The following is a 56,192-nucleotide window of genomic DNA, read 5'->3' on the forward strand; positions in this document are numbered from 1 at the left end:
CGCTCAGGCTGGCTTGCAGACCCGCCGGGCTGTTCGCGGCAAATTGCGCGCACACATGTGCGAGCGGCAAACGGCCTTGGGCCACCGCCCAGTCGTGCAGGGCTTGCAGCGCAGGGGTGGCCTGGGGCAGCGATGCCGCGCCGCTGGCCTGCACGCTGCGCAAGGCGGCGTCCTGCGGGCAACGCGCCAACAATCGCAAAAGGTAAAGCGGCCCACCCGCCTTGGGGCCGGTGCCCGACAGGCCTTCGCCGCCAAAGGGCTGCACGCCCACCACCGCGCCCACCATGTTGCGGTTCACATAGACATTGCCCGCGTGGCTGTGGTCAATGACTTGAGCGATGGTTTCTTCGATGCGCGAGTGCACGCCCAGCGTGAGTGCGTAGCCGGTGTCGTGGATGGCTTGCAGCAGCTCGGGCAGTTCACTGCGGGCATAACGCACGATGTGCAGCACCGGGCCAAACACTTCGCGCTCCAGCTGGGCGATGCGGTCGATTTCGATCAGCGTGGGCTGGACGTAGGTGCCTGAGGGCAAGGCGTTGGAATTTTTTGTCCTTTCGGGTGTTGCGCTTTGCATGGATTTTGTGGGTGCTTGCCCTGCAAGCAATGGCCTGTGGTCCACATGCGTCGAATCGCCAGCAGGGCTGGTTCCTACAAAGCTGTGTGTCTGCAGATCGGTGGCTTGAGCCTCGACATGGGCCTGCGCCAAAGCCTGCAACGTCGGACCTGAAGGTGCCGACCTACGGGATGTCTGTAGGTCGGTGGCTTCAGCCCCGACAGGCGTCTGATCGCCCACGGGGTGGGCTTTTGCGATGGGCCACGCGTTCGTCTCATCCGGTGCGTTGCGGGAGATACGGTAAACGCGGCAGCCGCTTTGCTGCATGGCGCTCACATGCGCTTCGATGCCCATGCGGGCCCGCTCGTCGATCACCGGCCCCATGTCCACCGCCAGATGCGCGGGCGCACCCATGCGGATTTCGGCCATGGCGCCTTGCAGCATCTCGACCAGGCGGTCGGCCACATCGCCCTGCACGCACAGCACGCGCAGGGCAGAGCAGCGCTGGCCGGCCGCCTCAAAGGCTGAAGCCACGGCGTCGGTCACGACTTGTTCGAGCAGGGCTGACGAGTCGACCACCATGCAGTTTTGACCACCGGTCTCGGCGATCAAGGGCACAGGTTGGCCATGCGCGTTCAGGCGCTCGGCCAGCGCCGCTTGCAGCACGCGGGCGGTCTCGGTGGAGCCGGTGAACAGCACGCCTTGTACGCGGGCGTCGCGCACCAGTTGCATGCCCACCTCGCGGCCTGGGCCCGGCAGCAGTTGCACAGCGGCCCGGGGCACGCCGGCTTGCCACAGCTTCTGCACGGCCAGTGCGGCGATGGCGGGGGTGGCTTCGGCCGGTTTGGCCAGCACCGGGTTGCCTGCGGCCAGCGCCGCAGCCACCTGCCCCACAAAAATCGCCAGCGGAAAATTCCACGGGCTGATGCACAGCACCGGGCCCAGCGGCGTGTGAGTGCTGTTGTCAAAGTCGCGGCGCACCTGTGCGGCGTAGTAGCGCAAAAAGTCTACCGCTTCGCGCTGCTCGGCCACGGCGTGTGCCCAGGTTTTGCCTGCTTCGCGCACCAGCAAAGCCATCACACGGGGTGCATCGGCCTGCAGCAGATCGGCCGCGTGCTCCAGCAAGGCGGCGCGTTGAGCGGGTGGTGTGGCGGCCCAGTCGGGGGCAATGCGGGTGGCGGCTTGCAGCGCAGCCTCCACATCGGCCGGGCTGGCGTATTGCACTGTGCCCAGCACGTCGCTGTGGTCGGCGGGGTTGCGCAGGGTGTGGATGGCACCGCCCAAGGCAGGTGATGCGGTCAGAGGCGTCACCGTGACAGGCTTCACCTGCGTTTGCATGTCTGCGGCCAATTGGCGCAGCGTGGGCTCGTGCGCCAGGTCAGGCCCGCTGGAGTTGCGTCGGGCCGCGCCATAGAGCTGCGCGGGCAGCGCGATTTGCGGGTGGGGCTGGCCGGGGCTGCTGTCTTCGCGCTGGGCGTCTTCTTCGGTGCGAGCCACCGGGTCTTGCACAAGATCACTGATGGAAACGCTCAGGTCGGCCATGCGGTTCACGAATGAACTGTTGGCCCCGTTTTCGAGCAGGCGGCGCACCAGATAGGCCAGCAGGGTTTCATGTGTGCCCACCGGGGCGTAGATGCGGCAAGGGCGCTGAAACTGTCTACCCCCACGCAGGCTCACTTCGTGTAGCCCGCTGCCCCCCGAGGGGGTGCTCGCGCCTTGGGACGGCCCGGCGGCGCTCGCTCGCCCGACCACCTGCCGGTACAGCGGTTCGCCCATGCCGTGCAGGCACTGAAACTCGTATTGGCCCGGCGCGTAGTCGCCGTGCATGCCCTGGGCCATGCTCACAATGGCCGCCAGCGTGTGCGCGTTGTGCGTGGCAAATTGGGGATACACCGCATCCGGCGCGGCCAGCAGCTTTTGGGCGCAGGCCAGGTAAGACACATCGGTGTGGTGCTTGCGGGTGTAGACCGGGTAGTCGCTTTGCCCGTCCAGCTGGGCACGTTTGATCTCGCTGTCCCAATACGCGCCTTTGACCAGACGCACCATCAGCCGGTGGCCTGTGCGGCGTGCCAAGTCCACCACAAAGTCGATCACAAAAGGGCAGCGCTTTTGGTAAGCCTGGATCACAAAACCGATGCCGTGCCAGCCTTGCAGGCTAGGGGCCAAGCACAGGGCTTCGAGCAGGTCGAGCGAGATGTCCAGGCGGTCCACCTCTTCGGCGTCGATGTTCAGGCCGATGTCGTAGTGGCGGGCCAGCTCGGTGAGCTGCAACACGCGGGGCAACAGTTCATCCATCACGCGCTGGTGCTGGGCGCGGCTGTAGCGCGGGTGCAGGGCCGACAACTTGATCGAAATGCCCGGGCCGTTCACCACGCCTTGGCCCTTGGATGCCTGGCCAATCGCGTGGATGGCGTTTTCATAGGCCTGCATGTAACGCTGCGCGTCGGCTTCGGTCAGCGCCGCTTCGCCCAGCATGTCGTAGGAGTAGCGAAAGCCTTGCGCCTCCATGGCGCGGGCGCGGTGCAGGGCTTCGTCAATCGTCTCGCCCGTCACAAACTGCTCGCCCAGCATCTGCATGGCCAGCTGCACGCCCTGGCGGATCAGCGGCTCGCCGCTTTTGCCGATCAGCCGGGTGAGCGAGGCCAGCATCGCGCCCTCGCTGTGGGTGGCCACCAGCTTGCCCGTGAGCAGCAGGCCCCAGGACGCGGCGTTCACAAACAGCGACGGGCTGCGGCCCACATGCTGGTGCCAGTCACCCTGGCCAATCTTGTCGCGGATCAGCGCGTCGCGCGTGGCTGCGTCCGGAATGCGCAGCAGCCCCTCGGCCAGGCACATCAGGGCCACGCCTTCTTCGCTGGACAGCGCGTAGGTCTGCATCAGGCTTTGCACGCGGCCTGCACGTCCGCCTTGTTGTGGGCCTTCGCGCATGCCCCTCACCAGTTGGCGGGCCAGCGCGTCGGTGCGTTCGGCTTGGGGGCCGCTCATGCGTGCGGCGGCCAGCAAGGGGGCCAGGGCCTGCGCTTCAGGCAAGCGGGTGGCGCGGGCGATGGCTTCGCGCAGGGCGCTGCGCTCGTGCAAGGCGCCGCCGGGGGTGAAGAGGGCTGCGTCAGGTAAAGGGATCGGGATGATGGCGGCATTCATGGCGGCGTCCTTGGCTAACAAGAATCGCCATCATCCGGATCTGTCGCAGAATATTTCACCAAAAATCAATCAAATTTCTGAACAAAATCTAACTGAACAGGCATTAACCGGCACGGATTGAAACCGTGCCATCAGGCCAGGTCATGCCCCTGAGTGGCCCTTGTCGACACCTTGTACAAGGGCGAAAGTCGCGTTTACTTGCTGGGCTGAAAAGGCAAGGACGAGTGGTGCAGCACGATGCGCAGCTGGCCTTTGTTGTCCTTCTTGAAGGCCCAGGTTTTGTCCACGGTGGTGACTTGGCCATCCTTGTTGGTCAGGATGACATGGCCTTGGGTCAGGGCGATGTCGCCGTTGATGAACACACCAGCATTGCGGTATTCGTATTTTTTCCAGCCTTTGAGGGCAAAGCCGCTGTCGCTGGCAAAGGCCTTGTCATCGCCCACAAAGTAGGCCAAGGCCCCGGCTTTGGTGGTGCGGAAGGTTTGCTGGCCATGGGTGAGCGTGGGCTTGAACAGCACCACACCCATGTTGTAGCCGTAAGCGGCATCGAGCACTGCGTTGGCGGTGGCCTTGGCCTTGGGCAGACCGCCGCTGGCATAGTCATCGCTGATCTGGATCAGGGCCTTGCCCCAGGCGTCCTGAGCGGCTTTCACATCGGCTTCGGTGATGTTGGTGTTGACCACGGTGGGGGTGAAGGCCATGGCCGAAGCGGACAGGGCGCTCAAAGCCAGAGCCAGCCAGGTGCGGCGGGGGGTGAAAGTTGCGTTCATGAGGTTTCTCCTGTTGTTGACGTTCAAACACTTTGTGTGGGCCTTTGACAGACCACATCGGCAGTGTGCAAGCGCCACATGAACACGAAAGTGCACGTCACATGAACGGCAGATGAATCATCCTAGAAAACGCAGTTGACCGCTTTAAACCCGCTGGAAACCCTGATGTATTCTGAATTCTGTGAGCACGAAGACGCTCACCTTGTGGGTAATCCCGCTACGCACCCGATGGCACAGCCCTGGGGGGCACTGGCGGCGTTGCTCGTCGTTGCAGGGGTGCAGCCTGCGGCCTCCTCGCGCCTGGCCATTGCCCCCATGGCAGCACCCTCGGGCGCGTTCAACTGCGTTTTTCTAGGTTGATTTTTTGAAACACAACAGGATGACGTCATGATCAATGCACTATGGATTGCCAAAACCGGCATGCAGGCGCAGCAAAACCAGCTGGACATTATTTCCAACAACTTGGCCAATGTTTCCACCAATGGGTACAAGCGCGCCAACGCCATTTTTGAAGACTTGATGTACCAGAACATGCGGCAAGTGGGTGCCAGCAGCAGTCAACAAAGCCAGTTGCCCACGGGGCTGCAAGTGGGCTTAGGGGTGCGCACTGTGGCAACTCAGCGCTCATTCACACAAGGCAGCTTGCAGCAGACCGGCAACAACATGGACTTGGCCATCAATGGACAAGGATTTTTCCAAATTACCCTACCCGATGGCACCAACGCCTACACCCGAGATGGTGCTTTTCAAGTGGACCCATCGGGACGCTTGGTCACTTCGTCAGGCTTTGCCTTGAGTGACAACATCACCATCCCTGCCAACGCCAAGGGAGTGACGATTTCCGCCGATGGCGTCGTCTCGGTCACCCAGCCCAACTCGGCGGCTGTGGTCAACGTGGGCACGATCAATTTGGTGGGCTTCATGAACCCTGCAGGCCTGGAGCCAAGGGGGCAGAACCTTTACAGCGAATCTGCCTCTTCAGGCGCTCCTGTTGCCGGTGCTGCGGGCACCAATGGATTGGGCAGTGTGATGCAAGGGTATGTGGAAGGCTCCAATGTGAATGTGGTGCAAGAACTCGTGGCCATGATTCAAACCCAGCGCTCGTATGAAATGAATTCCAAAGCCATTCAAACCGCAGATCAAATGCTGCAAAAACTGGGGCAACTTGGATGATTCAAAGAAGCACATGGATGGGGATTTTTTTATCCATGGTGTGCCTGACAGGTTGCGAAACATTGCGCCAATCGCCCAAGGTCGCTTTGGTAGATCCCAGTCAGTACGCCCACGCCAAAGACAAGACCTTGCAAGTGCTTGCGCCAAGCACGCCGAATGGCAGTTTGTTTGTGACGTCCAGTTACCGCCCTGCTTTTGAGAGCTACCGCGCACGCCTGGTGGGCGACATCATGACCATTGAAATCATGGAAAACGTCAATGCCAAACAATCTTCATCTTCCAACATTGACCGCAGTACGGCCTTGAATGCCAGTGTGACGGCATTGCCTTTGTTGGGCACCTCTTTGAATACTCGACTCGGCGCAGGCGTCAAGTCAGGACAAAATTTTGCTGGCAAGGGGGGCACTGAAAGCGAGAACAATTTCAGCGGCACCATCACCGCCACCGTGGTCGATATATTGCCCAACGGACATTTGGTTTTATACGGTGAAAAACAAATGGGCCTGAATGAAAATGTCGAGGTCCTCAAATTCTCTGGCACGGTAGACCCTCGTAGCATTCGCACAGGCAATGTCATCAGTTCTGCACAAGTGGCCAATGCGCGTATTGCTTCTGGAAGTTTAGGCGCTCAAGGTGAGGCGCAAGCCATGGGCTGGCTGTCGCGCATCTTCATGAAGTTCCTCCCGTTTTGATGCGCATCTCGCACCATCAGATGGCCACCTCATGTTGAAAAATTCAACCATTCCACTCATCAGTTTGCTGTTGGCCAGCGCAGTGACCCCCTTGCTCTGTCAGGCGCAGCCCACACGCATCAAAGAAATCGCCTCGGTACAAGGCGTTCGAAGCAATCACCTCACCGGGTACGGCATCGTCATCGGTTTGGACGGCACAGGCGATCAAACCGCTCAAATGCCCTATACCTCTCAAAGCATTTCCAACTATTTAAAGCAACAAGGCATTGGCCTTCCAAGCGGTGGCGGCCCTGCGCCACAACTGCGCAACATCGCCTCGGTCATTGTGACCGGTAAATTACCTGCCTTTGCCGAGCCCGGCCAACTGGTGGATGTGGTGGTTTCCTCCATTGGCAATGCCAAATCGCTCAAGGGCGGGACCTTGATTACCACGCCCCTCAAAGGTGCTGATGGCGAAATTTATGCCCTGGCCCAAGGCAATGTGATTGTGGGTGGTGCCGGTGCATCACAGGCGGGCAGCCGCGTTCAAGTGAATCAATTGAGTGTGGGGCGTGTTGTCGATGGGGCGCAGATTGAGCGCAGTGTGACCACATCGTTGTTGCAAGGCCCATTTATTCAGTTGGCACTCAACTCCTCAGATTTTCAAACGGCACGCAAGGTCACCGATGCCATCAACACGCATTTTGGTACCGGCACAGCACGCGCCTTGAGCGGCCGCAGTGTTCAGGTGGATGCCCCCACAGATGCCAACGAGCGTGTCAGTTTTTTGGCTGATTTGGAAGAAATCAAGTTTGAGGCCAGTCTGCCAGCGGCCATGGTGGTGATCAACGCCCGCACGGGTTCTATTGTCTTCAACCAATCGGTCACTTTGGGGCCATGTGCCATTGCGCATGGCAATCTCACCATCACCGTCAGCGCAACCCCGGTGATCAGCCAACCCGGGGCCCTGTCTTCGGGGTCAACGGTGGTCAAGGAAAAAGCCAATATTCAAATGCGAGAGGGTGAGGGCCGTCTGATGTACATCGCAGCAGCCCCCAAGCTGGAAGATGTGGTGCGTGCCATCAATTTGATGGGGGCGACCACGCAAGACTTACTGCACATCTTAGAGGCCATGAAGGCTGCAGGTGCCTTGCTGGCCGAGTTGGTGGTGCAATAACATGACGCCCTCATCCATGAAGCGCAGTCCTTCTCTGGCTTTCGATGTCAAAGCGCTGGGCACTTTGAAGTTGGAGGCCAAGCGCAAAGACCCGGCCGCCATTGCGCAGGCGGCCAAAGAGTTTGAATCCTTGTTCATGCGTGAACTCATCAAAAGCATGCGGCAAGCCACCATGCGATCAGGTTTGCTTGACAGCCAAGCCGGTGACGTGAGCGCAGACTTGCTCGACCAACAATTGGCGCAAGCCATGTCGGGCCGGCCCGGTGGGCTTTCAGAGATCATTGCCCGGCAATTGAGCAAGCAAGTCACAAGCGCTGAAAAACCATTGGCTGCGTACACCCCCACTCAATCGCTCGGTGTCAAGACAGTGGCGCCCAAAGCGGCTGAATTTGTCAGTCAACACCAGCAGGCCGCTGACAAGGTATCGCAGGACAGCGGGATTCCGGCACCCTTTATGTTGGGTCAAGCGGGATTGGAAAGTGGATGGGGTCAACATGAAATTCGCCACAAAGATGGCACCAGCGCATTCAATTTATTTGGCATCAAAGCCGATAAAGGCTGGAAGGGAAAAGTCGCAGAAGTCATGACCACCGAATACATTCAAAACCAAGCTGTCAAGATCGTGGCCCGTTTTCGGGCCTATGACTCTTATGCCGATTCATTCAAAGACTACGCCAAATTGATCACCGGATCGGCCCGCTATGCCCAAGCTGCAGGCAACATGCACAACGCACAAACGTACGCCACCCATTTACAGCAAGCTGGCTATGCCACCGATCCCCAGTACGCCCACAAACTCAGCCGTGCCATTGCCATGTCCATGCGCACACAAAACATCAAAGGCAAGGCCACATGAGCGGATTACTCAGCATTGGAATGCGCGCATTGAACGCCAATTCTGCAGCCTTGCAGACCATTGGTCACAACATTGCCAACGTCAACACCCCCGGTTATTCGCGCCAGACGGTGCGCCTTGAAAGTGATCCTGGTCATTTGGGAATAGGCGGCTCTATCGGGCGCGGTGTGAATGTTGCAGGTGTTGAGCGGGTGTACAGTGATTTTTTAAGTGCTCAGCTCAACACCACACGCGCACAGCAGGCTGCTGACGCAAGTCGTGCTGAAAAATTGGGCATTTTGGAAATGAATTTTCCCAACGGCTCTGCAGGCTTGGGAATGGCCATTGGCGACATGTTCAATGCATTTTCACAGGTGGTCGCAGCGCCCAATGACATGACCGCACGCACCGTTGTGCTGACCGGCGTGCAAAGCGTTGCTGATCGCCTGCGAGCAAGCCATTCAGAGATCACAGAATTGGCCATCAGCACCCGATCTGAACTGCAAGGTAAAGCCCAGCAGGCCAATACGCTGCTTGAAAAAATTGCTGCCTTGAATCAGCAAATCACAAGCACCCAAGGCAGCGGACAGCCAAGCCATGATTGGCTAGACAGTCGAGAGCAATGTGTTCTGGAACTCAACGAATACATTCAAACGACTCAGTTGATGCAGGACGATGGCTCGTTGAGCGTGTTTGTGGCCAACCAAGCCGTCGTTCAAGGATCGAAAGCCGGTGCGATCTCCGTAGTCTGCGATGCTCAGGATGCATCGCTCAGTCGCTTGCAGTTGCAAAATGGCAGCACTTTGCGCACCCTGGACGACTCAACCATAGCCGGCGGTCAGCTCAAAGGCTTGCTTGAATTTGAGCAAAACGATTTGTCTCTGGCCAAAAACCTGAGTGGACGTTTGGCCATGGCGTTGGGCTTGGCGGTGAACCAACAGCACAGGGCTGGATGGGACTTTGAAGGCAAGCCTGGCCAGGCGATGTTTTCAATCCCGAAGCAAGTTGAGGGACTCAATGTGGATGGTGCGCAGGGGCATGTCCTGTTCACAGATCCTAGCAAGTTCAGTGCCTCCAATTATGTCGTTCAAATGGACAGTGCCGGTACAGGGGGGCATGTCATCCGCCAAATGGATGGAAAAAAAACGGATTTCTTGAGCGACACTGAGCTTGCATCGAAAACGATTGATGGCTTGACATTCAAGCTCACGTCTCCAGCCCTGGGTGCCAGTCAGCGCATGCTGTTCAAGCCTTTCGCAGATGCCGCAGGCAGCATCCAATCGCTTCTGACTTCACCGCTCACCGTGGCTGCTGCCTCTGTAAATCCCGCATCAGGCCATGGCACGCCAACTCAAATGCCTGCCAACTCAGGCAATGCCAGAGCACTCCTGGATTTGCGCGATGCCAAACTGCTCGATGCAGGGCGTTTGACAGATGCATATGCCAATGCAGTGTCTCAAATAGGTCTCAGGGTGCAAAGTGTTCAGTTCGCTTCGGATGCATCGCAAAGCATGGCTGCCAACATGCTTGCACAAAAAGCCAGAGTGTCAGGCGTGAATTTAGACGAAGAAGCCGCTCGCTTGATGCAATTCCAGCAGGCCTATCAAGCCAGCGCCAAGATCTTGCAAGTGGCGCAGCGTGTCATGGACACCTTGCTGCAAGACTTAGGGCGCTGATTTTTGGACTCCACCACTTTTTAAGGCTTCAACACCATGAACCCGATCAGCAGCCGCAATGGCACAAACAACAGCAACGAAACGGTGCTGGCGCAACTGACCGTTCGCAAAGCCAGCTTGGATCAGTCGCAGCTGGCGATATCAACGGGCAAGCGCATCAACAAAGTCAGCGATGACCCGGTAGGTGCGGCGCAAGCCGAACGTGCCATGACACGCATTGAAAGAATCAAAGTTGATCTTCGCGCCATAGACCTCCAGCGCAGCAGCATGACATTGGCTGAAAGCACTTTAGGCGAAAGCATCGATGATTTGCAGCGAGTCCGTGAGTTGTTGGTGAGCGCAAGCAATGCCACGCTAGACACACCGCAGCGCGCCGGCATCGTCCATGAAATTCAAAGTCTTCGCCACAGATTGTTGCAACTGGCCAATCGGCAAGACAGCAATGGCATGGCACTTTTTGGTGGGCTAGGCAGTGTGGCAACACCCTTTGTGGAGGATGGCACAGGTGTCGTCAGCTTTGTGGGCGTGGCCGGTCTGCCTGCCACCAGCGATGTCAGTGTGCCCATGGCACTCGACGGCCATAGCGCATTCATGTTCACCCCGGACCATGGTCCAAACGCAAGCATCTTCAAAGCCATGGATACCGCCATTGCAGCTTTAAAAGGACCTGCCAACAACCCGACCACACTGGCTGCGTTGAGTGGGGCCATCAGCCAAGGGATCAAGGACATCGACACAGGCTTGACGCAGTTGCAGACGGCAAGGGGGCAGGCAGGTGTTTTTTTGAATCAATCCGATCGCATGGAGAGCTTGCTCAATGCCCGACATGATCAGTCTGAAACAGATCGCAGCCGAGTACAAGACCTGGACATGGCTCAAGCCATCAGCCAGATGCAGTCCCATCAAATCGCCTACGAAATTGCCTTAAAGACGTATGCACAATCGCGACAATTGTCCTTGTTCAATGTCCTGAACTGATTCAAAAGGGCTCAGAGGGTCTATCGCGCCATGCTGACCGGCTAATTGTCAGTAAGCATCGAATTCAGCTCGGCTGCTTTTCAACCTCTGCCTCAGCCGAGCAATCGCCTGGCTGTGCAGTTGGCTGACTCGGGAGTCGGTAATGCCCAGAACCGCGGCCATCTCCTTGAGGTTCATCTCTTGCTCGTAGTACATGCTCATGATGCGCTGCTCTCGCTCAGGCAAAAGACCAATGGCATCGACCAATGACTGTCTCATTTTTTGGTTTTCAAGCAAATGCAAAGGATCGGATTCAGCGTCGCTGATGAACCGGTCCAAAAAACCATCGTCGCCATCGACCTGACCCGTCAATTCTTCCAAATAAAGCAACTGCGTTCCACGAGACTTTGACAGCATCTCCTGGTACGCGCTCAGGGTGATTCCCATTTCATGGGCAATCTCCTGCTCGCCAGGGTCTCTGCCTAGTTTTTGTGCTGATTTTTGGATTGCTTTTTCAATGCTTTTTTGTTCTCTGCGTGAAGTGCGTGACATCCAGTCCGTGCTGCGCAATTCATCCAGGATGGCGCCTCGGATGCGTTGATTGGCATAAGTTTCAAACTGTGCCCCATGCTGACTGTCATACTTGGAAACAGCGTCGGCCAAGCCCAACATGCCCACCTGGATCAGATCGTCCACCTCCACACTGGCAGGCAGCTTGGCGTGCATGTGGTGTGCAATGCGCTTGACCATCAAGCTGTGTTGCTTGAGCAAGCTGTTGAGATTGGGATGGCCCTTGAAGTTGTACATCGCGCGGGCTCAATGCCGGGGGGTATTCGCAGCGCTCTGTCGGCTTGTGCGAGGTTTGGCAAACAAAGTTTGAAGCTCTGACTCCTGCAATTCGACATGGCTTTTTTGTGTGATGAGCAGGGTTTTCGAAACCCACTGCAGTGGGTTTGGCCTGGACCAGTTTTGCGCCAATGGCAGGTCTTGGGTACACCCACGCAGCACCACTTTGTTCAAAATCAACATGTCCAAAAGTGGGCCCAGTTTGATGGCTTCGTCCATGTGACTCAACAGTGCACCTGCCAAACTACAGTGGTCAAAGGCTTTCAAACTGGCTTGATTCACCTCCACTTGGGCCGTGGCATTCAAGACCAACAGGCGGTGCAAATTGGGCAGCAAAGGTTTGGCTTGTTTGGAGGACGATTTGGCGTGGTGCAGTGAAATGCCGGGGGTGTCCACCAACACCAGGTGTTTGTTGTGCCACAGGTTCAACAGGTCTTGGGCTGCGTCCACATCGTGTGCCAGGTGTGCGACAACCCCTGTGTCCCGGGTGAGTTGCCGCAAGGACTCATTGCCCAGCATGGCCCGGGTGTCCAGGGTGACCAAGCCGACACTGGCCGGGCCGTGCATTTCCACGCAATGCGCCACCAAGGTGGCCACAGCCGTTGTTTTGCCAACGCCTTTGCTGCCCACCACCAACATTTGACCGCCTTGCTCAATCAAGCTTGGGCCTGCCAAATCGGTTTGAACGCAGCGCGACAAATGCTGTGCCACGGCTTGCATGTCGGCGCGAGGGTTGACCAATGCAGCCTGTGGCAGTTGTTCCAGCATCTCTTTGATGAGTTTGGAAGAGTAACCGGCATGCAACAGACGTTGCGTTAAATCCGCATGGGCTGGTTTTTGCTTGGTTTGTGACAACCAGGCCATGGTGCTGAATCGCTCCTCCACCATGGCCCTGAGGTCTTTCAACTCCGACATCAGGTTGGGGGTGGACGTGTTCGCTGTTGTTTCCAGGTTTTGCCACTCATCGCGCAAATCCAGCGCGGGAGAGAGCGCATTCAAGTTCGCATCGCTGCGGCCTGTTGGGCTTGATTTTTGTGGGCTCTGCGATGTTGCCGTGTGACTGGCTTCCTGCTGTCTTTGATGTTTCTCTTGGTGTTGTTTGCGCAAAAGCCTTTCTCGAACATAGTCTTGAAACGACAATGTACTCATGGCCATTTCTTCGGTGTCGCTGGCAACACTGGTTCTTTCGTAATTTGCAGGTGCTGAGCTTGGCTTTGGCAATGGCAAATTCAGTGGCGCAGATTCTTGCGCAGTGGCTGTGATTTCCACGCCACCAGGCACATCGCGGTTGGACAAGATCATGGTGGTTTCGCCAAATGCCAGCCGTGCCATGTTCATGGCGGCACGTGCGTTGGGTGCCAAAAATTTTTGGATATTCATCCTGTGTTACCTCTCAAAATAGGGCCAATTCGTATGCTGTGTGTGTCCGGAATTTCACTGTGAGCCAATACCTGCAGACGGGGCACAATGCGCCGCAGCAGTCGCGCCATTTGTGAGCGGATAGGGTCGGGTACCAAAAGACAAGCGGGCATGCCGTTGTCCTCTTGCTCGCGGCTCAATGCCATGGCAGATTGGCTCAACATATCGGCCACCCCCGGGTCCAGAGCTTGACCACCGTTGGGGTTGGCCAGGGCCTGCATCAGCATGCGCTCCAACGCGGGGTCCAAGGCCATGACTTCAAGTTCGTTCACGGTTCCATAAATGTGCTGAACAATCGCTGGTGCCAACGCAATGCGAATTTTTCGGGCCAGCTCTTCGGGATCATTGATCTGACTGAATTCAGCCAAGGTTTCAATGATGGTGCGCATGTCTCGGATGTGAACAGATTCGTTCAAAAGCAACTGCAACACTTTTTGAAACACGGGGATGGATATCAATTTAGGCACCACCTCTTCAATCAATTTGGGCGCCAATGCTGTGATGTGCTCGACCAATTGCTGGGTTTCCATTCGGCTGAGCAGGCGTGCCGCATGGGTTTGCATCAAGTGTGAAAGGTGCGTTGCCATGACGGTTTCGCAATCCACCACCGTAAATCCGAGTGACAGTGAATTCTCTATTTGGTTTTCATCAATCCAAAAAGCAGGCAGGCCAAAAGCGGGGTCTGTGGTCGGGTTGCCAATCACCGGCACACTGACCCCGCCTGGGTTGATGGCCAAGTGCCGACCCGGAAAAGCCTCGCCTCTTGCAATGACGACACCGCGCAGTGTGATGTTGTAGGCACTGGGCTTGAGGTCCAAATTGTCTTTGACGTGCACAGAAGGCGGTAAGAACCCCATTTCTTGCGCAAACTTTTTGCGAACACCTTTGATTCGACTGAGTAAATCACCCTGTCTGTCTTTGTCGACCAGTGTGATCAATCGGTAGCCCAACTCCAAGCCAAGCGGATCAACGGGTTGGAGATCATCCCAGCTCGCTTCGCTGTCAGCTGGGACTTGTGTTGTGCTGGCGTCTTCCAAGTTTTGAATGGGTGTTTGTGTCAGTCGCCAAGCTGCAAATGCCAACAATGCACCCATGGGCATAAAAACCAGCAAAGGCATGCCCGGAATCAAACCCAGCACCACCAGCATGCCTCCCGTCACCCCCAGCACGAGGGGAGACCCCAACATTTGCTCGGCCACTTGCCGGCCAACATCTTGCTCATTGCCAACGCGTGACACCACCATGGCTGCAGAGATGGAAATCAACAAGCCTGGAATTTGTGCGACCAATGCATCACCCACAGCCAACAAGATATACGTGTTGGCAGCCTGGGTGGCACTCAAATCGTGTTGCAACATGCCAATGGTCAATCCACCGATGATGTTGATGAACAAAATCAAAATGCCAGCGATCGCATCACCACGCACAAATTTCGCGGCACCATCCATGGCACCGAAAAAATCTGCTTCATCGCCCACTTCACTGCGCCTTTTTTTCGCTTGATCGTTGTCGATCAGACCCGCATTCAAATCGGCGTCAATGGCCATTTGCTTGCCTGGCATGGCGTCCAGTGCAAATCGGGCCGAGACTTCGGCAATGCGTTCAGAGCCCTTGGTCACAACGATGAAGTTGATCACCACCAGAATGGCAAAAACAATCAAGCCGACTGCAAAATTACCGCCAATCAAAAAATGTCCAAAGGCCTCAATCACCGCACCCGCAGCGCCAGGGCCGGTGTGGCCATCCAGTAAAACCACCCGAGTGGAGGCCACGTTCAACGACAAGCGCAGCAAGGTGCTGATCAGCAATACCGTGGGGAAGACGGCAAAGTCCAAAGCTTTCTTGGTGTAGGAGGCCACCATCATCACCATCAGCGCTACGGCAATGTTGAGCGTGAAGAAAATGTCCAAAACCCAAGAGGGCAGCGGCAGCACCATCATGGCCAAGATGGCCACCACCACCAATGGCGCGCCAATGCCTTGCAGCACAGATTGTTTGTTGACCAAAAGTGCGCGCCACAGCGTTAAAGCAGCGTTCATGCAAGGCGTCCTTTGGTAAAGCCAGGGCTGTGCGGGTCCAGTTCTTCGGGCACATCGGGAACAGGGCAAGCGCCAGGTTGCGGGCCTTGACCTGACAGGGACGCCTTGAGTCGGTAGACATAAGACAGCACTTGAGCCACGGCCATGTACAAGGCAGTTGGAATTTCTTCGTCAATTTCGGTATGCGTAAACAAGGCGCGTGCCAAACGCGGTGATTCCAGCAGCGGGATGCTGTGCTGCTGCGCCGCTTGTCGGATTTTCAATGCAATCAAATCAGCGCCTTTGGCAATCACACGGGGTGCACCCAACTGGGTGTCGTCATAGCAAATGGCCACCGCGTAATGTGTCGGGTTGGTCAAGACGAAATCTGCTTTCTCAACCTGACGAACACTGTTTTGTTGTGCAATTTCGCGCTGTTTGGCACGCCGTTTGTTTTTGATGTCGGGGTTACCTTCAGACGCCTTGAATTCATCTTTCATGTCCTGCAAAGACATTTTCAAGCGCTGATGGTGCAGAAAAAATTGCAGGGGCGTATCAACCGCCGCCATCAAAAGAATCACCAGCAACAAGAGTGCCAAACCCTCCATGAGCCATCTTCCGGCCATCAAAAGCGAGGCTGAATCATGCTGCAATGACATCACGGCCAGCAGGTGTATGTGGTGATGAATGTACAAACCCGTCACAAGGCACAAGCCCGTGACAATCAGCACCAGCAAGGCCACTTCTGACAGTTTGTCTTTGGAGAAAAGGCGACCCAAACCTGTCAATGGGTTGATTTTTGAAAAATCAGGACCTAAAGGTTTTATGGTGATCAAGAAGCCACTGACGAGCACTGAGGACAAAACGGCCAGGGCACTGATCCACAAGGACAAGGGCAAAGTGGCTTTCAAGGCCACGCTGGACAGGGTTTGCACCTGCTCGATCATGGCACTGGGCTGAGCCAATGTCATGGCATTGAACTTCAATTGCGTGCGCATCATGGACAGCAGTTGGTTCAAGATACCCGGCAGCAGCGCGAACAAAACCATGGCACCACCACCCAAAATGGCCAAGTGCTTCAAGTGCTGCGAGTGCGCCACTTGCCCATCATTTCGGGCTTTTTGAATGCGTTGCTGCGTCGCGGGTAAGTGTTTGTCCTGGCTTGAAGCCATGGCTGTATTCCCATAGAAAGGAATTCATTGTTCCAATTCTGGGAAGGTGTGTGAGTTCAAAAAAAGGCAGAAAAACAGATCAATTCTTCTGATCAAACACATCAAATCAGCAAGGGCTCAATGTGGTTTTCGATTGAAAACTTTGTGAATTTTTTCTTCCAAGATGGCTTTGGAAAATGGCTTGACGATATATGCGCAAGCGCCTAATTGTGCGGCCTGGATGACTTCTTCCTTGCCGGCTTCAGCGGTGATCATCAATACCGGCATAGATTTGAGTTTTTCATCTTCTCTGATGGCTTTGAGCAGTTCAAATCCATTCATGTTGGGCATATTGATGTCGGTCAAGACGCAATCAAAATGCCCTGATTTGAGTTTTTGAAATGCGACTTGACCGTCTTCAGCCTCATCGGCATCGACATGGCCTGCCTCTGTGAGCAAGCCCCTGATGATTCGCCTCATGGTGGAGAGGTCGTCGACGATCAAAAAGTGTAGATTTCGTGGCTTGCTCATGGGGGCGTGACTTATTTTGGGCGAGTGAATTGATGGTCATCGCCGAGCAATCGGGAGGCTGCTTCATAGTTCAAGACGACCACAGAAATTCTTCGGTTGATCGGATTGCTTGGGTTTTCAGAGTCAAGCAAGTCTGTATCTGCCATGCCTACGATGCGCTTGAGCTTGTTTTGTGGCATGCCGCCTGTGACCAGTTCTCTGCGAGATGCATTGGCCCTGTCTGCTGACAGCTCCCAATTGCTGTAGCCACGCAAGCCGCTGCTGTATTGCGTGGCATCTGTATGCCCTGACAAGCTGATCAGGTTGTTGACTTCTTTCAAACCCGCACCAATTTCTTGCAAAATTTCACGCAAGTAGGGCTTGACCACTGCTTGGCCAATGTCAAACATGGGCCTTTTTGAATGGTCCATGATGTCGATTTGCAAGCCATCCTTGGTCATTTCAAGCTTGATCTGATTTTTGTACTCAGACAAGGCGGGACGTTTGTTGATCCGCTCAAGAATTTTATTTTTCACCTCTTGGAGCTTGCGACTTTCTTCCAATTCAGAGTCGGGTCGACCCGTTGAACTGGCTTTACCTTTGACACCCGCATTGCCTTTGCTCGTCTCCAAACGAGGTCCACCCCCTGTGATGATGGAAGTGCTGTCCCCTGCGCCATCGCCACCCATCAAGGAAATTTTGACGGGGTTGCTGAAATACGAAGCAATGCCTTGCAAATCACCTTTGGAGGTGGAGCCCAGGAGCCACATCAGAAGGAAAAACGCCATCATGGCCGTGACAAAATCCGCATAGGCAATCTTCCAGGCACCGCCATGCGCCCCTGCGTTTTTGCCCCGTTTGATCCGCTTGATGATGATGGGTTGTAGTTTTTTTCTATCCATACGCAGGGTATTTTTTTAGAGATTGTTCATCGCTTGGCGCGAACATGCTCTTCCATCTCACTGAACGAAGGGCGTTCGGTTGAAAATAAAACTTTGCGGCCAAACTCGATGCAAGTGGTGGGGTTGTAGCCTTGCATGCTGGCAAGTAAGGTGGCTTTAACGCACAATAATTTCTTGCTTCTGTCTTCTGCTTGTTGCTCCATCAATCCGCCCAGTGGTTCCACCACACCATAGGCAAGCAAAATACCCAAAAAAGTACCCACCAGGGCAGATCCAATCATGGCTCCCAACACGGCTGGTGCTTGACCGACGGAACTCATGGTGTTGACGACACCCAAGACGGCTGCCACGATGCCAAAGGCTGGCAGACCCGCAGCGACCCTGGCAACAGCCGCAATGGGTGCATGGCTTTCTTGGTGATGGGTTTCCAATTCACTGTCAATCAAGGCTTCAATTTCATGGGAGTTGAGATTGCCAGAGACCATCATGCGCAGATAGTCGGTCAAAAACTCTGTCAAGTGGTGATCTTTGACAATGTTCGGATAGGACTGAAACAACTTGGATTCATTGGGCGAATCGACGTCTTGTTCAATCGACATCAAGCCTTCCTTGCGGGCTTTTTGCAAAATGTCAAACAAAAGGGCCATCAACTCAAGGTAGCTCTTTTTGGTGTGAACCGAACTTTTCAATGCTGCGGGCATACAACGCAGGGTGGCTTTGATCACTTTGGGTTGGTTGTTCACCACAAAAGCCCCCAGCGCACCTCCACCAATCACCAACATCTCGTTGGGCAATGCATCCAAGACAACTTTGATGTTGCCCCCGTGCATGATGTAGCCACCAAAAATGCAGCCCAAAGCAAGCAAGTACCCAATGATGACCAGCATGTTGTAAAGCGTTCAATTCAGGTGACCATAGAAAAAAGAGTCAAGGCTGGGGTGCGCATGACGCCAATGAACACTGATGGTATTTGGTGAGTCACCAGCCGATCGTTCGAATAGATGACCGTTTGCAAGGCTATTCAAGTGCTTGGATTCACTGCAATTGCAGGGACCCGCTAGCTTGGCCTTTGCCCGCACGTGCTGGCGGTTTACACATGCCGCAGACGAAATATTTGGGATTTTCATAGAGGTCTGTGATAAACCGCCCGCTGCATACCTTGCACGTATTCATGGCCAGCTGGTTGCTGTGCATGAATTTCATCAAGCGCCAGGCCCGTGTCACTGAGAGCAATGGATCAAGCTCCAAATGTGCCATTTGCTCGCTGTAGAGTTCATAGGTTTTGATCAGCAACTCACCATCGTCCAACAGACTTGTTTTTTGCAAGTAATTGAAGATATTCATGAACAAGGAAGCATGGATGTTGGGTTGCCATGTCAAAAACCAATCGGTGGAAAAAGGCAATTGACCTTTGGGGGGCGATTTCCCAGCCACCTCTTTGTACAGTTTGAGCAGACGCTCGTAGGACAGTTCGGTTTCGCCTTCGAGCACTTGCAAGCGTGCACCCAGGCCAATCAACTTCACAGCGCGATCGATTTGACGCGACTCGTTCAACATGCTGCGTTTAGTCACTTGAACCCACTCTTTGTTCATAAGGATTGGGCAACCTGACTGGACATGACGATGTTGGCATGCAATCGCTTGGTCACGCTGTTGTCTGTTTGATGGCTGAGCAAACTCCATACGGCTTCGTCGATGCCGCGCATGTGGCAAAGCAAGACACTGCCCGATGCAATTTTCAAGAGCTGACCAGAGGTGATGCTGGCAATCAATTCAGCGACTTCCTCTGAGATGCCCAGACGATACAAAGCTTGTGCCGGATCGTCGCGAATCATGCGTTGTGCGAGCATCAAATAAGTCAGGTTGGCTTCGCGAATTTCAGTCATCAGTTGTTCATGGTTCATGTGTCATTCCCTAGATGCGACGATTTCGAGTTGCTTTGCTTAGGCTTGGTGCAAAAAGAATTTTGTCTGGATGTGGATTGTTGAACTCATATTTCGAAATCCGAATAGGAAACTGGCTGTTTCATTCATGGATTTTTCGGTCATGTTTGTCAGATCATTGACAGAGCCGATAGGCATTGGCTGACAAGGCGTGTAAGGCTTTTTCACCCGCTTTCTGCTTCATTCTTTGACTGGCCTGAAATGCTTTTTGAATTTCATCGCAAGCGCTGCGTGCAGCCTGCGCTGACCTGCGCTGGACTGCGAGCGAGACCCATGGCATTGACTTGGCACGCACAAATGGGAGCCCGGACCTGTGTGTCTACCGGGATTACCCGTTTCGCAAACAGCGCTTGTCTTCGAGCCCGTCCAGACCTTTGTCAGATAGACACACGATGCAGACGGGCCTGCTCACCCCCAAGGGCATGACCTCACAAGTACGCGGTGTGAACGTGGCCATTCATAACACCCATGAAGCTAGCCCCACAGCGCAAAGGCCTGAAGAGTTGCTGGTAAAAAAACCGGCAGCCAAGAAAAAATTCTTGTTTATTGGCTTCAAGGCCTAAATTTTGATCTTCCGTTGACCGATAAATAACTCAGAAGCAGATGATTTGTTCAATTGCAAAAAGGCGAGTGTGTCCTTTTCAATTGAGCGCTTCATTTGTTTCATTTTTTTATCACCAGGAGTTCCAAATGGCTTCAACCATCAACACCAATATTTCATCCATGAACGCGCAGCGCAGTTTGGGGAATACCCAAAATTCCTTGGCTGTTTCCATGGCCAGATTGTCTTCGGGCTTGCGTGTCAACAGCGCCAAAGACGACGCGGCAGGCCTGTCCATCGCAGAGCGCATGACCTCTCAAGTGCGCGGCATGAATGTGGCCATGCGCAACGCCAATGACGGCATCTCCATGGCGCAAACGGCTGAAGGTGCTTTGGGGAAAACTGGCGAAATTTTGCAGCGCATGCGTGAATTGGCAGTTCAATCGTCCAATGCCACCAACTCCACTTCAGACAAAAAATCACTTGACACTGAATTTGGTGAGCTGGCCAAAGAGGTGCAGCGCGTATTTGCATCCACCGCATTCAATGGTCGAAAAATCATGGGTTCAGATGCCGGCGCACAAATTTTTCAAGTCGGTGCGAACACATCTGCGGAAAACCAAATCACGGTGACAACGACAAACATGACAACCCAAACTGATTTGACAGCAGTTGCCGGAACCGATATCGCTGGTCTTGGCAGGGCTGTTATCACAGGGGCCTCAGCGGATGTGTTGGGGGTGATCGACAAGATCGATACCGCGATCAGCAAGGTTTCAGATGAACGTTCTGTCTTGGCGGCCTCGCAAATTCGCTTTGAGTCCGCAATTTCATACTTGCAAATCAGCACAGAAAACCAGTCTGCAGCGCGCAGCCGAATCATGGATGCTGACTTCGCACAAGAAACCGCGAACTTGTCGCGCGCGCAAATTTTGTCGCAGGCTGGCAATGCCATGTTGGCCCAAGCCAACCAATTGCCGCAAAGCGTCATGGCTTTGCTTCGCGGCTGATCTCAGTTGGTTGTCAACACTGCCCAGTGTGTCGGTGGGTAATTGATCTGATTGAAAAAACAGGCTGTGAAATGAAGCAGCCTGTTTTTTCTTGAATCCTCCATTTGGGAGGCCACTTTGCCGATAAACAGTGAAAAGCATATGGCTTTTTTGTTATGCGCATGGGGCTCAGTGGCGGTCAACTTGACGCTTCTGACCCATGATCTTCTCAGTCACACTTAAAGGATGATTCATGCCCATTATTTCGAGCCCTGGCATTGGCAGTGGTATGGACATCGCTGGTATTGTCAATAAGTTGTCTGAATTGGAGCGCCAGCCCTTGGTGCAGTTGAAAAAGCAGGTCGTCACCTTAGAGTCTCGCTTGTCGGTTTATGGGCAAGTCAAATCGCAAATGGCCAGTTTGCAAGATGCGTCAGCCAAGTTGAACAACAACGATGCATGGTCACAATTCAAAGTTACCAGTTCCAATAACGCTGCTGTCAGCGCGACGGCAGGCGGCAGTGCCATGCCCGTTAAACTTGATTTGGAAGTTCTCAAATTGGCCAAAGGACAAGTCAGCAGCTTCGCGACCCTGTCGGTAGATCAGGCATTGAGCGATGGCACCTTGACAATTCAGCCAGGCAGTTGGGCCTCTGGTGTTTTTTCACCCAACGGGGGTGTGCCCCATGTCATCTCCATTGAGACGGGACAAAAAACCGTCTCTGCTGTCGCGACAAAAATCAACAGCAGTGGCTCCAGTGTTCAGGCCTATGTGGTTCAAGATGCTTCGGGTGAGCGCTTGGTGTTGCGATCACGCCATACAGGTAAGGATCAGGGTTTCAATGTCGGCTTTGAGAGCTCGAATGCTGCGCCAAATCCAGGGGCTCAGCCACCAGTTGCCCAATTGAGTTTCATCAGGCCTTTTGGCGAGCAATTTGCCCAAGACGCACAGTTCAAGGTGGATGGTCTCGAATTGAGTTCAGCAAGCAACACGATCAAGCAAGCCCTGCCTGGGTTGAGCTTGTCTTTGCTGCAAGTCAGCTCAACACCCGTAAGAATCAGTGTTGAAAATGAACCCGAATCAGTGAAGAAAAATATACAAGCATGGCTCGATTCATTCAATGCCCTCAACTCAACCTTGGGCAATGCCGTGAAGTACAACACAGACAAGAAATCATCCGCACCGCTTCAAGGTGACTCCACTGCAGTCGGGGTTCAATCTGCGTTGCGAAGCTTGTTGCGCGGCGAAGTACCAGGATCTCCATTCCAAAGACTCTCGGATATTGGCATTTCTATTCAACGAGATGGATCCCTTGTGGTCGATTCGAAAAAATTCGAAAGTGCACTGGCAAACCCCAGTGCCGTGAAAGCGTTTTTTACAGGCAGCACAGGATTTGAAGGTTTGGGTTTTGCAAAAAAGATTGAAACTTTCATCAAAAATGCCCTGGACACCGAGGGGCGTGTTGCAGTGCGTGCCAACGCCTTGCAATCAGCGATCAAACGCAACTTGCAAGACCAAGAGCGCGTCAATGATCGTGCAGATCGCGCTCAGGCGAGATTGTTCAAGGTCTACAACAGCATGGACAGCAAAGTTGGAAGTTTGAATGCGCTCAACAGCTACGTGTCCCAACAGTTTGCAGTCATGAACAAGTAAAAAAATTCTTCATGTCGATCTCTCAAGTTTAGAAATTGTTTGCCGTTAACGACCCCACGAAGGAATAAAAAAATGTACTTGTCTGTCCATGCGAAAGCGGCAAAAGCCTACCGTCATATTGACGCAGTGACTCAGGTTGATGGTGCCTCGCCTGGGCAATTGTTGATTTTGTTGTTTGAAAATTTACACAGTCAACTCTTGCGTGCGCACAAGGCGCTGGGTGAAAACAACATCGCCGATAAAGGCCTGGCGCTTGGAAAAGCCGTTCGAATCCTGGACGAAGGCCTTAAGGCCGCATTGACGAAAAATACAGACGATGTCTTCACACAATCTTTGGGCGATTTGTATGGTTATTGCGCAAAGCGACTGACGCAAGCGAATTTTTACAACGACCCCTTGCCCATTGAGGAGGTCATACGTCTGATGAACCCGATTGCAGAGGCCTGGAAGTCAATCGTTGCACAACAAGCCCAAGCGCTGCGCCCCATGGAGGTGGCATGATGCCTAGCCAATTGATTGACTACTACCGTGCTATTGAAACCACCAGCAGCAGCATGCTGGAGTCGGCCAAGTTGGGCGCGTGGGAAGCCGTCATCCAGTCTGAAGGTGCATGTGCCATATTGATTTCACAGTTGCGCCATCACAGCCAAAACCATGCCTTGTCCATTGAAGATCGACATGAAAAGCGCCGCATCATGCTTCAAATTTTGCGCAATGATGCCCAAATTCGAATCATGATGGATCCTTGGCTAGAGGATTTGGAAAAAGTCATGCACGGAGGAAATTTGGTGCTGAATTGAAAAGCAATTGTTCGTGCGATTTTCAAACCTGCATGTTCATGATGTCCGAATACGCTTGAACCATTCGATTTCGAACGTGCAGCGTGGCTTGAAATCCAATTTGTGCTTTTTGCATGGCCACCATGGCTTCTTCCATGCTGACATCAGGGTTCTGCATTTGCACTTCTTTTTGAAGATTTTGCGCTTGCGCTTGCATGTCGCTCACTGAAGCCAGTGCATGGGTAAAACTGCTGCCCAGTCCAGAGTCTCTCACTGTACCCACGCTGTCCCTGGCGTTGTTGCCTGCTACAGGGCTGATCGATGAAGGCATGATTTGTGTGCTGATTTGCATGGGTCAATCACTTTCGGTTGATAGGTTGAATTGAATGAAATTCAGACCAATGCTAAAGGAGTTGGTACGCGGTACGTGCTCAGAAAAGGGATGTTTTTCGAGTCTTTATTGAGGTTTTAGATGCGCCAGTGCTCTGAATAATCAACGCATTGTCCAAGGCACTGCTTGCAGCCCAATCCAGATGAAAACATCGACCCATGACCACCGCGCTGATTGATAACCCCCTGGGTGCAGGAATGCTGACTTCATTTGCAAGGCTCGATCCTGGGCAGCGGTTTCGCATGTTGTCCGCCATTTTTTTGGTGATGGCATTGTTCATCGGTGGCTATTTGCTCAGCAGACAAGTGGACTGGAAGATCTTGTATGTGAACTTGTCTGACAAAGATGGGGGCAGTGTGATCGCGCAGTTGTCGCAGATGAACATGGCTTACAAGCACTCTGAAGGGGGTGCAATTTTGGTGCCCGCCGATAAAGTCCATGAAATACGACTGCGCCTGGCATCCCAGGGCCTTCCCAAAGGCTCAGGCCTGGGGTACGAGTTGATGGACAACAGCCGCTTTGGCATGACGCAGTTTCAAGAGCGTTTGACTTTCCAGCGCGGACTAGAAGGGGAGTTGACCCGCAGCATTCAGTCATTGGGTTCTGTGCAAGGTGCGCGTGTGCACTTGGCCATGCCGCAACAAAATGGGTTTTTCAGAGAACAACAAAAACCCTCAGCCTCTGTTTTGCTGAGCTTGCACGCAGGCAAATCCTTAGATCGATCACAAATTGCAGGCATCGTTCACCTGGTGGCCTCGAGCGTTCCAGAACTCGACCCCAAATCGGTCAGCGTGGTCGATGATTCTGGCAATCTTTTGTCAGCACCGGGTGGCGAAGCAGGTGGGCCCGATACGCAGCAAATACAGTACACACGCCAAGTGGAATTGGATTTAGCGCGTCGCATTGAAGACATTCTTGCCCCATTGGTGGGGCGCCAAAATGTGAAGGCACAGGTCAGCGTTGACATCGATTTCTCCAGGGTTGAGTACACCTCGGAGTCTCATCAACCTCACACCAATGGTGGTGTGATTCGGAGTCAGCAACTGATTGAAAATAACAACACCGCCAACACCTCAGTGTCCGGTGTGCCTGGTGCCAGTTCAAATCAAGCCGTAGCGCCTTCAACCATGCCATTGAATGCGGCAGCTTCGACTGTGAACGGGGTTGCTCGCCCAAATGCTCAGTCCAGCAATGGCAGCCGAAATTCAGTCACCAACTACGAGATTGACCGCACGGTCAAAACAGTCAAATCCGCAACAGGTGCACTGACTCGCGTCAGTGCTGCTGTGGTGATCAATGACAAGTTCAAGGTTCTCAGCACGGCCTCTGACACCGCTGATGCACCCGCTGCGAAACCTTTGAGCCCTGAACAGATGGAACAGTTTTCAGCAGTGGTCAAAGAGGCCATCGGATTCAAAGCAGATCGTGGTGATTCGGTCAAACTGATCAGTGGAACATTTAATGTCCAGAAAATTGATGCCTTTGAAATTCCATGGTGGAAACAGGCTGAAATTCAAGCCATGATCAAGAACATGGTGTGGCTCATCGGCGTCGTTGTTGCCGCTCTTGCCATGTTCATGGTGGTGCGCCCTATGAGGGGCGGTCGTCGAATGGCCAAGAGTGCGGGAGAGCCACTGCTCAATGCGGTGGTGGCGGACTTGCCTGCGCGACCCTCTGTTGAGCCCATCATTGCGCTTGCTTCCAATGCCCCACCGGCACTGGCGCTCCAGTCCATGGCTTCTGATCAGCGCTTGCAAGATGTGCGCAAATTGGCCAAAGAAAACCCGGCGGCTGTGGCTGACATTGTCAAGTCATGGATCCAGGGCGATAACACCTGATACGCCGAGTCATGAGTTCACTTCAAGAACCGGGTTTGAACAACGCCGCTATCCTGATCATGTCATTGGGAGAAGAGGCCGCAGCAGAAGTGTTCAAACACTTGCCGCCCAAAGAGGTGTACAGGCTTGGTGAAACGATTTCAAATTTACGTTCAGTATCCCGAGACCGTGTGGAAAAAGTTCTGAGCCAATTTGCCAATAGGGTGTCTTCGCAAAGCCTGCTTGTAGGCGATACAAGCAACTATGTTCGAAATGTGCTCAAAAGAGCCCTGGGTGAAGACAAAGCCGGGATGCTCTTAGACAGGATCACACAGGGCAATGACGTTTCTGGCATCGAGAGCTTGCGGTGGATGGATCCCATCGCCGTGGCTGAACTTTTGAAAAATGAACATCCACAAATCATTGCCGCCATCATGGTTCATTTGGACAACGAGCAAAGCGCCCATATTCTCAAAGCATTTTCTGATCGGCTTCGCAACGATGTGCTTGTTCGAGTCGCCAGTCTGGAAGACATACAACCAGCTGCTTTGCAGGATTTGAACGACGTTTTATACCGTTCTTTGTCAGGTCGTGAATCCTTGCGAAAAACCAATCATGGCGGGGTCAAATCGGCTGCTGAGATCATCAATTTGCTGGGTACAACATTGGAAAACAATGTCATTGAGGCCATACGAAGCGAAGACAGTGATTTGGCTCAGAAAATTGTAGACATGATGTTTGTGTTTGAAGATTTGCTCAAACTCGACAACAAAGCCATTCAGCTGACTTTGAAAGAATTTTCGACGGATCAATTGGTGTTGGCCATCAAAGGTGCGTCTTTAGAGTTGAGTGAAAAAATATTGGGCAATATGTCAGCGCGTGCGGCGCAGTCCATGCGGGAAGACCTTGAAAGTTTAGGCCCTGTGCTTTTGTCAGAGGTTGAAGCGCAGCAAAAAGAAATCATCAAGACCGTGCGTCAATTGGCGGAGGACGGACAAATTGTCTTGGGTGCTACGGGCGGTGACAGTTATGTTTAAACCACGTAGTACAAGCAGTTCAGCCATGATCCAAAGTGAACACATTACACAATGTGTCAACTGGAATTTTTCTGATCTGTCCGATCCCATGGGGCATAGGGCATCCCAAATGCTTGAACATGAAAAAATTCAGATAAAAATTCAGATCGACCAAGCGCGAGAGGCCGGTCAGGCCTTCGGTTACGAATTGGCTCAAGCACAGTTCCATGTTCAGTTGGAGCTGGAAATGCAGGCCTACATTGAGCAACAGCAAAAAGACAGGGCTGTGCAGTTGCATGCCTTGCTCGCTTGCGCACAGGAAGGCTGGAACTTGTTGCAGGCTCAATTGGCTGAGTCTGTCATGCGCTTGGTCATTGATATGTCATCGCAGGTGGTTTGTCATGTCTTAGACACCCAATATCACGACACGCTGCAAGCGGTGGTAGGACAGGCTGTTGATACGCTGACCCAGCCAGACAGCGCGCTTGTGGTGCGATTGTGCCCTGCAGATTACAGCGCCATGCAAGCATTTTTGCCCATGCGCTTGCAAGACAGAGAGGTCAAATGGTTGCCGGATAGGCGTCTGCAGGCCAATCAATGCTTTGTGGAATCTGCAGGCCAGCAAGTTGATGCATCCTTGAGCAGCCGAATGGAGCTTGCGAAAAAATTGTTGCTTGTCAGTACGCCAGAGCAGGATGCGAACCATGGTTGAGCAAGTGCAGCAGACGTGGCAGCGTTTTTTTGAAAATGCACATGAGAGGTTAAAGCGGGGTTTGCACTTTGAATCCAGCGGAACTCTGAGCCGAATATCAGGTTTGATGCTTGAAGCAAAAGGGCTCAGAGCCCCGGTTGGTTCGCAATGCCTCATTGAACAAGCTGGCCTGTCAAGTATTTTGGCTGAAGTTGTAGGATTTTCAGACGAGGTGGCCTTGTTGATGCCGGCGGGAGACATCAATGGCCTTCAAAGCGGTGCCCGTGTGGTTCTGGATCGTGCAAGTTGGCCCGCGTTGCAGTGGGGCGAATTATCAAATTCAACACAAGATAAGTCCCAGGGGGGCTCAAATGTCAAGTTGCCCATTGGCAAAGGATTGCTTGGCAGAGTGCTTGACCCTTCGGGTGCTCCCATGGACGGTCTTGGGCCATTGCAGAACGTGCACAGAGTTTCATGGTCTCAAGCGCCGGTCAATTCCATGTCGCGTGAACCTGTGCGCCAAACCTTGGACACCGGCATACGCGCCATCAATGCATTGCTCACTGTTGGCCGTGGTCAGAGATTGGGTTTATTTGCGGGCTCTGGGGTTGGGAAAAGTGTCTTGCTGGGCATGATGGCGCGCTACACACAAGCCGATGTGATTGTGGTGGGATTGATTGGTGAGCGTGGCCGCGAAGTGAAAGAATTCATTGAAGATATCCTGGGCGAAGCAGGTCGAAAACGTTCGGTTGTGGTTGCCGCACCTGCTGATCTTCCCCCTTTGCTGCGCATGCAAGGAGCCTCTTATGCCACGGCAATTGCTGAGTACTTCAAAGTACAGGGTCAGCATGTTCTATTGCTGATGGATTCCCTCACACGCTATGCCATGGCACAACGTGAAATTGCACTGGCAGTGGGTGAGCCTCCAGCTACAAAAGGCTATCCACCATCGTGTTTTTCAAAATTGCCTCAATTGGTTGAGCGCAGTGGCAATGGACTCAAGGGGGAGGGGTCCATCACAGCGTTTTACACCGTACTGTCCGAAGGCGATGACATGCAAGACCCGATTGCTGATGCAGCCCGAGCTATTTTGGATGGTCACATTGTCTTGACACGTGAGTTGGCTGAATCAGGACACTACCCGGCCATTGATGTTTTGCAGTCAGCTTCAAGGGTGATGCACAACGTGACTGACATGTCGCATCAAAAGAAAGCCAATGAGTTCAGATCCCATCTGGCGAACTTTGTTCGCGGGAGAGACTTGATTCAATTGGGCGCGTATCAGCATGGTTCAGATGCAAGTCTTGACCGTGCAATTGCTTTGCAAGAGACCATGCAGGCTTTTTTGCAGCAAGGCATGCATGAATGCTGTTCACAAGATCAGAGCATTGCGCAATTGCTTGAGCTATTGAGCAGCAACTCATGGCCTGAGAGACCCGTGGATGCGTGACAGCCGAAACCTCAACTTGGCCATCGTATTCACGCAAAAAAAGCGTGATGCATTGGCGCGGCAGTGGCAAGGACTCCGCCAAGACGCTGACTTTGCGCAAGAGCAACTCAAGCTGCTGGCAAGCTATGCCATGGAGACTCAGTCGCGCTGGGAATTGCGATCGCGCCACACCACATCCCAAATGCTCATGCAGCACAACTACCAGTTTCTTGAAAAACTAGAGTCTGCAATGACGATGCAAAAAGATGTGGCCGCAGACAAAGATTTGCAGTGCACCAATAAAAGACTGCTTTGGACTCAGGCGGAGCAGCGCGTGCAAATATTGCAGCGTTATCAACAGCTTTGCCTTGAGAAGCACCAGGCCAAGGTGTTGAAAATGGCGCAAAAACAGACCGATGAATTTGCCATTCAGTGGGGCCGCATCAAAAAATCAAAGGGGTCAACATGAACGTGATTGCAACACCTACAGCCTCATTGTTGAAGGGGGCAAACTGCAGTAAAACTCAGCCTGCCCTGTCGCCGTCATTGCCTGGTGATTCTTCGAGTTTTTTACAAGCGCTTGAAAAATTGACTTCTGAACCTGTTTCACAGACGGATTTTCATGGACAGATTCAAAGCACTCTTCCAACATGGGCGAGCGCTGTGTTGCAGTTGGAAGGCGCATCCTTGACGCCTTCAAAACAGAGAGACGATACAGAAAATGACAATCCTCTTGCATCCGTTGCAGATGTTGTGTGGCTTGCCACTTGGTTCCAAAATCATGCACCCGCATTAGAAAAAGTACCGGCAGCTGAGACCGAAATTGTCAGTTCAAATTCATTTTTATCTTCGCCGGCACCTGCGCCATCCAATGCACCATCCACGGTGCCTTCAACCTTGCCCCGGCCTGTGACGGTTTCAGAAGGGTTGGATCCTGCTGGGATGGGGGCAACACCAAAGCCCTTGGTCATGTTTTCTTCAGAGCTCAGTTCTCGCATTGACGCGTCAATTTCAGACGACCCCAAACAAAACCCATGGGGCCCAGCGGATAAGCCCGTCAACGCATTGACAAACGCACCCATGGCAACGCCGACAAGGGTGGCAGACGGTTTGTCGCTGGCACCCACATTTGCATTTCAAACAAGTTCTCAGTCAGCCTCAACAGGCTTGAATTTATGGGATCAAAAATCTCCCCAAAACGCGTCCTCTGACAGCGATAACTGGAGATCAACGGAAGTTTTTTTCAAAGCGCTGATTGTCAGCGGTGGATCTGTCAAGTTGGGACAGTCTGTGGGGTTCAAAGGATTGAATGATTTTTCAAATGATCTATCGATGCCTGTTCGCCCAGGGTCAGCGCAAGTCAGCTTGGTTCCCTATATCGGTCAAAATTTGACGCATCAGACGGTGGGCACAGAAGCTGTTGCGCAAAGCCACAGCCCAGATGCTCAGTCGACTTCAAATTTGGCGGATGCCCTTACGCAATGGGTTGAGCGAAACTCACCGGCTCAGATGCCTGCGCCAGCCAATGCATCAGGCGATGTTTCTAGATCATTTCCCCTGCCTGTAATGGTTTCAGATCGGGTGCAACCTGCTTGGATGGAGGCCCCATCAAAGCCATTGCCAATGATTTTTTCAGAGTTCAGTTCTCGAATTGACGAGCCAATTTCAGACGACCCCAAAAAAAGCCCATGGGGCGCACCGGATCAGCCCGTCAAGGCATTGACAAACGCAGCCATAGCAACGCCTTCAAGGGCGGCTGACGGTTTGTTGCCGCCACCCACATCGTCAATTCAAACAAGTTCTCAGCCAACCTCATTAGGCTTGAATATTTTGGAAAAAACATCTCCCAAAAACTTGTCCACTGACAGCGATAACTGGCGATCAAAGGAAGTTTTTTTCAAAGCGCCGATGGACATGGGTGGATCTTTCAAGGTGGGTCAGTCTGTGGGTTTCAAAGAATTGAATGATTTTTCAAATGATCTATCGATGCCTGTGATCCCAGGATCAGCGCAAGTCAGCCTGGATCCCCATAGCGGTCCCAATTTGGTGCATCAGGCAGTGGGCACAGATGCTGTTGCGCAAAGCCACAGCCCAGATGCTCAGTCGACTTCAAATTTGGCGGACACCGTTAAGCAATGGGTGGAGCGCAGCCTGCAGTTGGCGGAGTTGACGTTTTCAGAGGCTGGACAGGACGGCCTGCAGGTGCGTGTAGAACTCAATGGACAAGAAGCCACAGTCTATTTTTTGACGGATCACGTGCAGTACCGTGATGCGATTGAATCGCAAATTGACTATTTGTCGGACCGATTGGCCGATCAGGGCTTGAAATTGGCGGGGTCATTTGTTGGTCAAGGCAGTGCTCAAAATTCACCCCATAAGCAATCTGCACACAGCATGCTTTCCCGGCAACATGAAAGCGAAACTGCTTCGGCCAAGGTCTTGTCTATGGATCCAGTGCTCCGTGAAATGAAGTCTGTCCATCATGGGCAGGTTCTAGATGTCTTTGCATGAAGCTGCATACACCCAACTGGAGGTTTTTTACAGCCTTAATCCGGGGATCGAGGTCGGCACAAGTCTGAATAATGGGATTTGCCATGAACGGCCTATAGGCCAGTCAGATCACGTTAAAGAAGATCAAAAAAGGACAACAAGTGCAGGACATTGAGGCTGATCCGAAGAAAGACCCAGAGATGAAACCTAAAGGCCAAATGAAATGGGTTGGGTTGATCGCCTTATTGTTGTTACTTTGCGCAGGTGGCGGCGGAGCTTGGTTCTATTTTGACCGACTCAAAGGAGAAAACACAGGGCTTGAGTCTGAGGAGTCCAAGTTAAGCGCAGCGCCAAAGTTGTACTTGGCGCTTGATCCCATGGTGATTAATTTGACCGATTTGGGTGGTGATCGTTTTGCGCAAGTGGGCATCACCTTCCAAATTCGAGAAGAAAAAAGTGCAGAAGCCATCAAGAAAATGTTGCCCACCGTTCGAAGTGCCATCTTGATCGCCTTGTCGCAAAAAGGTTCGGATGAGTTGCTGTCAAGGCCAGGAAAAGAGAAGTTGGCACTCGAAATTTTGGCGGAAGTGGGCAGTGTATTGGGTGTCAAACCCAATAGTCCAAAAACCGAAGAAGCCACGCTGAGCAAGGTGGAGGTCATGCCTCTCAAAAGTCAAGCCCTAAACCCCGTTGTTGAGGTTTTATTTTCCAGCTTGATCGTTCAATAGGAGCTGCCATGAAATCAGTTTTTTTATCTCAGGCTGAAATTGATGCGCTGATGAATACGGGTGACAACGGGCGGGTCGAGTTTGATGTTTCAGATGATGAAGCAGAAGCTGTTGCTCATGGCATCCCATTCAGTCTTTCCAATCAAGAAAGAATTGTTCGTGGTCGTATGCCGACCATGGAAATTGTCAATGAACGTTTTGCAAGAAATCTTCGTGTAGGTCTTTATGACTTGATCAGACGTGCACCTGATGTTTCTGTTCAACCCGTTCAAGTACAAAAATACAGTTTGTTCTTGCGTGAATTATTGGTGCCCACAAATTTCAATATTGTGGCCGTCAAGCCTTTGCGAGGCAATGGCATGATCGTGTGCGATCCACTGTTGATTTTCAGCATCATTGACACGCTTTTTGGCGGCCATGCCAAATACCAAACACGAATCGAAGGCCGCGAATTTACAGCTACCGAGCAGAGAATCATTCGCCGTGTGGTGCATGTCATCACAGAGGAATACATCAAGGCTTGGAAGGGTATTTACCCCCTATCAATGGAATACCAACGATCGGAAATACAGCCCCAATTTGCCAATATTGCTGCGCCCAGTGAGATGGTGGTCTCCTCCACCTTTGGCCTTCAAATTGGGGATGTGACTGGCTTTTTGCGCATTTGCATTCCGTATTCAACGCTGGAGCCGATTCGGGATGTTTTGTACGCCACGACACAAGGTGATGCAGTCGAGATGGATCAGCGCTGGATCAACATGCTCGTCAAAGAGATTCAGTCGGCAGACGTCACCCTTGTGGCCGAACTGGCCAATGCGGCCTTGTCGGTGCAACAACTCATGGTTTTGCGTCCAGGCGACTTCATTGAGTTAGAGCGCCCAAACCATGTGCAAGCCTCGGTCCAAGGCGTGCCTGTGCTCGAGTGCCAGTTTGGCACTCACAACGGGAAATACGCACTGCGCGTTGAGCGCAGTTTGAACTCGTCCGAACACACTCGATTTGGAGCTTCGCATGTCAGATAAAGAGAACCCAGACCATGAACAAAATTCGTGGCTAGGCCCCCTTTCAGGAGAGTCAACAAAGTCAAATCCAAATTCTGAGCAAGGAGAGACCTTCATTGAAGAGGCCTCTTATGGCAAGTCTGCTGAAACCATTGCAACCAGTGGCAGTCCGCTGCTGGGTGACATCAACATGGTCTTGGACATTCCTGTGCAGTTGACGGTGGAGTTGGGCCGCACACGTGTACCCATCAAGTACATCTTGCAATTGGCTCAAGGCTCGGTGGTGGAGTTGGAGGCTATGGCGGGGGGGCCAATGGATGTCCTGATCAATGGCTATTTGATTGCCCAAGGCGAGGTCGTGGTGGTCAATGAGAAGTTTGGTATCCGGTTGACCGATGTGGTCACGTCATCAGAACGATTGCGCAGAGCGAGTTGGCAACATGTCTGAAGAATTCGGCGCTGGGTATTTTGTATGGGCATTGGTGATTGTTTTTATTGCCAGCTTGCCTTTCTGGGTTCGGCGATTGATTGCCCATCAAAAAATAAGAGGCATTGACCCCGATCAGGTTCGCCTGATCAGTCAACTGGCGATCGGCCCGCAACAACGCGTTGTGGTGCTTGAAATTGGCCCTGTCCATGAGCGGACACATTTGGTTTTGGGCGTCACAGCGCAATCCATTCAATCCTTGCACAGCATGCCGGTGCGCTTGGCCCTTGAGCATGACCCTTCGAAAATGCCATGATGTCAAACTGCTCCAGATGTTTGCTGGGTTTGAGGCCCAAATGCGATGGGCTGGCTTGGGGTCTTGGACTTTGCTTGCTGTTCATCGCATCCGAGGGATGGGCTCAAGTGGGGCCACAGTTGCCCTTGGTGATTGGCAAAGGCCGCGAAAGCGCAAGCTATTCGGTGCCGATACAGACTTTGCTGTTTTTCACAGCACTGTCTTTTCTCCCCGCTTTGCTGTTGATGATGACCGGATTTACGCGCATCGTGATAGTGCTGTCATTGCTCAGGCAAGCCTTGGGAACTCAGTCCGTTCCACCCAATCAGGTGATCGTAGGCTTGTCCTTATTCCTGACATTTTTCGTCATGGGGCCTACCTTGGATCGCATTCACGAGCAAGCATGGAAGCCCTACAGCGCGAATGTTTTGACTTTTGAGAAAGCCGTTGCAAAAGCAGAAGTCCCGCTTCGTGAGTTCATGTTGCGCCAAACACGGCAATCTGACTTGGCATTGTTTCAAAAAATGTCGGGCATCGAAAAAACCAAGGACATCAGAAAACTGCCACTGAGGGTTTTGGTGCCTGCGTTTGTCACCAGTGAATTGAAAACTGCGTTTCAAGTTGGCTTCATGATTTTTATTCCTTTTTTGGTCATTGATTTGGTGGTCTCCAGCATCCTGATGTCTTTGGGCATGATGATGCTCTCTCCCGTTTTGGTCGCTTTGCCATTCAAGCTCATGCTCTTTGTTCTTGCCGATGGGTGGAACTTGTTACTGGGCTCATTGGCTGCCAGTTTTCTTTGAAAGTGCCGTATGGATGCGCAAATGGTTTTCACCAAAGGTCAAGAGGCGCTCATGATCTTGCTGATGGTGTCGATGCCCATTTTGCTGATGGTCTTGGTGGTGGGTTTGGTTGTGAGCGTGATTCAGGCGATCACACAAATCAACGAGGCCAGTTTGTCATTTGTTCCCAAATTGTTGGTGGTTGTAGGTGTCATGATCTTTGCTGGGCCGTGGATGTTGAGCACCATGGTGGACTACATTCGCAGAACCCTTGAGTCCATTCCAAGCTTGATTGTGTGAGACGGGTCTGTGGCGATTTCAGAATCATTGTTGCTTCAGTTCTTGTCGCCAATTTTTTGGCCCTTTATTCGGGTGCTCGCGGTCTTTTCTGTGGCACCCATTTTTGCCTCTCGTTCCTTTCCGATGCGCGTGCGCGTCGCATTGGCGCTGCTGGTGGCCTGGTCGAGTGCAGGGATCATTCCAGAGCAGGTGCTGGTCAGTTTGGCGAGTCCAGACGCGGTTCGTGTTGTCATGCACGAGATTTTGGTGGGATTGAGTATTGGCTTTTCCGTTCGCATCGTCTTCGCGGCTGCAGAATTTGCAGGCGAGCTCATTGGCTTGCAAATGGGTTTGAATTTTGCGGGATTTTTTAATCCCTCAAGCAACGTACAGGCCAGTGCCATGGCTGTATTTATGGGCCACATGACGGCACTTTTGTTTGTGGTCTTGAATGGTCATTTGATGGTGCTCATGGCTGTTGTTCAGAGTTACCAATTCGTTCCTTTGAATTCAAGCATGCTTGAATTGATTCAAAACTGGCGTTTGCATGAAATGGGTGCACTCATTTTTTCCAGTGCCTTTTGGATGGCATTGCCGGTGATGGTGCTCTTGCTGCTTGTGAACATTGCCCTGGGGGTCATGTCGCGTGTGGCGCCACAAATGAACATCTACGCTGTGGGCTTTCCCGTCACCTTGACCGCAGGCCTGGCAGGTTTGTGGATACTTTTTCCGTTCATGGACAGGGCATTTTTTGCTCTTTTTGAACTTGCGTTGGGAAATTTTGGAATTCGAATTTAAATTTTTTTGCTGCAATAAAAAGGTGTCTTCACTTCTTGATTTTTGATCTTGAGCAATTAAACATATTCACCATGTCCTTCTAAGCTTAATGATTTAAATTATTTTCTATGCTGTATAAAATCAATTCACCATTGCTCGAAAGGTTGAGTTTTTCTAGGATTCGGCTGCGATAAACACTGACAGTCTTGGGGCTGATCATCATTTTCCGAGCAATGTCTGTTAACCGTTGTCCCGCACCAATGAGTTTGAGTGTGTCCATCTCTCGTTGAGACAGGGTGTCGTGTATTTTGGAATTTTCGTGGGTCTTCAGATGAGTCACCAACAACTCGGAAATTTCTGGTGGGACATAATATCTGCCTTGTGCTAATAAGCGGACGGCTCCAATCATCTGTGAGGGATTGCCTGATTTGTGAAAGTATCCGTGCGCTCCTGCTCGCAAGCTTCTCAATGCGTAATGCTTTTCGGGGTGCATTGAGACGATCAGAACCCGTGTCGGGTTTTTCTCTTTCGTGAGTTGCTCAACCAGTTCTAAGCCGCTGCGACCTGGCATGCTGATATCGAGCAAAAGTACGTCGCAATCATGCTGGCGTAGAATATTTTTTAAGTTTTCAGAGTTTTCTGCTTCAGCAACGATCCGAATGTCTGTCTCTGATTCGAGTGTATTTCGAATCCCCTTTCTCACCAATTCGTGATCATCACATAGGATTACATTTATCATAAATAAATCAGATGAGATTCAATCGGAAAAGACAAGAGAATTTTTGTGCCTTCACCATTTGAATTATTTTGAATGGAAAAATGACCTGCCAGATCTTCGGCGCGTTGATTTTGCATTTTTACGCCTATACAGAATGCAGGACTTAGATCGCCACATCCCAAACCGATCCCGTCATCCACAACGCGAACCTGAACTTCATCAAGGATAATTTTCGCGGTGACATGCACATGCTTGGCATGCGAATGTTTGCTGACATTGCTCAGAGCCTCTTGCACTGTTCTGTAAATCACACTTTGCTGTTCTGCTCCAAGTTGGTTGATGCGAGAGTCAATTTCTGAGCTGACGGCAATACCAGAAACCAGATTGATTTTTTTAAACATTACATCCAGGGATTCGGATAATCCTGGTCCCTCTTCATTAGGCAGTAAATCCAGCAAGACGGTTCTGCATCGGTTCATCGCGTGGGTTAACTGATCGACGCATTGGTTTGCACGCATTTTGACTGTGTTGCATTCTGAGATTTTTTCTATCCAATACATATCGTGAAGTAGAAAAGTCAGAATTGGACATATTTCATCGTGAATAACACTGGCGATGTCAAATTTTTGCTTTTCCTTGTCATTTTGATGTATTGATTTTTCATCTCTTATGCCATTTTTTATGGCGTCCATATTCATTTTCTCCGATTATTGATGGAGCTGATATTTGGTGGAATTCAAACTCACAATGATCGCCAATTCGGTCATCATGAAGAATAATTCTACAGAGGAAAATTTGACTGTTTGCATGGAATTGGTTAAATTTAATGGTTTTAAATTTTCAGATGAGATAATTTCTCGCATCGATCGCATAAATGAGCAAAATAAACTAAATTTATTTGACTTTAATTTCATTCTGTATGCCAAATAACTGTTTCGATTGCTGCATTCGACCAAGGGCGCTGCAGGGTTTTCGAATGTGCCAGCCATCCAAGCAAGGGGCTGCTCATCTGACTGGGACTTGCCTGGTAATGATTGAAGATGAAGCCCCGTTCTGGGGTGATTCAAAAGCAAGGGTGTAGCTCAATGTGAGTCAATCATTGCGAAATTTATTGCATCTTCCAATGCCAGGAGATGGTTCGCTGACCCAGCCAAGCTGTTGATCTGGCACGCTGAAGTTTGAAATGCGTGAGGCATGTCATCTGGAATGCGTTCATTGGATTGAGATTCGGGTGCGGGGAAGATCACCAATCTCGAACATCGTTGAGCACATTGCTGCCAGATGAATGGGTTTCAATATTCCAAAGTTTTGATCAGCGCGAAAATGAGGATCAATGGGCAAAACCATCGACAAATTCATCTGAAAAAAAGACTATTGCACGGAAATCTCTCGAGATGGCTGTAAATCTCAGGGCCTCGAATTTTTGGGCCTCTTTGGGGATGGCTCACCGCCATTTCGTATGTTGTCAGTGCTTCGCAGAGGGTGTTGTTGTGACCCGTGGAATGCCCACCCGTTGCGATGTCGCTCTCTTGCTGAGCGGTCCAAAGTCTGGTTGCTGTCTTACTCGAAAATGTCTTGCATTTGCGTATGCCCGAGAGCGCAAAAAGAGCCAGCTCATCACCAGAAATTTGATGAGCCTGGCCAACCCTTTTTGATTGTCTGAACGGGAAAATTGAGGGGAAATCTAAGGTGCTGCGCTGTAGATTTCGATAAAGTCCGCTCGGTTCTGAGTGGTTGAGAGGACTGGGCAAAAGGCGTTTTCAAAGGGGGGCGCAAAGGGGGGGCGTTTTGCGCTACTCGAAAGGGCGCTGCACTTTTTAAACGGACTTGATGTTTGGTGCCGGAGAGATGAATCGAACACCCGACCTTCTCATTACGAATGAGCTGCTCTACCGACTGACCTACACCGGCTGACCTTCAAAAATTATACCTGCGCGTGGTAACTGGTGACGCGTTCAACTTCGTTTTTGGAGCCGAGGATGACGCTCACGCGTTCGTGCAATTGGCTCGGTGGCAGGTCGAGGATGCGCTGTTTGCCGTTGGTGGCAGCGCCACCGGCTTGTTCGATCAGCCAGCTCATGGGGTTGGCTTCGTACATCAGGCGCAACTTGCCAGCTTTGTGCGGCTCGCGCTTGTCCCAGGGGTACAAGAAGACGCCACCACGGGTCAGGATGCGGTGCACATCAGCCACCATGCTGGCGATCCAGCGCATGTTGAAATCCTTGCTGCGAGGGCCTTCCTTGCCTTGCAGACATTCATCGATGTAGCGGCGCACGGGTTCGTCCCAGTGGCGCATATTGCTCATGTTGATGGCGAACTCTTTGGTGTCTGCGGGCACTTGCAGGTTTTCTTGCGTGAGCACGAAGGAGCCTTGCTCGCGGTCCAGGGTGAACATGGCCACGCCATCGCCTACGGTGAGCACCAGTGTGGTTTGAGGACCATACACGCAGTAGCCTGCAGCCACTTGATGCTTGCCCGCTTGCAAGAAGTCCTGCTCGGTCACGCCCTGGCTGCCTTCGGGCTTTTTGAGCACACTGAAGATGGTGCCGATGCTGACGTTGACATCGATGTTTGACGAGCCATCGAGGGGGTCAAACAGCAAGAGGTATTCGCCTTGCGGGTAGCGGTTGGGCACCAGGTAGATGCTGTCCATTTCTTCCGAGGCCATGGCCGCCAGGTGCCCGCCCCATTCGTTGGCTTCAAGCAGCACTTCGTTGGCGATGATGTCGAGTTTTTTCTGGACTTCGCCTTGCACGTTTTCGCTGTCGGCACTGCCCAGCACACCGCCCAAAGCGCCTTTGTTGACGGCGTGGCTGATGCTTTTGCAAGCGCGGGCGACCACTTCGAGCAGCAGGCGCAGGTCAGCCGGGATGTGGCCTTTGTCGCGTTGCTGCTCGACCAGATAGCGGGAGAGGGAAATTTTGCTCATGGGGTTTCCTTGATTCGGTTCAGGCGGCGTCAATTCAAGCAGCGTTCAGCGCACGGCTGATGACTTCTCGCACGTCGTTGCTCAGGTCTGCTTTAGCGGCCACGCGTTCGATGGCCACTTGGGCTGCGCTGCGGTAGGGCTCAGCCAATCGACTCCAGCGGTCCATGGCACGGGCCAGGCGGGCGGCCACTTGCGGATTGATGGCGTCGAGCGCCAGCACCTGCTCGCTCCAGTACACATAACCTGCCGCGTCGGTGCGGTGGAAACCTGCCGGGTTGGCGCTGCAGTAGCTGAAGATCAGGCTGCGGGCTCGGTTGGGGTTGCGCAGGCTGAAGTCGGCATGCTTCATGAGCTGGCGCACACGCGGCAGCACATCGCCAGCGCGGTCGGGCGCACCGGCTTGCAGGGCAAACCATTTGTCGATGACCAGGGCTTCGTGCTGGAAAAGTTTGTGGAAACGCTCCAGCGCGTCGTGCGACAAAGCGTGACCGCTGACCACCAGGGCCGACAGCGCGTTGACGCGGTCGGTCATATTGCCCGCATCCTTGAACTGCTGGTACACGCGGCCGGGTGTCACGTCGTCGCCCGACTGAACGGCGGCAATACACAGCATGCCCATGGCCAGACCCGACAGGGCGCGGCGGCCGCTGGATTGGGCGTCCGGCGAGTAGGCACCGTTGTGCTTGTGAGCATCCCAGGCCCATTGCCAGTCGGCTTGCAAAGCGGTGGCCAGTTGCAGGCGCATGGCTTCGCGCAGGGCGTGCACGCGCTGGGGGTCCACCACGCTCAGTTGGTCCGCGATGTAGTTCTCGGACGGCAGGGTAAGTGCCAGGTCCTTGAAGGCCGCATCCAGACCGGGGTGGCGCAGCACGTTGCGCAGCGCAGTGACCAGCTCGTCGGACAACACAGGGCCGGTGATGTCTTGCGTCAGCGCTTGCACAGCGCTTTGCATCATCAGGCGTTGACCGGCTTCCCACTGATTGAAGGGGTCACTGTCGTGGGCCAGCAAGATCAGCAGGTCGTTGGCGTTCAGGCCGTCTTCCAGAACCACCGGGGCACTGAAACCTCGCAGCAGTGATGGCACGGGTTCGCTGTCGATGTTGGCAAAGGTGAAGTTGGCGCTGGCCTCGGTCAGCACCAGGGTTTGCTGCAGCGCACTGTCAGCTGTTCCTGCCCGTTGCAGCGGCAGGGCTTGGCCATCGCGGTTGAGCAGACCCAGCGTGACCGGGATCACGAAGGGCAGTTTGCTGGCTTGGTCGGGCGTGGCGGGGCAGCTTTGCTTGAGCGTGAGGGTGTAGCTGCGCTCGGCCGCGTTGTAGACGCCACGCGCTTGCAGGCGCGGTGTGCCCGCCTGGCTGTACCAGCGCTTGAAGGTGCTCAGGTTTTGCGCCAAGGCCGAACCGGGGTTGGCGTCGGCAATGGCTTGCGCAAAGTCGTCGCAGGTCACGGCTTGGCCGTCGTGGCGCTCAAAGTAGAGCTTCATGCCCTTGGCAAAACCGGCACGACCCAGGCTGTCTTCGGGCGTGGCCACCAGGGTCTGCATCATGCGAACGACTTCGGAGCCTTTTTCGTAGATGGTGACGGTGTAGAAGTTGTTGATCTCGACATAGCTGTCGGGGCGCACGGGGTGGGCCATGGGGCCTGCGTCTTCGGCAAACTGCACGGTGCGCAGCACGCGCACGTCTTCGATGCGTTTGACGGCACGGGCGCTGGCAACGCCTGCCATGTCCTGGCTGAATTCCTGGTCGCGAAAGACCGTGAGGCCTTCTTTGAGCGAGAGCTGGAACCAGTCGCGGCAGGTGATGCGGTTGCCGGTCCAGTTGTGGAAGTACTCATGGCCGACGACCGATTCGATGTTGCCAAAATCCATGTCGGTGGCGGTGGCCGGGTTCGCCAACACGTATTTGGTGTTGAAGATGTTCAGGCCTTTGTTTTCCATCGCGCCCATGTTGAAGTCGCTGGTGGCGACGATCATGAAGCGTTCCAGGTCCAGCGGCAGGCCAAATCGGGCTTCGTCCCAGGCCACGCTGGCCATGAGCGAGTTCATGGCGTGTTCGGTCTTGTCCAGGTCGCCAGGGCGCACGAACACTTGCAACAAGTGCTCGGTGCCGCTGCGACTGGTGATGCGCTGCTCGCGCGCGACCAGCTGACCGGCGACGAGTGCGAACAGGTAGCAGGGCTTTTTGTGCGGGTCAAGCCACTTGGCAAAGTGACGCCCGTCGTCCAGCGCGCCTTGCTCAACCAGATTGCCATTACTCAGCAGCACCGGGTATTTGTTCTTGTCGGCACGCAGCGTGACGGTGTAGCTGGCCATCACATCGGGGCGATCCAGGAAGTAGGTGATGCGTCTAAAACCCTCGGCTTCGCATTGCGTAAAGAACGTGCCCTGGCTGACGTACAGGCCCATCAGCTGAGTGTTCTTTTCCGGGTTGCAGGTGGTGAAGATTTCCAGGTCAAAGGGCTCAGGGCCTTCGGGCAAGTTCTCGAGTACCAGCTGGCCACCGTCCATCTTGAACGAGGTGCCACCACCGTTGACCAGCACACGGGCCAAGTTGAGGTCTTCGCCATCCAGCCGCAGCGGCTGTGCCGCCACGTCAGGGTTGCGGTGCAGCCGCATCTTGTTGAGCACCCGGGTTTTCGTGGGGTCGAGGTCGAACGTCAGATCGACCGTGTCGATACAGAAAGCCGGAGCGGCATAAGCCTCCCGGTGAACCGCGGTGGGTTGTCCTTCACGCATCACTAACTCCGTTTTCGTTGAGGTCTGAGCAGCTCAGAGGCCTTGTTTCAGTGAGGCTTCGATGAACGCATCGAGGTCGCCATCGAGCACCTTTTGGGTGGCCGAAATTTCGACGTTCGTACGCAAATCCTTGATGCGGCTGTTGTCCAGCACATAGCTGCGGATTTGGTGACCCCAGCCCACATCCGTCTTGGTGTCTTCCAGCTTTTGCTGCTCTTCCATGCGTTTACGCATCTCAAAGTCATACAGGCGCGAGCGCAGGCGTTGCCAAGCCACATCGCGGTTGCTGTGCTGGCTGCGGCCGTCTTGGCACTGCACCACGATGCCCGTGGGGATGTGGGTCAGGCGCACGGCCGAATCGGTCTTGTTGATGTGCTGACCACCCGCGCCGCTGGCACGAAAGGTGTCGGTCCGCACATCCGACGGGTTGATGTTGATCTCGATCGAGTCATCGATCTCGGGGTACACAAACAACGATGCGAACGAGGTGTGGCGGCCACCCGACGAGTCGAAGGGGCTCTTGCGCACCAAACGGTGCACGCCGGTTTCGGTGCGCAGCAGGCCAAAGGCGTACTCGCCTTCGATCTTGATGGTCGCGCCCTTGATGCCTGCGGTGTCACCTGGGGTTTCGTCTTCCACCGTAGCCTTGAAGCCTTTGCGTTCGGCGTACTTGATGTACTGGCGCAGCAGCATGCTGGCCCAGTCACAAGCTTCGGTGCCGCCAGCGCCTGCCTGGATGTCGACAAAGCAGTTGAGCGGGTCGGCCTCGTGGCGGAACATGCGGCGGAATTCGAGGTCTTCGACCAGCTTGGCCAGTTTGGCGGCTTCGGCTTCAATGGTTTGCAAGCCGGCATCGTCGCCTTCTTCCTTGCTCATTTCAAAGAGTTCAAGGTTGTCGGCCAGCTCGCTGGTCAGGTTGGTGATGGTCACCACCACACCGTCCAGGGCTTTTTTCTCTTTGCCCAGTTCCTGGGCTTTTTTGGGGTCGTTCCAGACCGTGGGATCTTCGAGCGATGCGTTGACGGTTCTCAGCCGTTCAGATTTGGCATCGTAGTCAAAGATACCCCCGTAATTCTTGGGTCCGGGCGCTCAGGTCTGTGAGGGTGGTGCCGATTTGGTTGATGTGTTCTGCGTCCATGAGGATTCTCTTCTATACGGTTCACTAAACCGTCGATTTTCTCATGACTTGCCCCTTGGGCCTTGGTGAGCAGGACTTTAAAACTTGCGTCCGTACGAGAACATCAGGCCCGCAGTGCCCAGCAGCTTCATTTGCACCGAGTCGTGTTCATTGAAGTTGTAACCAATGGATGGGATCACGGCAGGCGAAAAGCCGTTGTTGTTCAAAGGCACCTTGTTTTGGTACTTGCCCACATAGCCGTAAAGCATGCCGCCGGTGACCTTCACAAACAATTTGGGGTTGCCCAACAGGCCGTTGAATTGTTGGCCAGCGTACACATAGACCGTGGGCTGACCAAAGGAATTGCTGAAAAAGCTGACGCCGCACAAGCGTCCACCGGGCAGTTGTTCATCCACTGCGACCATCACCACATGTTTGTGATCGGGGCTGGAGCTGAAGTGGTGGGTGAACGGGGAGAAGGTGAACTCGCCCTTGTGAGTGGGTTCTGCTGCCCCTTGCACAGCCAGAAAGTCCGGGCAGTAGTAACGGTTCGGTTCGGCGGCGTGTGACGCAAACGGGCTCAACATCCACAGCAGACCCAAACACCCAGATGAAAAAAATCGCACCAATGTCTCCCTGACAAACAAAACGGCGATTCTAGGGGCTCGAGGGTCTGAAGATGTGACAAAAAGTCATGAGGGTGCCGTTGCGGCCTGTCAGCTCAAAAACTCTTCCAGCAATCGGGCCAGCACCTCGGGTTGGTCGTGGTGCATCATGTGGCCCGCGTCCTGGATCACCTCCAGCCTCACTTGAGGCACGGATTGGAGGCGTTCATGGTACTCGGCCAGGGTGTAAGTGCCTTTCCACCATTGGCTCAGCGAGTCGTCCGATGCTTCAACAGCCAGCAGGGGCGGCGTGATGCGTTTGTAGGTTTCAAGCGTTTCTTCGACCCTGTAGATGTAGGGGTTGCTCACCTTGTGGGCAGAGTCGCCCAAGATGCGCCACTGGCCGTCGCTGCCTTCGCTTGCCCAGTGCTGCGCCAGCCAGTCGGCCTTGTTCTGAGGCAGTCGGTGGTTGGTTTTCATCAGGCGGGCGGCGACGCCTGCTGCGTCGGTATAGGGCTTGAGCTCGTTTTTTCCTTCGCTTTGGGCCTTGAGTCCGTCCAGCCACTGGGCCATGCGGCCCGGGGCCTGCGAAGGGCGCGACACGGGCAGGCCAAAGCCTTCGAGGTTGACCAAGCGGCGAACACGCTCTGGGCGGGCACCGGTGTACATCATCACCACATTGCCGCCCATGCTGTGGCCGACCAGGTCGATTGCTTGCCCAGGGTAGAAGTGGTCGAGCAGCGCGTCCAGGTCGCCCAAGTAGTCGGGCAGCCAGTAGCTGTCGGTGGGAGGCGATGCGGTCAGGCCATACCCGCGCCAGTCAAAGGCGATGATGGGGCGCTGCTGGACAAAGGCTTCGCTCAAGGCGTCCACCATGAATTGGTAGGAGGCGGCCACGTCCATCCAGCCGTGGGCCAGCACCAGCGGTGTGGCTGTGCCTGCGGGGTTGCCCCAGTGGCGAACGTGGTAACGGCAGCCGCGCAGTGACACAAAAGTGCTCGTGGATTCTCTTAAAACTTGGTACATATGGGCCCCATCATACGGAGACAAACCATGAAAAAGAGTCGCACCCATGACCGTTACGCCAGCGTGCACCAGGGTTTTGGCTGGAAGGTGCCTCAAAACTTCAACATTGCGCAGGTGTGTTCCGGGCGTTGGGCTGCACAAGCAGATGCCGCCCGCCGCGTGGCGGTGCGCGAACATGTGCAGGGCGCACCCGCGCGGCAGTGGACTTTTGCCCAGTTGCAGCAGGCGGCCAACCGCCTGAGCCAGGTTTTGACGCGGTTGGGCGTGCAGCGCGGTGATCGGGTGGCCATCGTCATGCCCCAGCGCTTTGAGACCGCCGTGGCCTACATGGCGGTGTTGCAAATGGGCGCGGTGGCCATGCCGCTGTCGATGCTGTTTGGGCCGGAGGCGCTGTCTTTTCGCATCAACGATAGCCAGGCCCGAGTGGCCATTTGCGACGAGGCTGCGGTGGCCGCAGTGCTGCAGGCACGACCCGACTGCCCGGGCTTGCAGACGCTGATCGGCGTGGGTCATGCCTCCGTGCAGGCTGATCTGGACTACGACACAGCGCTGGCCGCCGAGTCGGGCCGGTTCAAGCCCGTGCGCACATTTGCCGAAGACCCCGCCGTGCTGATCTACACCAGCGGCACCACCGGCAACCCCAAGGGCGCGCTGATCCCGCACCGAGCCATGATGGGCAACCTCACGGGTTTTGTGTGCAGCCAGAACTGGTTTGGCTTTGACCCTTTTAAAGCCGAGCGCCCTTCGAAAGCGGTGTTCTGGTCGCCCGCCGACTGGGCCTGGACCGGCGGGTTGATGGACGCGCTGCTGCCCAGCCTGTACTTTGGCCGGCCCATCGTGGCCTTCAACGGGCGTTTTTCACCCGAGGTGGCGTTCGAGATCTTGCACAGCCACGGCGTGACGCACACCTTTTTGTTCCCGACCGCGCTCAAGGCCATGATGAAGGCCGTGCCCGATGCGAAGGCGCGCTACCGCCTCAAGCTGCAGGCCATCATGAGCGCGGGCGAGGCCGTGGGCGACGCGGTGTTTGCGTATTGCCAGCAGCAGCTGGGCGTGACGGTGAACGAGATGTTTGGCCAGACCGAGATCAACTACGTGGTGGGCAACTGCGCGCGCCTGTGGCCCGCCAAACCCGGCAGCATGGGCAAGGGCTACCCCGGTCACCGCGTGGCGGTGATCGACGAAGCGGGCCAGCAGTGCTCCGCAGGCACGCCTGGCGAAGTGGCCGTGAACCGCTTTGACGTGCATGGTCACCCCGACCCGGTGTTCTTTTTGGGCTACTGGAACAACGACAAAGCCACCCAGGCCAAATACACGGGCGACTGGTGCCGCACCGGCGACATGGCTGTGGCAGATGAAGACGGCTACCTCTGGTACCAAGGCCGCACCGACGACATGTTCAAGGCGGCGGGCTACCGCATCGGTCCGGGTGAGATTGAGAACTGCCTGGTCAAGCACCCGGCCGTGGCCAACGCTGCCGTGGTGCCCAAACCCGACCAGGACCGGGGGGCGTTGGTCAAGGCCTATGTGGTGCTGTCGCCCGACGCGTTGGCGCAGCGCTCGCGTGCGGTCAGCAGCGCACAGTTCGAGGACGAGGTGCGCCAGTCGCTGCAGTTGCATGTGCGCGCCTTGTTGGCGCCTTATGAGTACCCGAAAGAGATCGAGTTCATCGAGCAGTTGCCGATGACCACCACCGGCAAGGTGCAGCGCCGCGTGCTGCGTTTGCAAGAGGAGGCGCGGGCCAAGGGCGCGGCGACCTGAAAGGCCGAACGCAAGTCCATGTCGGAATCTGCGAGTGCCGACCTGCGGGGACAAGTTTTTTGTAGGTCGGCGGTCGAAGACCCCGACACTTGTTTGATCCCCCGGCAAAGCCTCCATCGGTCATATGCGCCTTGCCAACCCATGTCGGACTCTTCGAGTGCCGACCTGCGGGGACAAGTCTTTTGTAGGTCGGCGGTCGAAGACCCCGACACTTGTGTGATCCCCAGGCAAAGCCCGTACCGACCATATGCGCCTTGCCAAGGCCTGTCGGACTCTTCGAGTGCCGACCTACGGGGACATGTCCTTTGTAGGTCGGTGGTCGAAGACCCCGACACTTGTGTGATCCCCCGGCAAAGCCTGCATCGGTCATATGCGCCTTGCCAACCCATGTCGGACTCTTCGAGTGCCGACCTACTGAGACAGCGCCCTTGTAGGTCGGTGGTCGAAGACCCCGACATGGGCCTTTGCCGGAGGCCTCAGTGTCTGACCCAAAGGCTCAAGCTGCAACTCCCTTGTTGATTGAACACCTCACAGGACCGTATCCCTTCAGCATGACAAAATAAGCACGATCAGTCTGGGCGCACCATGTGCCCGCAGTGATCGAACAAAAAACTTCACAGGAAACCCCCATGAAACTTGTCCAACTCGGCCAATCCGATCTGCAGGTGACCCCCATTTGTCTGGGCACCATGACCTTTGGTCAGCAAGTGAGCGAAGAGGGGGCTCACGCCATCCTCGACCGCTCTTTGGCCGCTGGCATCAACTTCATCGACACCGCCGAAATGTATGCCGTGCCCGCCACGGCCGACACCTGTGGCCTGACCGAAACCTACATTGGCAACTGGTTTGCCAAAAACCCTGGTGCGCGCCAAAAGCTGGTGCTGGCCACCAAGGTGGCGGGCCCCTCGCGCAGCATGCCCTGGGTGCGCGAGGGTGCGGGCATGACGGCACAAGACATCCTGACCTCCTGCGAAGGCAGCTTGCGCCGCCTGCAGACCGATGTGATTGACCTGTACCAGATCCACTGGCCCGAGCGCCATGTGATGGCGCTGGGTTTCCATTATTTCGACCCGAGCAAGGACAAGCCAGCCACCTCCATCCATGAACAACTCGAAGCCCTGGCCCAGCTGGTCAAGGCGGGCAAGGTGCGCCACATCGGCCTGTCCAACGAAACGCCCTACGGCGTGCACGAATTCGTGCGCCTGGCCGAGCAGCACGGCTTGCCGCGCGTGGCCACCGTGCAAAACCCCTATGCGCTGGTCAACCGGGTGTATGACAACGGCCTGGACGAGACCTGCCACCGCCTGAATGTGTCCTTGTTGGCTTATTCGCCGCTGGGCTTTGGCTTGCTCACCGGCAAGTACGATGAAACCGGCTTTGAAGGCCCCGGTGCCCCCGATGGCCGCGTGTCTCGGTACGAGTCGGTGCGCAAGCAGTGTTGGTCCCGTCCAGAAGCTTTGGCTGCTGCTCGCCGCTACAACCAATTGGCGCGTGACAACGGCCTGACACCCACCGAAATGGCCCTGGCCTTTTGCTACCACCGCTGGAACGTGACCAGCACCATCATTGGCGTGACCTCGGTGGCGCAGCTGGACGAAGACCTGGCTGCCTGGTCGGTGCAGCTCTCGCCCGAGGTGCTCAAGGCCATTGACCAGATCCGCTGGGAAATCCGCGATCCGTCCCTGTGAGCGGGGCGCGGGCGCATGGCCAAAAAAGACAAAGTCAGTGAAACCCCGGCCACGGCGCTGTTGCGCCAGCACGGGGTGGCTTTCACCGAACACCCTTACGAGTACCTGGAGCACGGCGGTGCCCAGCACAGCGCGCAAGTGCTGGGCATGGACCCGTTTGCCGTGGTCAAGACCCTGATCATGCAAGACCAGGACGCCAAGCCTCTGGTGGTTCTGATGCACGGTAACCGCAAGGTGTCCACCAAAAACCTGGCGCGGCAATTGGGGCTCAAATCCATCGAGCCGTGCGCCCCCGAGGTGGCCAACCGCCACAGTGGTTATCTGGTGGGCGGCACCTCGCCCTTTGCCACGCGGCGGGCCATGCCGGTGTTCATCGAAGAAACCATCCTGACCCTGCCGCGCATTTGCATCAATGGCGGGCGGCGCGGTTATCTGGTGGGCATTGACCCGCAGGTGTGTGTGCAGTTGCTGGACGCCCAGCCGGTGAACTGCGCGCTGGCAGAATGACGCCAATTCAAAAACAAGGGAGACCGTGATGGAGATGTGGATTCAAGTGGGCGCGGTGCTGACCAGTTATCTGGTCGGATCGCTCAGTTTTGCGGTGATTGTCAGCCGCCTGATGGGGCTGAGCGACCCCCGCAGCTACGGCAGCAAAAACCCTGGTGCCACCAATGTGCTGCGCTCAGGCAGCAAAAAGGCGGCCATCCTGACCCTGCTGTTGGACGCGCTGAAGGGCTGGTTGCCCGTGGCGGCTGTGTTGACCTTTGGGCAGCCTTACGGCTTGGGCGCTGGCGCAGCGGCCTTGGCGGGTCTGGCGGCTTTTCTGGGGCACCTGTACCCGGTGTTCTTTGGCTTCAAAGGCGGTAAGGGCGTGGCCACGGCCGTAGGCGTGCTGGTGGGTGTGAACGGTCTGCTGGCGCTGGCCACGGTGGGGACATTTGCCATCGTGGTGTTTTTCAGCCGCTATGTCTCGCTGGCGTCCATGGTGGCGGCGGTGTTTGCGCCGGTGTTTTACCTGTTTGGTGATGGTGCGGCTTGGAACGCAGTGGGGGCTGAGGTGCTGTGCCTGTCGGTCATGGCGCTGCTTTTGGTGTGGCGCCACCGCGAAAACATCAACCGCCTGCTGGCGGGCACCGAATCCAAATTGGGCGCAAAAAAAGCCTGACGCATCAGGCTTTTGAGGGTCGCTCTCTCTGTGGGCGCTTGCCCTGCAAGCGATTGACCTTAATCGCGGAAATTGTCGAACGACAGCGGCAGCTCGGTCATGTCCTTGCGCAGCAGGGCCATGGCCGCTTGCAGGTCGTCGCGCTTGGCACCCGTGACGCGCACGGCATCACCCTGGATGGAGGCTTGCACCTTGAGCTTGCTTTCCTTGATCAGCTTGGTGATTTTCTTGGCATCTTCGGTTTCGATGCCATTTTTCACCTTGATCACCTGCTTGACCTTGTCGCCGCCGATTTTTTCGACCTTGCCAATGTCCAAAAAGCGCACGTCCACATTGCGCTTGGTCAGCTTGTTGCGCAGGATGTCTTCAACCTGCGTGAGCTGAAAGTCGGCGTCGCCGAACATCGTGATCTCTTTGTCCTTGAGTTCGATGTTGGCTGAGGTGCCTTTGAAGTCAAAGCGGGTGCCGATTTCTTTGGCGGATGTGTCAACGGCGTTGCGCACTTCGACCATATTGGGTTCGCAAACGGTATCAAACGAGGGCATGGCGGTAAAAATCCGAAGGTTGAGAATGCGACAATTCTCCCATGTTCCTTGAGAAAAATGTCCCTCTGCAGCCGTACAACACCTTCGGCATCGCCGCCAAGGCCCAAGCTTTGGTGCGCGTGCGCTCAGAAGCCGACCTGCTGGCCGTATTGGCCGACCCGCAACTGGCCACCTTGCCCAGGCAGGTGCTGGGCGGCGGCAGCAACATTGTGTTGACGGGTGACGTCAAGGCGCTGGTGCTCAAGATGGAGGTGTCCGGCATTCGCTTGTCGGGTGAGACCGACAAGCACTGGTTCGTCGAGGCGGGCGCGGGCGTCGACTGGCACGCGCTGGTGGCTTGGACACTGGACAAGGGCTACCCGGGTCTGGAAAACATGGCCCTGATTCCGGGCACCGTAGGCGCATCGCCCGTTCAGAACATCGGTGCTTACGGGGTGGAACTGCAAGACAGGTTCGATTCGCTCGACGCCATGGACATGTTCACAGGAGAGATGTTCAGCCTGAACGCCGCGCAGTGCGGATTCAGCTACCGCGATTCGGTGTTCAAACACGCTTCAGGCGGCCCGGAAGCTCTGGGCCTGGCCGGGCGGGCCGTCATTTTGCGGGTGCGTTTTGCACTGCCCAAGCGCTGGAAGCCCGAGCTGGGCTACCTGGATCTGGAACGCAAGATGGCCGAGACGGGCATTCGCACCCCCGATGCCCGGCAGATTTTTGATTGGGTGGTGGCGATTCGCCGCGCCAAGCTGCCCGACCCGCAGGTGATCGGCAACGCGGGCAGCTTCTTTAAAAACCCCTCCGTCAGCCCCGAACAATGCGCCGACATCATCGCTCGCGACCCCAAGGTGGTGCATTACCCCATGCCCGACGGCAGCATCAAGCTGGCGGCGGGCTGGCTGATCGACGCCTGCGGTTGGAAAGGCAAGACCGTGGGCCATGCGGGGGTCTATGAAAAGCAGGCGCTGGTGTTGGTCAACCGGGGGACTGATGAACACCCCTGCACGGGCGGCGAGGTGATGACGCTGGCCAAGGCGATTCAGACCAGTGTGTACGAGCGCTTCGGGATTCGGTTGGAGCCTGAGCCGGTGGTGATTTGATGAAAAATGATTGGAGGCTGTTGTGATTTCGTGGCTGTCAAGGTTGTTCAGGTCGAATTCGAATGGGGCCAATTCCGATGTGGGTGTAGGTATATTTGAGGTTTCGTCTAAACCAGACCACCCCTTGTCATTTGGATACAAGGTGGGATGGTTTGCTGTAGCGACCGAAGATGTGGCCTTGGTTGCACGCGTGCTCGGTCTTGTTGGTGTGCAAGTGGCCAATTGGCAAACAGGCTTGAAGCTTGCTGTAAAGACTAACCTCTTATCCGGCAACCCTGATCGCAAGGTTTTCTTGACGCCTCCGCTCAATGGCTGGATTTTGGTGGTGGGTGGAGAACTGCCATACCCGGCTGAATTGAGCGGCAGAGATGTCGATTTCAATGCGATTACAAATAGGTTTGACTACCTGATGTTGCGACTGTCGTCTCATTTTCATGAAGTGCAGTATTTCGCCAGTCACCGGGTGTCTGATTCTGTCACTTGGACGCGGCGTACTGAACGCATGTACCGCTCATTTACCTATGCGGATGGTTGGGTGTACCTCAATCGTGGGTCGCAAACGAAAGAAGAGCGAGAACTTGGAATGCCCGATCTCACCGGAATGGGACAACAAGCAGCAACGGATGAGATTTTTGGGCTGCTCGAAAAGCAGCAGGCCGAAGTAGATGCCCTCTGCAATTCAGGGCTGAGCCGTAAGGAGGCGTTACAACGCCTCAGACGCAGTGCAATGCCGAGCGAAACAAATGTGACCGAGCTCGCCGGTCTTTGGAGCCTTGATCCCTGCCAAATCGAAGAGCATTTTCATGATCTAAGCACGGGCTTACTTGGTGAACTGAGGTTTGATCGCTGAAAAAAATGGCCGCAAAGTGGTTTTCTGCGACTGCTCACTTAAGCAGCAACAGATCGCTCACACAAGGTTTCTGGGGAGTAGTTCACCGTATTGGGAAGCGATAACTTGAGTGGGGTTTTGGCTCACAACATTCGTCTGGCAGAAGATTGGTGAAGTGCTACCATGCACTTTGTTTGTAACACAAGAGGACGGGCCATGAGCGATGCCACTTTTACCTTTCGGGTTGAAGAGTCCCTGAAAGAGCAATTCACTTTGGCGGCCAAAGAGCGGGACCGCAGCGGTGCACAGTTGTTGCGAGATTTCATGCGGGAGTTCGTGCAGCAACAGCAAAGCGCCGCTGACCACGACGCTTGGTTCAGGCGGCAAGTTCAAGCGGGGATGGATTCGGCCAATGCCGGAAATTTGGTTGCCGCAGCTGATGTGGAAGCCAAGTTCTCCGCCCGTCGCGCCGCGACACGCAGCAAGCTTGAAGCGACTGGGTGATGGACTTGCTCTGGACCCCTGAGTCCATTCAGGACCGGGAGAGCATTTACGACTACATAGAGGCTGACAATCCGTTCGCAGCGTTGGTCATGGATGAGCTGTTTTCACAACAAGCATGCTTGTTGCTGGACCAATCTGGTTTGGGACGATTGGGCCGGGTAAGAGGTACGCGCGAGTGGGTAGTGCACCCAAATTACATATTGGTTTATGACCTTGTGAATGACCAAGTCCGTGTGTTGCGGGTGTTGCATGTAGCCAAGCGATGGCCACCGTCTGTATGAATTAGACCGCCCATAACGCAGCTTTGGCGCTGTGGACGGCCGGACCAGCCGATTTGGTGAGCGAAGCGAGTTATGAGGCTGGTCAGCTGGCCGCAGTGTCAAGGCTGCAAATGCCCGCAAAGCAAAAAAACCAGAAGACAACAAAAAACGGCCCTAAGGCCGTTTTTCACTGAAGCATCAAAGCATCACTTCTTACCGCTGCCATCCAGCTTGTAGATGTGCGGGCCTTCGCCCACCGACAACAAGCCAGCGTGCGCGTAGATGCCCAGCTTGGCGCGGGTGTCGACGATGTCGAGGTTGCGCATGGTCAGCTGGCCGATGCGGTCCAGCGGGCTGAACGGCGCGTCTTCCACTTTTTCCATGCTCAAACGCTCGGGGGCGTAAGTCAGGTTGGGCGATTCGGTGTTGAGGATGCTGTAGTCGTTGCCACGGCGCAGCTCCAGCGTCACGGTGCCGGTCACGGCGCGGGCCACCCAGCGCTGTGCGGTTTCGCGCAGCATGATGGACTGTGGGTCGAACCAGCGGCCTTGGTACAACAGACGGCCCAGGCGCAGGCCGTTAATGCGGTACTGCTCGATGGTGTCTTCGTTGTGGATACCGGTGACCAGGCGCTCGTAGGCGATGTGCAGCAGCGCCATGCCTGGGGCTTCGTAGATGCCGCGGCTCTTGGCTTCGATGATGCGGTTTTCGATCTGGTCGCTCATGCCCAAGCCGTGGCGGCCGCCGATTTCGTTGGCCTTGAGGAACAGCTCCACCGGGTCGGCGTATTCCACGCCATTCAGGGCCACGGGCATGCCTTCTTCAAAGCGCACGCTCACTTCTTCGGCCTTGACCTCGACTTCGGGCTTCCAGAACGCCACACCCATGATGGGGTTGACGATCTTCATGCCACTTTGCAGGCTTTCCAGGTCCTTGGCTTCGTGGGTCGCGCCCAGCATGTTGCTGTCGGTGGAGTAGGCCTTTTCGGCGCTCATCTTGTAGCCAAAGCCGTTGGCGGTCATGAAGGCGCTCATTTCGGCGCGGCCACCCAACTCGTCGATGAACAGCTGGTCCAGCCAAGGCTTGTAGATCTTGAGGCTCGGGTTGGTCAGCAAACCGTAGCGGTAAAAGCGCTCGATGTCGTTGCCCTTGAAGGTGGAGCCGTCGCCCCAGATGTTGACATCGTCTTCCTTCATCGCGGCCACCAGCATGGTGCCCGTGACGGCGCGGCCTAGCGGGGTGGTGTTGAAGTAGGTGATGCCGCCCGTTGAAATATGGAAGGCACCGCATTGAATGGCGGCAATGCCTTCGTGCGCCAGTTGGGTGCGGCAGTCGACCAGGCGGGCTTTTTCAGCGCCGTATTCCATCGCTTTGCGGGGAATCTCGTTGTAGTCCGACTCGTCAGGCTGGCCCAGGTTGGCGGTGTAGGCGTAGGGCAGGGCGCCCTTTTGCTTCATCCACAGCAGGGCGGCAGACGTGTCCAGGCCGCCCGAGAAGGCGATACCGACTTTTTGCCCTTTGGGCAGGTTTTGCAGGATGGTGCTCATGAGGGGTTCAACCGAAGTGGCAGATGTAGTGATAAGGCTCGGTCACGCGGATTTCGAACTTGGAGTTGCCGGGGATGCTGAACTCTTCGCCTGCGCTGGACTTGACCCACTCGGTGCTGCCGTCGAGCTTGTATTCGCAAAAGCCGCCCACGCATTCCATGATTTCGGGCGCACCGGTGTTGAAGGTGAGGGTGGCGGGCAAGATCACGCCCACCGACAGTTTGGTGCCGTCGGCCAGGGTCAGGCCGTGGCTGACGCATTTGCCGTCAAAGTAAACATTGGCTTGGGTGTTGACGGAGACGCCGTCGATGGTTTGGGTGGTCATGGTGTGCTGGATAAAGCGTAGGGGGCTGCAAATGAAACAGGGGCCTGATGTGGCCCCTGCGCTTGGGTCAAACAAACAACCCGCGATTTTAGGTCAGTTGAGGGGCTTTGCCTCTGCTGTCCTCAGCGCCAGTGGCCGTGTCGGTGGCCGTGGCGGTGGCCGCCGCCCCAGCCCCATCCCAGGTTGACGTGGGTGTAGACGGGCGGGTAAATGGTCGGATAAGTACGGTAAACCGGTGTCGGCACATAGACAACAGGGGCTTGTGTGTAAACGGTGGTTGTGGGCGCACTGACCACGGTTGGCCCGACAACGGGTGCCTCGGACCGTGGTGCACTCAGGGGGGTGACTTGCACCTGGATGGTGGGGCCGGGGTCTTGCGGCAATTGCACAGAGTATTGCTTGCCCGCATATTCGTAAACCACGTTGTAACCCACCAGGCGGTTTTCATACACGTTGTGTGTGCTGCAAGTGGTCTGGTTTTGCAGTTGGCTGCCGGGGTTTTCGATTTTGTCACCCATCACAGCGCCACCAATGAAGCCCACCATGGTGGCCAGGGCCTGGCCCGAGCCGCCGCCAATCTGGCTGCCAACAGCCCCTCCAGCAATGGCACCCATCAAGGCACCTGCACCGGAAGACGGGTTTTGCACGATCACCTGGGCCTGGCTGCAGGTTTGACGCGGAACGGTCACTTGTTGGTAAACCGCTGTGCGTGAAATCACTTGGCCGACCTCCTGGGCTTGTGCCCATCCGGCGGTGACCAGCAAAAGGGTACTCGTCAGTGTTTTCATGATGAGAATCTCCGTCAAATATGGCCTGAGTTTAACTGTGGTGCCTGCGTTGGTGCATGTTTGGCAGGTAAAGATCCGTTACAAAAAAATCATGCTGGCCACTGGTCAGGAACGTGACCGACGGTGATGCGCCCCGATGGCCAGGCGATCACCGGGCGTTTGATGGTGCTGGCATGTTGCTGCATCACTTGCTGGGCGCTGGCGCTGTCTGTCACGCCGCTGTGCACTGAAGGGTCGAGTTTGCGCCAGGTCGTGCCTTTGCGGTTGAGCACGGTTTCCCAGCCCGCAGCGCCCACCCAGGCGGCCAGTTCGGCAGCGGGAACGCCTTGTTTTTTGAAATCGTGGAAGGTGTAGCTCAGGCCGTGGTCGGTGAGCCAGGTGCGTGCTTTTTTCACGCTGTCGCAGTTGGGGATGCCGTAAACAGTCAGTTCCATGGGGGCTTTGTTCAAGATGAAAGTGTTGAGAGTGGGCGACAATCGCCGCCTATGAAGACTCTACAGGAATGGCTCGACTGGTGCGAGCAACTACACCCCGTGGCCATTGACATGGGGCTGGACCGCGTGAAAACCGTGGCTGACCGCATGGCTTTGAAGTTCGAGTGCCCGGTCATCACCGTGGCGGGCACCAACGGCAAGGGTTCGACTTGCGCCATGCTCGAAGCCATTTTGTTGCAAGCGGGTTACCGCACTGGCGTCTACACCTCGCCGCACTTGGTGCATTTTGAGG

Annotated in this window: 59 protein-coding genes and 1 tRNA gene (2 of these 60 running past the window's edge); 34 read left to right on the forward strand and 26 right to left on the reverse strand. The window is 54.8% G+C overall.

Annotated features, from left to right (window positions below; all coding sequences use genetic code 11):
* On the reverse strand, positions 1-3,694 hold the 5' portion of the coding sequence (locus H663_RS21195) for a proline dehydrogenase family protein (protein ID WP_053173205.1). Its footprint begins 437 nt before the window's first position; only the first 3,694 of its 4,131 coding nucleotides appear in the window; it begins with the start codon at positions 3,692-3,694; the stop codon falls past the left edge of the window.
* A gap of 194 nt (positions 3,695-3,888) precedes the next feature.
* On the reverse strand, positions 3,889-4,464 hold the full coding sequence (locus H663_RS21200) for a hypothetical protein (RefSeq protein ID WP_053173207.1): 576 nt from the start codon (positions 4,462-4,464) through the stop codon (positions 3,889-3,891).
* Between the two features lie 135 nt (positions 4,465-4,599).
* Here H663_RS21200 and H663_RS21205 point away from each other — a divergent pair, with 135 nt between their 5' ends.
* From H663_RS21205 to flgL, 7 genes are read left to right on the forward strand one after another with little or no spacing between them, the layout of a single operon-like run.
* Complete coding sequence (locus H663_RS21205) at positions 4,600-4,824, forward strand: hypothetical protein (RefSeq protein ID WP_133239933.1); 225 nt, start codon at positions 4,600-4,602, stop codon at positions 4,822-4,824.
* 27 nt (positions 4,825-4,851) lie between these two features.
* Positions 4,852-5,637: a flagellar basal-body rod protein FlgG gene (flgG, locus tag H663_RS21210; RefSeq protein ID WP_053174663.1), complete on the forward strand. Its 786-nt coding sequence runs from the start codon at positions 4,852-4,854 to the stop codon at positions 5,635-5,637.
* Positions 5,638-5,654: 17 nt separating this feature from the next.
* Positions 5,655-6,329, forward strand: a complete 675-nt coding sequence (locus tag H663_RS21215) for a flagellar basal body L-ring protein FlgH (protein ID WP_116695769.1) — start codon at positions 5,655-5,657, stop codon at positions 6,327-6,329.
* 31 nt (positions 6,330-6,360) lie between these two features.
* Positions 6,361-7,485: a flagellar basal body P-ring protein FlgI gene (locus H663_RS21220; RefSeq protein ID WP_053174668.1), complete on the forward strand. Its 1,125-nt coding sequence runs from the start codon at positions 6,361-6,363 to the stop codon at positions 7,483-7,485.
* A gap of 1 nt (position 7,486) precedes the next feature.
* Positions 7,487-8,341: a flagellar assembly peptidoglycan hydrolase FlgJ gene (gene flgJ / locus H663_RS21225; RefSeq protein ID WP_053174671.1), complete on the forward strand. Its 855-nt coding sequence runs from the start codon at positions 7,487-7,489 to the stop codon at positions 8,339-8,341.
* Complete coding sequence (gene flgK / locus H663_RS21230) at positions 8,338-9,996, forward strand: flagellar hook-associated protein FlgK (RefSeq protein WP_083451269.1); 1,659 nt, start codon at positions 8,338-8,340, stop codon at positions 9,994-9,996. Before flgJ ends, flgK begins: the two co-directional genes overlap by 4 nt.
* A 36-nt stretch (positions 9,997-10,032) precedes the next feature.
* Entirely contained in the window at positions 10,033-10,974 is a 942-nt protein-coding gene (gene flgL, locus H663_RS21235) for a flagellar hook-associated protein FlgL (RefSeq protein WP_053174676.1), read from the forward strand.
* 48 nt (positions 10,975-11,022) lie between these two features.
* Here the strand turns inward: flgL and H663_RS21240 are convergent, their stop codons facing one another.
* The 9 genes from H663_RS21240 to flhD form a co-directional block, all read right to left on the reverse strand.
* The gene (locus H663_RS21240; RefSeq protein ID WP_053174679.1) at positions 11,023-11,760 is read right to left on the reverse strand and encodes an RNA polymerase sigma factor FliA; all 738 of its coding nucleotides are present in this window, start codon (positions 11,758-11,760) and stop codon (positions 11,023-11,025) included.
* 9 nt (positions 11,761-11,769) lie between these two features.
* Positions 11,770-13,179, reverse strand: a complete 1,410-nt coding sequence (locus H663_RS21245; RefSeq protein WP_053174682.1) for an FtsK/SpoIIIE domain-containing protein — start codon at positions 13,177-13,179, stop codon at positions 11,770-11,772.
* Positions 13,176-15,257, reverse strand: coding sequence for a flagellar biosynthesis protein FlhA (flhA, locus tag H663_RS21250; protein ID WP_053174685.1), 2,082 nt, complete (start codon positions 15,255-15,257; stop codon positions 13,176-13,178). Before flhA ends, H663_RS21245 begins: the two co-directional genes overlap by 4 nt.
* Positions 15,254-16,408 carry an EscU/YscU/HrcU family type III secretion system export apparatus switch protein gene (locus tag H663_RS21255; RefSeq protein ID WP_053174688.1) on the reverse strand — a complete coding sequence of 385 codons (1,155 nt, stop codon included), beginning with the start codon at positions 16,406-16,408 and terminating at the stop codon, positions 15,254-15,256. The genes flhA and H663_RS21255 overlap by 4 nt, the downstream gene beginning before the upstream one ends.
* Before the next feature lie 117 nt (positions 16,409-16,525).
* Positions 16,526-16,918, reverse strand: coding sequence for a response regulator (locus tag H663_RS21260; RefSeq protein ID WP_053174692.1), 393 nt, complete (start codon positions 16,916-16,918; stop codon positions 16,526-16,528).
* 11 nt (positions 16,919-16,929) lie between these two features.
* Complete coding sequence (motB, locus tag H663_RS21265) at positions 16,930-17,799, reverse strand: flagellar motor protein MotB (RefSeq protein WP_053174696.1); 870 nt, start codon at positions 17,797-17,799, stop codon at positions 16,930-16,932.
* 26 nt (positions 17,800-17,825) lie between these two features.
* On the reverse strand, positions 17,826-18,686 hold the full coding sequence (gene motA / locus H663_RS21270) for a flagellar motor stator protein MotA (RefSeq protein ID WP_053174699.1): 861 nt from the start codon (positions 18,684-18,686) through the stop codon (positions 17,826-17,828).
* A 148-nt stretch (positions 18,687-18,834) separates the two neighbouring features.
* Positions 18,835-19,392 (reverse strand): flagellar transcriptional regulator FlhC, encoded by a 558-nt coding sequence (gene flhC / locus H663_RS21275; RefSeq protein WP_053174702.1) that lies wholly within the window; start codon positions 19,390-19,392, stop codon positions 18,835-18,837.
* The gene (flhD, locus tag H663_RS21280; RefSeq protein WP_053174705.1) at positions 19,389-19,703 is read right to left on the reverse strand and encodes a flagellar transcriptional regulator FlhD; all 315 of its coding nucleotides are present in this window, start codon (positions 19,701-19,703) and stop codon (positions 19,389-19,391) included. The genes flhC and flhD overlap by 4 nt, the downstream gene beginning before the upstream one ends.
* Positions 19,704-20,134: 431 nt before the next feature.
* Here flhD and H663_RS41490 point away from each other — a divergent pair, with 431 nt between their 5' ends.
* The 5 genes from H663_RS41490 (at position 20,135) to H663_RS21300 (ending at position 23,726) form a co-directional block, all read left to right on the forward strand.
* On the forward strand, positions 20,135-20,305 hold the full coding sequence (locus H663_RS41490; RefSeq protein ID WP_165803835.1) for a hypothetical protein: 171 nt from the start codon (positions 20,135-20,137) through the stop codon (positions 20,303-20,305).
* Positions 20,306-20,432: 127 nt separating this feature from the next.
* Entirely contained in the window at positions 20,433-21,293 is an 861-nt protein-coding gene (locus tag H663_RS21285) for a flagellin N-terminal helical domain-containing protein (RefSeq protein ID WP_053174708.1), read from the forward strand.
* Between the two features lie 232 nt (positions 21,294-21,525).
* Entirely contained in the window at positions 21,526-22,926 is a 1,401-nt protein-coding gene (gene fliD / locus H663_RS21290; RefSeq protein ID WP_083451270.1) for a flagellar filament capping protein FliD, read from the forward strand.
* A 39-nt stretch (positions 22,927-22,965) separates the two neighbouring features.
* A complete protein-coding gene (fliS, locus tag H663_RS21295) occupies positions 22,966-23,427 on the forward strand; it encodes a flagellar export chaperone FliS (protein ID WP_165803836.1) in 462 nt (153 codons plus the stop codon).
* Positions 23,427-23,726 carry a flagellar protein FliT gene (locus H663_RS21300; RefSeq protein WP_053176819.1) on the forward strand — a complete coding sequence of 100 codons (300 nt, stop codon included), beginning with the start codon at positions 23,427-23,429 and terminating at the stop codon, positions 23,724-23,726. Before fliS ends, H663_RS21300 begins: the two co-directional genes overlap by 1 nt.
* A gap of 22 nt (positions 23,727-23,748) precedes the next feature.
* Here the strand turns inward: H663_RS21300 and fliE are convergent, their stop codons facing one another.
* Both fliE and H663_RS41495 read right to left on the reverse strand, forming a co-directional pair.
* Positions 23,749-24,057 carry a flagellar hook-basal body complex protein FliE gene (fliE, locus tag H663_RS21305; protein WP_053174717.1) on the reverse strand — a complete coding sequence of 103 codons (309 nt, stop codon included), beginning with the start codon at positions 24,055-24,057 and terminating at the stop codon, positions 23,749-23,751.
* Positions 24,058-24,136: 79 nt separating this feature from the next.
* Positions 24,137-24,376 carry a hypothetical protein gene (locus tag H663_RS41495; RefSeq protein WP_165803830.1) on the reverse strand — a complete coding sequence of 80 codons (240 nt, stop codon included), beginning with the start codon at positions 24,374-24,376 and terminating at the stop codon, positions 24,137-24,139.
* Here H663_RS41495 and fliF point away from each other — a divergent pair.
* From fliF to fliR, 13 genes are all read left to right on the forward strand, one after another.
* A complete protein-coding gene (fliF, locus tag H663_RS21310) occupies positions 24,363-25,934 on the forward strand; it encodes a flagellar basal-body MS-ring/collar protein FliF (RefSeq protein WP_240620290.1) in 1,572 nt (523 codons plus the stop codon). The two genes, H663_RS41495 and fliF, sit on opposite strands and share 14 nt — an antisense overlap.
* Before the next feature lie 11 nt (positions 25,935-25,945).
* Positions 25,946-26,950: a flagellar motor switch protein FliG gene (gene fliG / locus H663_RS21315; RefSeq protein ID WP_053174723.1), complete on the forward strand. Its 1,005-nt coding sequence runs from the start codon at positions 25,946-25,948 to the stop codon at positions 26,948-26,950.
* A 25-nt stretch (positions 26,951-26,975) separates the two neighbouring features.
* Complete coding sequence (locus H663_RS21320) at positions 26,976-27,641, forward strand: FliH/SctL family protein (RefSeq protein ID WP_165803837.1); 666 nt, start codon at positions 26,976-26,978, stop codon at positions 27,639-27,641.
* Positions 27,634-29,070: a flagellar protein export ATPase FliI gene (fliI, locus tag H663_RS21325; RefSeq protein WP_053174729.1), complete on the forward strand. Its 1,437-nt coding sequence runs from the start codon at positions 27,634-27,636 to the stop codon at positions 29,068-29,070. Before H663_RS21320 ends, fliI begins: the two co-directional genes overlap by 8 nt.
* Positions 29,071-29,086: 16 nt before the next feature.
* Positions 29,087-29,518, forward strand: coding sequence for a flagellar export protein FliJ (locus H663_RS21330; protein WP_165803838.1), 432 nt, complete (start codon positions 29,087-29,089; stop codon positions 29,516-29,518).
* On the forward strand, positions 29,515-31,560 hold the full coding sequence (locus H663_RS21335; RefSeq protein WP_083451272.1) for a flagellar hook-length control protein FliK: 2,046 nt from the start codon (positions 29,515-29,517) through the stop codon (positions 31,558-31,560). Before H663_RS21330 ends, H663_RS21335 begins: the two co-directional genes overlap by 4 nt.
* Before the next feature lie 140 nt (positions 31,561-31,700).
* Complete coding sequence (locus H663_RS21340) at positions 31,701-32,267, forward strand: flagellar basal body-associated FliL family protein (RefSeq protein ID WP_133239934.1); 567 nt, start codon at positions 31,701-31,703, stop codon at positions 32,265-32,267.
* An 8-nt stretch (positions 32,268-32,275) separates the two neighbouring features.
* A complete protein-coding gene (gene fliM / locus H663_RS21345; protein ID WP_053174744.1) occupies positions 32,276-33,289 on the forward strand; it encodes a flagellar motor switch protein FliM in 1,014 nt (337 codons plus the stop codon).
* Positions 33,279-33,716 carry a flagellar motor switch protein FliN gene (gene fliN, locus H663_RS21350; RefSeq protein WP_053174747.1) on the forward strand — a complete coding sequence of 146 codons (438 nt, stop codon included), beginning with the start codon at positions 33,279-33,281 and terminating at the stop codon, positions 33,714-33,716. The genes fliM and fliN overlap by 11 nt, the downstream gene beginning before the upstream one ends.
* Positions 33,709-34,011 (forward strand): FliO/MopB family protein, encoded by a 303-nt coding sequence (locus tag H663_RS21355; RefSeq protein ID WP_053174750.1) that lies wholly within the window; start codon positions 33,709-33,711, stop codon positions 34,009-34,011. Before fliN ends, H663_RS21355 begins: the two co-directional genes overlap by 8 nt.
* Complete coding sequence (fliP, locus tag H663_RS21360; protein ID WP_083451363.1) at positions 34,011-34,793, forward strand: flagellar type III secretion system pore protein FliP; 783 nt, start codon at positions 34,011-34,013, stop codon at positions 34,791-34,793. The genes H663_RS21355 and fliP overlap by 1 nt, the downstream gene beginning before the upstream one ends.
* A 9-nt stretch (positions 34,794-34,802) precedes the next feature.
* Positions 34,803-35,072, forward strand: coding sequence for a flagellar biosynthesis protein FliQ (gene fliQ / locus H663_RS21365; RefSeq protein ID WP_053174753.1), 270 nt, complete (start codon positions 34,803-34,805; stop codon positions 35,070-35,072).
* 9 nt (positions 35,073-35,081) lie between these two features.
* Positions 35,082-35,849: a flagellar biosynthetic protein FliR gene (fliR, locus tag H663_RS21370; protein ID WP_053174756.1), complete on the forward strand. Its 768-nt coding sequence runs from the start codon at positions 35,082-35,084 to the stop codon at positions 35,847-35,849.
* A gap of 85 nt (positions 35,850-35,934) precedes the next feature.
* Here the strand turns inward: fliR and H663_RS21375 are convergent, their stop codons facing one another.
* The 8 genes from H663_RS21375 to H663_RS21415 all read right to left on the reverse strand — a co-directional run bounded on the left by H663_RS21375 (position 35,935) and on the right by H663_RS21415 (position 44,960).
* Positions 35,935-36,567 carry a response regulator gene (locus H663_RS21375; RefSeq protein ID WP_053174758.1) on the reverse strand — a complete coding sequence of 211 codons (633 nt, stop codon included), beginning with the start codon at positions 36,565-36,567 and terminating at the stop codon, positions 35,935-35,937.
* Positions 36,564-37,238: a sensor histidine kinase gene (locus tag H663_RS21380; protein ID WP_133239935.1), complete on the reverse strand. Its 675-nt coding sequence runs from the start codon at positions 37,236-37,238 to the stop codon at positions 36,564-36,566. Before H663_RS21380 ends, H663_RS21375 begins: the two co-directional genes overlap by 4 nt.
* Positions 37,239-38,381: 1,143 nt before the next feature.
* A tRNA-Thr gene (locus H663_RS21390) sits at positions 38,382-38,457 on the reverse strand.
* A 13-nt stretch (positions 38,458-38,470) separates the two neighbouring features.
* On the reverse strand, positions 38,471-39,475 hold the full coding sequence (locus tag H663_RS21395) for a class 1 fructose-bisphosphatase (protein ID WP_053174767.1): 1,005 nt from the start codon (positions 39,473-39,475) through the stop codon (positions 38,471-38,473).
* A 34-nt stretch (positions 39,476-39,509) separates the two neighbouring features.
* The gene (gene pepN, locus H663_RS21400; RefSeq protein ID WP_053174770.1) at positions 39,510-42,212 is read right to left on the reverse strand and encodes an aminopeptidase N; all 2,703 of its coding nucleotides are present in this window, start codon (positions 42,210-42,212) and stop codon (positions 39,510-39,512) included.
* A gap of 33 nt (positions 42,213-42,245) precedes the next feature.
* Positions 42,246-43,350, reverse strand: a protein-coding gene (gene prfB, locus H663_RS21405; RefSeq protein WP_116695771.1) for a peptide chain release factor 2 whose coding sequence is annotated in 2 segments (ribosomal slippage) — positions 42,246-43,268 and positions 43,270-43,350 — 1,104 coding nt in all. Because the reading frame shifts where the segments join, the coding sequence is not laid out codon by codon here.
* Between the two features lie 77 nt (positions 43,351-43,427).
* Positions 43,428-43,955, reverse strand: coding sequence for a hypothetical protein (locus tag H663_RS21410; RefSeq protein ID WP_205872659.1), 528 nt, complete (start codon positions 43,953-43,955; stop codon positions 43,428-43,430).
* Positions 43,956-44,045: 90 nt separating this feature from the next.
* Positions 44,046-44,960, reverse strand: coding sequence for an alpha/beta fold hydrolase (locus H663_RS21415; protein ID WP_053174778.1), 915 nt, complete (start codon positions 44,958-44,960; stop codon positions 44,046-44,048).
* A 27-nt stretch (positions 44,961-44,987) separates the two neighbouring features.
* On the opposite strand from H663_RS21415, the gene H663_RS21420 reads away from it, so the two are divergent.
* The 4 genes from H663_RS21420 (at position 44,988) to plsY (ending at position 49,574) form a co-directional block, all read left to right on the forward strand.
* Positions 44,988-46,721 (forward strand): acetate--CoA ligase, encoded by a 1,734-nt coding sequence (locus H663_RS21420; protein WP_053176822.1) that lies wholly within the window; start codon positions 44,988-44,990, stop codon positions 46,719-46,721.
* 629 nt (positions 46,722-47,350) lie between these two features.
* Positions 47,351-48,409 (forward strand): aldo/keto reductase, encoded by a 1,059-nt coding sequence (locus tag H663_RS21425; RefSeq protein ID WP_053174781.1) that lies wholly within the window; start codon positions 47,351-47,353, stop codon positions 48,407-48,409.
* A 15-nt stretch (positions 48,410-48,424) separates the two neighbouring features.
* Positions 48,425-48,916: an aminoacyl-tRNA deacylase gene (locus H663_RS21430; protein ID WP_053174784.1), complete on the forward strand. Its 492-nt coding sequence runs from the start codon at positions 48,425-48,427 to the stop codon at positions 48,914-48,916.
* A gap of 28 nt (positions 48,917-48,944) precedes the next feature.
* Complete coding sequence (plsY, locus tag H663_RS21435; protein WP_053174788.1) at positions 48,945-49,574, forward strand: glycerol-3-phosphate 1-O-acyltransferase PlsY; 630 nt, start codon at positions 48,945-48,947, stop codon at positions 49,572-49,574.
* A gap of 59 nt (positions 49,575-49,633) precedes the next feature.
* Here plsY and H663_RS21440 read toward each other — a convergent pair whose 3' ends face one another.
* Complete coding sequence (locus H663_RS21440) at positions 49,634-50,119, reverse strand: YajQ family cyclic di-GMP-binding protein (RefSeq protein WP_053174791.1); 486 nt, start codon at positions 50,117-50,119, stop codon at positions 49,634-49,636.
* Between the two features lie 41 nt (positions 50,120-50,160).
* On the opposite strand from H663_RS21440, the gene murB reads away from it, so the two are divergent.
* From murB to H663_RS21460, 4 genes are all read left to right on the forward strand, one after another.
* Positions 50,161-51,213, forward strand: coding sequence for a UDP-N-acetylmuramate dehydrogenase (murB, locus tag H663_RS21445; protein WP_053174794.1), 1,053 nt, complete (start codon positions 50,161-50,163; stop codon positions 51,211-51,213).
* A gap of 124 nt (positions 51,214-51,337) precedes the next feature.
* A complete protein-coding gene (locus H663_RS21450; RefSeq protein WP_133239936.1) occupies positions 51,338-52,063 on the forward strand; it encodes a hypothetical protein in 726 nt (241 codons plus the stop codon).
* 195 nt (positions 52,064-52,258) lie between these two features.
* Entirely contained in the window at positions 52,259-52,546 is a 288-nt protein-coding gene (locus H663_RS21455; RefSeq protein ID WP_053174801.1) for a CopG family ribbon-helix-helix protein, read from the forward strand.
* Positions 52,546-52,827 carry a type II toxin-antitoxin system RelE/ParE family toxin gene (locus H663_RS21460; protein WP_053174805.1) on the forward strand — a complete coding sequence of 94 codons (282 nt, stop codon included), beginning with the start codon at positions 52,546-52,548 and terminating at the stop codon, positions 52,825-52,827. Before H663_RS21455 ends, H663_RS21460 begins: the two co-directional genes overlap by 1 nt.
* Positions 52,828-53,012: 185 nt before the next feature.
* Here H663_RS21460 and argG read toward each other — a convergent pair whose 3' ends face one another.
* The 4 genes from argG to H663_RS21480 all read right to left on the reverse strand — a co-directional run bounded on the left by argG (position 53,013) and on the right by H663_RS21480 (position 55,900).
* Entirely contained in the window at positions 53,013-54,353 is a 1,341-nt protein-coding gene (gene argG, locus H663_RS21465; RefSeq protein ID WP_053174808.1) for an argininosuccinate synthase, read from the reverse strand.
* A gap of 7 nt (positions 54,354-54,360) precedes the next feature.
* Complete coding sequence (gene ppnP / locus H663_RS21470) at positions 54,361-54,678, reverse strand: pyrimidine/purine nucleoside phosphorylase (protein ID WP_053174810.1); 318 nt, start codon at positions 54,676-54,678, stop codon at positions 54,361-54,363.
* 122 nt (positions 54,679-54,800) lie between these two features.
* Positions 54,801-55,466 (reverse strand): glycine zipper 2TM domain-containing protein, encoded by a 666-nt coding sequence (locus tag H663_RS21475; RefSeq protein WP_053174813.1) that lies wholly within the window; start codon positions 55,464-55,466, stop codon positions 54,801-54,803.
* An 89-nt stretch (positions 55,467-55,555) separates the two neighbouring features.
* Positions 55,556-55,900, reverse strand: coding sequence for an arsenate reductase (locus H663_RS21480; RefSeq protein WP_053176824.1), 345 nt, complete (start codon positions 55,898-55,900; stop codon positions 55,556-55,558).
* A 51-nt stretch (positions 55,901-55,951) separates the two neighbouring features.
* Here H663_RS21480 and folC point away from each other — a divergent pair, with 51 nt between their 5' ends.
* On the forward strand, positions 55,952-56,192 hold the beginning of the coding sequence (gene folC, locus H663_RS21485) for a bifunctional tetrahydrofolate synthase/dihydrofolate synthase (RefSeq protein ID WP_053174815.1). The gene runs 1,049 nt beyond the window's last position; 241 of the gene's 1,290 nt are visible here — the first part of the coding sequence; the start codon lies at positions 55,952-55,954; the stop codon falls past the right edge of the window.

This window comes from Limnohabitans planktonicus II-D5 (genome assembly GCF_001270065.2).
GTDB classification, from domain to species: Bacteria; Pseudomonadota; Gammaproteobacteria; order Burkholderiales; family Burkholderiaceae_C; genus Limnohabitans_A; species Limnohabitans_A planktonicus.

Excerpts from the sequence above, each read along its gene's own strand:
- H663_RS21200 (WP_053173207.1), bottom strand. The coding sequence starts at position 4,464 with ATGAACGCAACTTTCACCCCCCGCCGCACCTGGCTGGCTCTGGCTTTG.
- flgG (WP_053174663.1), top strand. The coding sequence starts at position 4,852 with ATGATCAATGCACTATGGATTGCCAAAACCGGCATGCAGGCGCAGCAA.
- H663_RS21215 (WP_116695769.1), top strand. The coding sequence starts at position 5,655 with ATGGGGATTTTTTTATCCATGGTGTGCCTGACAGGTTGCGAAACATTG.
- H663_RS21220 (WP_053174668.1), top strand. The coding sequence starts at position 6,361 with ATGTTGAAAAATTCAACCATTCCACTCATCAGTTTGCTGTTGGCCAGC.
- flgJ (WP_053174671.1), top strand. The coding sequence starts at position 7,487 with ATGACGCCCTCATCCATGAAGCGCAGTCCTTCTCTGGCTTTCGATGTC.
- flgK (WP_083451269.1), top strand. The coding sequence starts at position 8,338 with ATGAGCGGATTACTCAGCATTGGAATGCGCGCATTGAACGCCAATTCT.
- flgL (WP_053174676.1), top strand. The coding sequence starts at position 10,033 with ATGAACCCGATCAGCAGCCGCAATGGCACAAACAACAGCAACGAAACG.
- H663_RS21240 (WP_053174679.1), bottom strand. The coding sequence starts at position 11,760 with ATGTACAACTTCAAGGGCCATCCCAATCTCAACAGCTTGCTCAAGCAA.
- H663_RS21245 (WP_053174682.1), bottom strand. The coding sequence starts at position 13,179 with ATGAATATCCAAAAATTTTTGGCACCCAACGCACGTGCCGCCATGAAC.
- flhA (WP_053174685.1), bottom strand. The coding sequence starts at position 15,257 with ATGAACGCTGCTTTAACGCTGTGGCGCGCACTTTTGGTCAACAAACAA.
- H663_RS21255 (WP_053174688.1), bottom strand. The coding sequence starts at position 16,408 with ATGGCTTCAAGCCAGGACAAACACTTACCCGCGACGCAGCAACGCATT.
- H663_RS21260 (WP_053174692.1), bottom strand. The coding sequence starts at position 16,918 with ATGAGCAAGCCACGAAATCTACACTTTTTGATCGTCGACGACCTCTCC.
- motB (WP_053174696.1), bottom strand. The coding sequence starts at position 17,799 with ATGGATAGAAAAAAACTACAACCCATCATCATCAAGCGGATCAAACGG.
- motA (WP_053174699.1), bottom strand. The coding sequence starts at position 18,686 with ATGCTGGTCATCATTGGGTACTTGCTTGCTTTGGGCTGCATTTTTGGT.
- flhC (WP_053174702.1), bottom strand. The coding sequence starts at position 19,392 with ATGAACAAAGAGTGGGTTCAAGTGACTAAACGCAGCATGTTGAACGAG.
- flhD (WP_053174705.1), bottom strand. The coding sequence starts at position 19,703 with ATGAACCATGAACAACTGATGACTGAAATTCGCGAAGCCAACCTGACT.
- H663_RS41490 (WP_165803835.1), top strand. The coding sequence starts at position 20,135 with ATGCAGACGGGCCTGCTCACCCCCAAGGGCATGACCTCACAAGTACGC.
- H663_RS21285 (WP_053174708.1), top strand. The coding sequence starts at position 20,433 with ATGGCTTCAACCATCAACACCAATATTTCATCCATGAACGCGCAGCGC.
- fliD (WP_083451270.1), top strand. The coding sequence starts at position 21,526 with ATGCCCATTATTTCGAGCCCTGGCATTGGCAGTGGTATGGACATCGCT.
- H663_RS21300 (WP_053176819.1), top strand. The coding sequence starts at position 23,427 with ATGCCTAGCCAATTGATTGACTACTACCGTGCTATTGAAACCACCAGC.
- fliE (WP_053174717.1), bottom strand. The coding sequence starts at position 24,057 with ATGCAAATCAGCACACAAATCATGCCTTCATCGATCAGCCCTGTAGCA.
- fliF (WP_240620290.1), top strand. The coding sequence starts at position 24,363 with ATGGCATTGTTCATCGGTGGCTATTTGCTCAGCAGACAAGTGGACTGG.
- H663_RS41495 (WP_165803830.1), bottom strand. The coding sequence starts at position 24,376 with ATGAACAATGCCATCACCAAAAAAATGGCGGACAACATGCGAAACCGC.
- fliG (WP_053174723.1), top strand. The coding sequence starts at position 25,946 with ATGAGTTCACTTCAAGAACCGGGTTTGAACAACGCCGCTATCCTGATC.
- H663_RS21320 (WP_165803837.1), top strand. The coding sequence starts at position 26,976 with ATGATCCAAAGTGAACACATTACACAATGTGTCAACTGGAATTTTTCT.
- fliI (WP_053174729.1), top strand. The coding sequence starts at position 27,634 with ATGGTTGAGCAAGTGCAGCAGACGTGGCAGCGTTTTTTTGAAAATGCA.
- H663_RS21335 (WP_083451272.1), top strand. The coding sequence starts at position 29,515 with ATGAACGTGATTGCAACACCTACAGCCTCATTGTTGAAGGGGGCAAAC.
- fliM (WP_053174744.1), top strand. The coding sequence starts at position 32,276 with ATGAAATCAGTTTTTTTATCTCAGGCTGAAATTGATGCGCTGATGAAT.
- fliN (WP_053174747.1), top strand. The coding sequence starts at position 33,279 with ATGTCAGATAAAGAGAACCCAGACCATGAACAAAATTCGTGGCTAGGC.
- H663_RS21355 (WP_053174750.1), top strand. The coding sequence starts at position 33,709 with ATGTCTGAAGAATTCGGCGCTGGGTATTTTGTATGGGCATTGGTGATT.
- fliP (WP_083451363.1), top strand. The coding sequence starts at position 34,011 with ATGTCAAACTGCTCCAGATGTTTGCTGGGTTTGAGGCCCAAATGCGAT.
- fliQ (WP_053174753.1), top strand. The coding sequence starts at position 34,803 with ATGGATGCGCAAATGGTTTTCACCAAAGGTCAAGAGGCGCTCATGATC.
- H663_RS21375 (WP_053174758.1), bottom strand. The coding sequence starts at position 36,567 with ATGATAAATGTAATCCTATGTGATGATCACGAATTGGTGAGAAAGGGG.
- H663_RS21380 (WP_133239935.1), bottom strand. The coding sequence starts at position 37,238 with ATGGACGCCATAAAAAATGGCATAAGAGATGAAAAATCAATACATCAA.
- H663_RS21395 (WP_053174767.1), bottom strand. The coding sequence starts at position 39,475 with ATGAGCAAAATTTCCCTCTCCCGCTATCTGGTCGAGCAGCAACGCGAC.
- pepN (WP_053174770.1), bottom strand. The coding sequence starts at position 42,212 with ATGCGTGAAGGACAACCCACCGCGGTTCACCGGGAGGCTTATGCCGCT.
- H663_RS21415 (WP_053174778.1), bottom strand. The coding sequence starts at position 44,960 with ATGTACCAAGTTTTAAGAGAATCCACGAGCACTTTTGTGTCACTGCGC.
- H663_RS21420 (WP_053176822.1), top strand. The coding sequence starts at position 44,988 with ATGAAAAAGAGTCGCACCCATGACCGTTACGCCAGCGTGCACCAGGGT.
- H663_RS21425 (WP_053174781.1), top strand. The coding sequence starts at position 47,351 with ATGAAACTTGTCCAACTCGGCCAATCCGATCTGCAGGTGACCCCCATT.
- H663_RS21430 (WP_053174784.1), top strand. The coding sequence starts at position 48,425 with ATGGCCAAAAAAGACAAAGTCAGTGAAACCCCGGCCACGGCGCTGTTG.
- plsY (WP_053174788.1), top strand. The coding sequence starts at position 48,945 with ATGGAGATGTGGATTCAAGTGGGCGCGGTGCTGACCAGTTATCTGGTC.
- H663_RS21440 (WP_053174791.1), bottom strand. The coding sequence starts at position 50,119 with ATGCCCTCGTTTGATACCGTTTGCGAACCCAATATGGTCGAAGTGCGC.
- murB (WP_053174794.1), top strand. The coding sequence starts at position 50,161 with ATGTTCCTTGAGAAAAATGTCCCTCTGCAGCCGTACAACACCTTCGGC.
- H663_RS21455 (WP_053174801.1), top strand. The coding sequence starts at position 52,259 with ATGAGCGATGCCACTTTTACCTTTCGGGTTGAAGAGTCCCTGAAAGAG.
- H663_RS21460 (WP_053174805.1), top strand. The coding sequence starts at position 52,546 with ATGGACTTGCTCTGGACCCCTGAGTCCATTCAGGACCGGGAGAGCATT.
- argG (WP_053174808.1), bottom strand. The coding sequence starts at position 54,353 with ATGAGCACCATCCTGCAAAACCTGCCCAAAGGGCAAAAAGTCGGTATC.
- ppnP (WP_053174810.1), bottom strand. The coding sequence starts at position 54,678 with ATGACCACCCAAACCATCGACGGCGTCTCCGTCAACACCCAAGCCAAT.
- H663_RS21475 (WP_053174813.1), bottom strand. The coding sequence starts at position 55,466 with ATGAAAACACTGACGAGTACCCTTTTGCTGGTCACCGCCGGATGGGCA.
- H663_RS21480 (WP_053176824.1), bottom strand. The coding sequence starts at position 55,900 with ATGGAACTGACTGTTTACGGCATCCCCAACTGCGACAGCGTGAAAAAA.